At 65.8% G+C, this 57671-nt stretch carries 55 protein-coding genes and 1 riboswitch (1 of these 56 running past the window's edge); of the genes, 27 read left to right on the top strand and 28 right to left on the bottom strand.

Annotated features, from left to right (window positions below):
- The 3 genes from lipB to sucB all read right to left on the bottom strand — a co-directional run.
- Positions 1–703 carry the 5' portion of a lipoyl(octanoyl) transferase LipB gene (gene lipB / locus CH302_RS16090; RefSeq protein WP_037192909.1) on the bottom strand. Its footprint begins 77 nt before the window's first position, so the window shows 703 of its 780 coding nt (coding positions 1–703); its start codon is at positions 701–703; the stop codon falls past the left edge of the window.
- 21 nt (positions 704–724) lie between these two features.
- Positions 725–1615, bottom strand: a complete 891-nt coding sequence (locus CH302_RS16085) for a TIGR01777 family oxidoreductase (protein ID WP_037192907.1) — start codon at positions 1613–1615, stop codon at positions 725–727.
- Between the two features lie 149 nt (positions 1616–1764).
- Entirely contained in the window at positions 1765–3546 is a 1782-nt protein-coding gene (sucB, locus tag CH302_RS16080) for a 2-oxoglutarate dehydrogenase, E2 component, dihydrolipoamide succinyltransferase (RefSeq protein WP_037192905.1), read from the bottom strand.
- 381 nt (positions 3547–3927) lie between these two features.
- On the opposite strand from sucB, the gene CH302_RS16075 reads away from it, so the two are divergent.
- The gene (locus CH302_RS16075) at positions 3928–4269 is read left to right on the top strand and encodes a hypothetical protein (protein ID WP_037192902.1); all 342 of its coding nucleotides are present in this window, start codon (positions 3928–3930) and stop codon (positions 4267–4269) included.
- A gap of 48 nt (positions 4270–4317) precedes the next feature.
- Here CH302_RS16075 and CH302_RS16070 read toward each other — a convergent pair whose 3' ends face one another.
- Entirely contained in the window at positions 4318–5841 is a 1524-nt protein-coding gene (locus CH302_RS16070; protein WP_037192900.1) for a leucyl aminopeptidase, read from the bottom strand.
- A 117-nt stretch (positions 5842–5958) separates the two neighbouring features.
- Here CH302_RS16070 and gcvT point away from each other — a divergent pair, with 117 nt between their 5' ends.
- Positions 5959–7059 carry a glycine cleavage system aminomethyltransferase GcvT gene (gene gcvT / locus CH302_RS16065; protein ID WP_037193528.1) on the top strand — a complete coding sequence of 367 codons (1101 nt, stop codon included), beginning with the start codon at positions 5959–5961 and terminating at the stop codon, positions 7057–7059.
- A 41-nt stretch (positions 7060–7100) separates the two neighbouring features.
- Entirely contained in the window at positions 7101–8204 is a 1104-nt protein-coding gene (locus CH302_RS16060; protein WP_037192897.1) for a branched-chain amino acid aminotransferase, read from the top strand.
- Here the strand turns inward: CH302_RS16060 and CH302_RS16055 are convergent.
- The 4 genes from CH302_RS16055 to CH302_RS16040 are packed head-to-tail and all read right to left on the bottom strand — an operon-like array spanning position 8201 to position 11296.
- Entirely contained in the window at positions 8201–8962 is a 762-nt protein-coding gene (locus CH302_RS16055) for an adenosylcobinamide-GDP ribazoletransferase (RefSeq protein ID WP_037192893.1), read from the bottom strand. The two genes, CH302_RS16060 and CH302_RS16055, sit on opposite strands and share 4 nt — an antisense overlap.
- A 2-nt stretch (positions 8963–8964) precedes the next feature.
- On the bottom strand, positions 8965–10065 hold the full coding sequence (gene cobT / locus CH302_RS16050; RefSeq protein ID WP_037192891.1) for a nicotinate-nucleotide--dimethylbenzimidazole phosphoribosyltransferase: 1101 nt from the start codon (positions 10063–10065) through the stop codon (positions 8965–8967).
- The gene (cobU, locus tag CH302_RS16045) at positions 10062–10631 is read right to left on the bottom strand and encodes a bifunctional adenosylcobinamide kinase/adenosylcobinamide-phosphate guanylyltransferase (RefSeq protein ID WP_037192888.1); all 570 of its coding nucleotides are present in this window, start codon (positions 10629–10631) and stop codon (positions 10062–10064) included. Before cobU ends, cobT begins: the two co-directional genes overlap by 4 nt.
- Before the next feature lie 5 nt (positions 10632–10636).
- On the bottom strand, positions 10637–11296 hold the full coding sequence (locus tag CH302_RS16040; RefSeq protein ID WP_037192886.1) for a DUF3043 domain-containing protein: 660 nt from the start codon (positions 11294–11296) through the stop codon (positions 10637–10639).
- Between the two features lie 100 nt (positions 11297–11396).
- Between CH302_RS16040 and CH302_RS16035 the strand changes: the two genes are divergently transcribed.
- The 3 genes from CH302_RS16035 (at position 11397) to CH302_RS16025 (ending at position 13979) form a co-directional block, all read left to right on the top strand.
- Positions 11397–12470 (top strand): glycerate kinase family protein, encoded by a 1074-nt coding sequence (locus CH302_RS16035; RefSeq protein WP_037192884.1) that lies wholly within the window; start codon positions 11397–11399, stop codon positions 12468–12470.
- A gap of 64 nt (positions 12471–12534) precedes the next feature.
- Positions 12535–12900 (top strand): HesB/IscA family protein, encoded by a 366-nt coding sequence (locus CH302_RS16030; protein ID WP_037192882.1) that lies wholly within the window; start codon positions 12535–12537, stop codon positions 12898–12900.
- Positions 12901–13004: 104 nt separating this feature from the next.
- On the top strand, positions 13005–13979 hold the full coding sequence (locus tag CH302_RS16025; protein ID WP_037192880.1) for a carbohydrate kinase family protein: 975 nt from the start codon (positions 13005–13007) through the stop codon (positions 13977–13979).
- Between the two features lie 94 nt (positions 13980–14073).
- Here the strand turns inward: CH302_RS16025 and asnB are convergent, their stop codons facing one another.
- Positions 14074–16002, bottom strand: a complete 1929-nt coding sequence (gene asnB / locus CH302_RS16020; RefSeq protein ID WP_037192878.1) for an asparagine synthase (glutamine-hydrolyzing) — start codon at positions 16000–16002, stop codon at positions 14074–14076.
- Positions 16003–16226: 224 nt separating this feature from the next.
- Between asnB and ctaC the strand changes: the two genes are divergently transcribed.
- Positions 16227–17306, top strand: coding sequence for an aa3-type cytochrome oxidase subunit II (gene ctaC / locus CH302_RS16015; protein WP_037193526.1), 1080 nt, complete (start codon positions 16227–16229; stop codon positions 17304–17306).
- Positions 17307–17324: 18 nt separating this feature from the next.
- A complete protein-coding gene (locus CH302_RS16010; RefSeq protein WP_037192876.1) occupies positions 17325–17741 on the top strand; it encodes a cytochrome c oxidase subunit 4 in 417 nt (138 codons plus the stop codon).
- A gap of 160 nt (positions 17742–17901) precedes the next feature.
- Here CH302_RS16010 and CH302_RS16005 read toward each other — a convergent pair whose 3' ends face one another.
- From CH302_RS16005 to ctaE, 5 genes are all read right to left on the bottom strand, one after another.
- Positions 17902–18177: a helix-turn-helix domain-containing protein gene (locus tag CH302_RS16005; protein ID WP_037193523.1), complete on the bottom strand. Its 276-nt coding sequence runs from the start codon at positions 18175–18177 to the stop codon at positions 17902–17904.
- Positions 18178–18402: 225 nt separating this feature from the next.
- Positions 18403–20181, bottom strand: coding sequence for a cytochrome bc1 complex cytochrome b subunit (gene qcrB, locus CH302_RS16000; protein WP_037192874.1), 1779 nt, complete (start codon positions 20179–20181; stop codon positions 18403–18405).
- Positions 20178–21389, bottom strand: a complete 1212-nt coding sequence (gene qcrA, locus CH302_RS15995; protein ID WP_255138312.1) for a cytochrome bc1 complex Rieske iron-sulfur subunit — start codon at positions 21387–21389, stop codon at positions 20178–20180. Before qcrA ends, qcrB begins: the two co-directional genes overlap by 4 nt.
- On the bottom strand, positions 21386–22234 hold the full coding sequence (qcrC, locus tag CH302_RS15990; RefSeq protein ID WP_037192872.1) for a cytochrome bc1 complex diheme cytochrome c subunit: 849 nt from the start codon (positions 22232–22234) through the stop codon (positions 21386–21388). The genes qcrA and qcrC overlap by 4 nt, the downstream gene beginning before the upstream one ends.
- 83 nt (positions 22235–22317) lie before the next feature.
- Positions 22318–22929 (bottom strand): aa3-type cytochrome oxidase subunit III, encoded by a 612-nt coding sequence (ctaE, locus tag CH302_RS15985; RefSeq protein WP_037192869.1) that lies wholly within the window; start codon positions 22927–22929, stop codon positions 22318–22320.
- Positions 22930–23080: 151 nt separating this feature from the next.
- Between ctaE and CH302_RS15980 the strand changes: the two genes are divergently transcribed.
- Positions 23081–23557 (top strand): hypothetical protein, encoded by a 477-nt coding sequence (locus tag CH302_RS15980; protein ID WP_037192867.1) that lies wholly within the window; start codon positions 23081–23083, stop codon positions 23555–23557.
- A gap of 51 nt (positions 23558–23608) precedes the next feature.
- Positions 23609–24670 (top strand): anthranilate phosphoribosyltransferase, encoded by a 1062-nt coding sequence (trpD, locus tag CH302_RS15975; RefSeq protein ID WP_037192865.1) that lies wholly within the window; start codon positions 23609–23611, stop codon positions 24668–24670.
- 12 nt (positions 24671–24682) lie between these two features.
- On the opposite strand, the gene CH302_RS15970 is transcribed toward trpD, so the two are convergent.
- Positions 24683–24958, bottom strand: a complete 276-nt coding sequence (locus tag CH302_RS15970) for an Lrp/AsnC family transcriptional regulator (RefSeq protein ID WP_027497377.1) — start codon at positions 24956–24958, stop codon at positions 24683–24685.
- A gap of 54 nt (positions 24959–25012) precedes the next feature.
- On the bottom strand, positions 25013–26812 hold the full coding sequence (locus CH302_RS15965) for a DEDD exonuclease domain-containing protein (protein WP_082323736.1): 1800 nt from the start codon (positions 26810–26812) through the stop codon (positions 25013–25015).
- Between the two features lie 147 nt (positions 26813–26959).
- Between CH302_RS15965 and CH302_RS15960 the strand changes: the two genes are divergently transcribed.
- From CH302_RS15960 to CH302_RS15940, 5 genes are all read left to right on the top strand, one after another.
- On the top strand, positions 26960–27241 hold the full coding sequence (locus tag CH302_RS15960) for a hypothetical protein (protein WP_037192862.1): 282 nt from the start codon (positions 26960–26962) through the stop codon (positions 27239–27241).
- 115 nt (positions 27242–27356) lie between these two features.
- Positions 27357–27520: riboswitch (cyclic di-AMP (ydaO/yuaA leader) on the top strand.
- A 16-nt stretch (positions 27521–27536) separates the two neighbouring features.
- Complete coding sequence (locus CH302_RS15955) at positions 27537–28091, top strand: C40 family peptidase (protein ID WP_037192860.1); 555 nt, start codon at positions 27537–27539, stop codon at positions 28089–28091.
- 307 nt (positions 28092–28398) lie between these two features.
- Positions 28399–29460, top strand: a complete 1062-nt coding sequence (locus CH302_RS15950; RefSeq protein ID WP_037192859.1) for a C40 family peptidase — start codon at positions 28399–28401, stop codon at positions 29458–29460.
- Between the two features lie 103 nt (positions 29461–29563).
- On the top strand, positions 29564–30844 hold the full coding sequence (locus CH302_RS15945) for a hypothetical protein (protein ID WP_230596339.1): 1281 nt from the start codon (positions 29564–29566) through the stop codon (positions 30842–30844).
- A gap of 23 nt (positions 30845–30867) precedes the next feature.
- The gene (locus tag CH302_RS15940; protein ID WP_037192856.1) at positions 30868–31992 is read left to right on the top strand and encodes a glycosyltransferase family 4 protein; all 1125 of its coding nucleotides are present in this window, start codon (positions 30868–30870) and stop codon (positions 31990–31992) included.
- A gap of 10 nt (positions 31993–32002) precedes the next feature.
- Here the strand turns inward: CH302_RS15940 and CH302_RS15935 are convergent, their stop codons facing one another.
- Positions 32003–33808, bottom strand: a complete 1806-nt coding sequence (locus CH302_RS15935) for an AMP-dependent synthetase/ligase (RefSeq protein WP_037192854.1) — start codon at positions 33806–33808, stop codon at positions 32003–32005.
- A 169-nt stretch (positions 33809–33977) separates the two neighbouring features.
- On the opposite strand from CH302_RS15935, the gene CH302_RS15930 reads away from it, so the two are divergent.
- From CH302_RS15930 to CH302_RS15905, 6 genes are all read left to right on the top strand, one after another.
- Complete coding sequence (locus tag CH302_RS15930) at positions 33978–34370, top strand: hypothetical protein (RefSeq protein WP_037192852.1); 393 nt, start codon at positions 33978–33980, stop codon at positions 34368–34370.
- 133 nt (positions 34371–34503) lie between these two features.
- Entirely contained in the window at positions 34504–34938 is a 435-nt protein-coding gene (locus CH302_RS15925; protein WP_037192848.1) for an SRPBCC family protein, read from the top strand.
- A 29-nt stretch (positions 34939–34967) separates the two neighbouring features.
- Complete coding sequence (locus CH302_RS15920) at positions 34968–36194, top strand: ArsA family ATPase (protein WP_037192846.1); 1227 nt, start codon at positions 34968–34970, stop codon at positions 36192–36194.
- 31 nt (positions 36195–36225) lie between these two features.
- The gene (locus tag CH302_RS15915; protein WP_037192843.1) at positions 36226–36699 is read left to right on the top strand and encodes a hypothetical protein; all 474 of its coding nucleotides are present in this window, start codon (positions 36226–36228) and stop codon (positions 36697–36699) included.
- Between the two features lie 55 nt (positions 36700–36754).
- Positions 36755–37729 (top strand): ROK family protein, encoded by a 975-nt coding sequence (locus CH302_RS15910; RefSeq protein ID WP_037192841.1) that lies wholly within the window; start codon positions 36755–36757, stop codon positions 37727–37729.
- A gap of 179 nt (positions 37730–37908) precedes the next feature.
- Positions 37909–38637: a lysophospholipid acyltransferase family protein gene (locus CH302_RS15905; protein WP_037192839.1), complete on the top strand. Its 729-nt coding sequence runs from the start codon at positions 37909–37911 to the stop codon at positions 38635–38637.
- Positions 38638–38659: 22 nt separating this feature from the next.
- On the opposite strand, the gene CH302_RS15900 is transcribed toward CH302_RS15905, so the two are convergent.
- Entirely contained in the window at positions 38660–39952 is a 1293-nt protein-coding gene (locus tag CH302_RS15900) for a glycosyltransferase 87 family protein (protein ID WP_052047842.1), read from the bottom strand.
- Positions 39953–40032: 80 nt separating this feature from the next.
- Here CH302_RS15900 and CH302_RS15895 point away from each other — a divergent pair, with 80 nt between their 5' ends.
- Together CH302_RS15895 and CH302_RS15890 are read left to right on the top strand one after the other, a co-directional pair.
- Entirely contained in the window at positions 40033–40524 is a 492-nt protein-coding gene (locus CH302_RS15895) for a polyadenylate-specific 3'-exoribonuclease AS (RefSeq protein WP_027497365.1), read from the top strand.
- Positions 40525–40569: 45 nt separating this feature from the next.
- Positions 40570–41955, top strand: a complete 1386-nt coding sequence (locus CH302_RS15890) for a class II 3-deoxy-7-phosphoheptulonate synthase (protein WP_032394396.1) — start codon at positions 40570–40572, stop codon at positions 41953–41955.
- Here the strand turns inward: CH302_RS15890 and pknB are convergent, their stop codons facing one another.
- On the bottom strand, positions 41956–43938 hold the full coding sequence (gene pknB, locus CH302_RS15885; RefSeq protein WP_052047897.1) for a Stk1 family PASTA domain-containing Ser/Thr kinase: 1983 nt from the start codon (positions 43936–43938) through the stop codon (positions 41956–41958).
- Between the two features lie 186 nt (positions 43939–44124).
- Here pknB and CH302_RS15880 point away from each other — a divergent pair, with 186 nt between their 5' ends.
- Positions 44125–44496, top strand: coding sequence for an Rv2175c family DNA-binding protein (locus CH302_RS15880; protein ID WP_037192837.1), 372 nt, complete (start codon positions 44125–44127; stop codon positions 44494–44496).
- On the opposite strand, the gene CH302_RS15875 is transcribed toward CH302_RS15880, so the two are convergent.
- From CH302_RS15875 to CH302_RS15860, 4 genes are all read right to left on the bottom strand, one after another.
- Positions 44493–45458: a phytoene/squalene synthase family protein gene (locus tag CH302_RS15875; RefSeq protein ID WP_037193512.1), complete on the bottom strand. Its 966-nt coding sequence runs from the start codon at positions 45456–45458 to the stop codon at positions 44493–44495. The genes CH302_RS15880 and CH302_RS15875 overlap by 4 nt on opposite strands.
- Before the next feature lie 11 nt (positions 45459–45469).
- Entirely contained in the window at positions 45470–47113 is a 1644-nt protein-coding gene (locus CH302_RS15870; protein ID WP_037192835.1) for an alpha-(1->6)-mannopyranosyltransferase A, read from the bottom strand.
- A gap of 157 nt (positions 47114–47270) precedes the next feature.
- Positions 47271–48854: a phytoene desaturase family protein gene (crtI, locus tag CH302_RS15865; protein WP_230596338.1), complete on the bottom strand. Its 1584-nt coding sequence runs from the start codon at positions 48852–48854 to the stop codon at positions 47271–47273.
- An 11-nt stretch (positions 48855–48865) separates the two neighbouring features.
- Positions 48866–49924 carry a polyprenyl synthetase family protein gene (locus CH302_RS15860; RefSeq protein ID WP_037192833.1) on the bottom strand — a complete coding sequence of 353 codons (1059 nt, stop codon included), beginning with the start codon at positions 49922–49924 and terminating at the stop codon, positions 48866–48868.
- A 248-nt stretch (positions 49925–50172) separates the two neighbouring features.
- Here CH302_RS15860 and metF point away from each other — a divergent pair, with 248 nt between their 5' ends.
- Positions 50173–51099, top strand: a complete 927-nt coding sequence (gene metF, locus CH302_RS15855; protein WP_037192830.1) for a methylenetetrahydrofolate reductase [NAD(P)H] — start codon at positions 50173–50175, stop codon at positions 51097–51099.
- A 6-nt stretch (positions 51100–51105) separates the two neighbouring features.
- On the opposite strand, the gene CH302_RS15850 is transcribed toward metF, so the two are convergent.
- Genes CH302_RS15850 through CH302_RS15830 form a run of 5 tightly spaced genes read right to left on the bottom strand, consistent with a single transcriptional unit; the run spans position 51106 to position 56141 of the window.
- Positions 51106–52275 carry a glycosyltransferase gene (locus CH302_RS15850; RefSeq protein WP_052047841.1) on the bottom strand — a complete coding sequence of 390 codons (1170 nt, stop codon included), beginning with the start codon at positions 52273–52275 and terminating at the stop codon, positions 51106–51108.
- Entirely contained in the window at positions 52272–53027 is a 756-nt protein-coding gene (locus tag CH302_RS15845) for an LppM family (lipo)protein (protein WP_196250558.1), read from the bottom strand. The genes CH302_RS15850 and CH302_RS15845 overlap by 4 nt, the downstream gene beginning before the upstream one ends.
- A 27-nt stretch (positions 53028–53054) precedes the next feature.
- The gene (locus CH302_RS15840; RefSeq protein ID WP_037192825.1) at positions 53055–53915 is read right to left on the bottom strand and encodes a carotenoid biosynthesis protein; all 861 of its coding nucleotides are present in this window, start codon (positions 53913–53915) and stop codon (positions 53055–53057) included.
- Complete coding sequence (locus CH302_RS15835) at positions 53912–55519, bottom strand: phytoene desaturase family protein (RefSeq protein WP_082323733.1); 1608 nt, start codon at positions 55517–55519, stop codon at positions 53912–53914. The genes CH302_RS15840 and CH302_RS15835 overlap by 4 nt, the downstream gene beginning before the upstream one ends.
- Before the next feature lie 4 nt (positions 55520–55523).
- Positions 55524–56141: a GNAT family N-acetyltransferase gene (locus CH302_RS15830; protein ID WP_037192822.1), complete on the bottom strand. Its 618-nt coding sequence runs from the start codon at positions 56139–56141 to the stop codon at positions 55524–55526.
- Between the two features lie 196 nt (positions 56142–56337).
- On the opposite strand from CH302_RS15830, the gene CH302_RS15825 reads away from it, so the two are divergent.
- Both CH302_RS15825 and CH302_RS15820 read left to right on the top strand, forming a co-directional pair.
- The gene (locus CH302_RS15825; protein WP_037192820.1) at positions 56338–56793 is read left to right on the top strand and encodes an SAV_6107 family HEPN domain-containing protein; all 456 of its coding nucleotides are present in this window, start codon (positions 56338–56340) and stop codon (positions 56791–56793) included.
- 227 nt (positions 56794–57020) lie between these two features.
- A complete protein-coding gene (locus tag CH302_RS15820; protein WP_037192817.1) occupies positions 57021–57458 on the top strand; it encodes a DUF3040 domain-containing protein in 438 nt (145 codons plus the stop codon).
- Positions 57459–57671 lie beyond the last annotated feature (213 nt).

Below are 57671 nucleotides of genomic sequence, written 5' to 3'. Positions count from 1 at the left end.
CCTGCACGGGCATCGACCCGTCGAGCGCAGCCAGAACGGCCTCGGTCACAGCAGCGGTGACCTCGGCGACGGTGACGTCTCGGCCCAGCTCCAGCGACAGCGACGTCACACCCGCATCGGCGATGCCGCACGGCACGATCGCATCGAAACCGGTCATGGCCGCGTTGCAGTTCAGTGAGAAACCGTGCAGCGTCACTCCGCGCTGAACACGGACCCCGATCGCCGCGATCTTGCGTTCGGGCAGCCACACGCCGTCTCTCGGCTGCGCGGCGAGCCACACCCCGGACCTACCGTCGACGCGCCCGCAGCCGATGCCGTAGGCGGACACGACGGAGATCAGAGCTTCTTCGATACGGCGTACGTACCTGACGACGTCGATGGGCTGCGCGAGCTTGACGATGGGGTACCCGACCAACTGGCCGGGACCGTGCCAGGTGATCTTGCCGCCGCGATCGACCTCGACAACGGGGGTACCGTCCCGCGGCATGTCCTCCTCGGAGGTACGCCTGCCCGCCGTGTAGACGGACGGATGCTCGAGCAGCAGCATCGTGTCGGAGCCGGTACCGTCCGCCCGGGCACCGGCCAGCTCGCGCTGCAGTGCCCACGCCTCCGTGTACTCGACGGTGCCCAACTCCCGCACCACGACCGGCTCGGAGCTCGCGCGTGCCGACACGGCGACCGACGAAGAGTTCGCATCACTCATGAATCGGAACGGTACGCCGCGTCAGCCACCCACAGCCACCCGCAGTGCCTCTCCCACGGTGTTGTGCTCGAACGTGTAGCCCGCGTCCTCCAGGGCTTTCGGAATGGCGCGTGGGCCGGTGAGAATGGCTTCCTCGGCGAACTCGCCGATGACGGCCTTCAGCGCGAAGCCGGGGACGACCCAGGGTGCCGGACGGTGCACCGCGCGCGACATCGCGCTGTTGAACTGTGCGTTGGTCACCGGAGTTGGACCGACCATGTTGACCGGTCCACGCAGGGAGTCGTTCTCGATACCGTGGACGATGGCACCGATCTCGTCTTCCAAGGAAATCCACGGGAAGTACTGGCGTCCACTGCCGAGCCGCCCGCCGAGGGCGAACAGATACAGCGGGCGAAGCTTGCCCAACATTCCGCCGCGCTGCGACAGCACGACACCGCTGCGCAGCATGATCGTGCGGACACCGGCTTCCGACGCCGCTGTCGTGGCATTCTCCCAATCGCGACAGACCTCGGCCAGAAATCCGTCACCGACGGGAGCCGTCTCGTCGACCACTCGATCGCCCGTGTCGCCGTAGAAGTTGACGCCGCTGGCATTGATCAGGGTGGGTACACCCGCGTCGGCGGCAGCCCCGGCGAGAACCTCGGTGGGAGCGATGCGACTGTCTCGCACCAGCTGCTTGTACGCACCGGACCACCTCTTGTCGCCGATTCCGACACCACAGAGGTTGACGATCGCGTCGGCACCATCGAGCGCGGCCGCGTCGATGCTCCCGCGCGACGGATCCCACTGCGACTCGTCCGGCCCCGCCGGCGATCTCCGAACCAGGCGGGTGACGTCGTGGCTACGACCCCGCAGCGCTGCGACCAGGGCAGTGCCGATCAAACCCGATGAACCTGCAATGACTACGCGCATGTGAACGAAAGCCTCCTTGACGCAAACGGGGCATCATTCGCGAACGAATGATGCCCCGGATGCACGGTTCGTGCCCCTCTTGTCGAGACTCCGATGCGAATGTTTCGCGCTCTCACGAGAATACGTGAGAGGCGCGATTCGCCGGTTGCCTACAGGCCGAGATCGGCCTCGAACGACGCCACTTCGAGACGCTGCTTGATCGTCGTCAGGAAGCGTCCGGCGTCGGCTCCGTCCACCAGACGGTGGTCGTAGGTGAGCGGCAGGTAGCACATCGAGCGAACACCGATCGACTCGTTGCCCGAGTCGTCCTTGACGACGACCGGACGCTTGACGATCGCACCCGTGCCCAGCATGGCCGCCTGTGGCGGAACCAGGATCGGGGTGTCGAACAGCGCGCCCTGGCTGCCGATGTTGGTGATGGTGAACGTGCCACCGGACAGCTCGTCGGGCTTCAGTCCGCCCGAGCGTGCACGGGAGGCGATGTCGTTGATCGCCCGAGCCAGTCCGGCGAGCGACAGGTCGCCCGCATTGTGGATGACGGGGGAGAGCAGACCCTGCTCGGTGTCCACGGCGATACCGAGGTGGACATCGGCGTGGTACGTGATCTCCTTGGCGTCCTCGTTGATGCTCGCGTTGACGTTGGGGTGCGCCTTGAGAGCCTCCACGACCGCCTTCGCGAAGAACGGCAGGTACGTCAGGTTGACGCCCTCGTTCTCGGCGAACTTCGCCTTCGCCTTGGTCCGCAGACCGGCGATCTTCGTCACGTCGACCTCGAAGGTCTGCGTGAGCTGTGCAGACGTCTGCAGCGACTCACGCGTCTTCTTCGCGGTGATCTGCCGAATCCGGTTGATCTTCTGCGTGGTTCCGCGAAGATGCGCGAGCTCCGGACGAACACCTGCGGTGGCCGGGGCAGCGGGCTTCGATGCGGCGGCGGGCGCAGCAGCGGTGGCCGGAGCGGCCGGAGCCTTCTTGGCCTCGGCTGCGGCGAGCACATCCTGCTTGCGGATGCGTCCACCGACACCGGTGCCCTTCACGGTCGACAGGTCGACGTCGTTGTCCGACGCCAGCTTGCGCACCAGGGGAGTGACGTACGGGCTGGAATCACCCGAGGGTGCCGACTCCTTGGCGGGAGCTGCCTTGGGAGCCTCCTGCTTGGGCTCGGCCTTCGGAGCTTCCTGCTTGGGAGCCTCTTCCTTCTTGGGCTCTTCCTTCTTCGGCTCTTCCTTCTTCGGCTCTTCGGCCTTCGGAGCCTCGGGCTCCGGGGTGGCCTCGGGCTCGGGGGCCTTCTCGGCCGGCGATCCCGATCCGATGACGGCGAGCTGGCCACCGACGGCGACCGTGTCGTCTTCCTCGGCGGAGATCTCGAGCAGAGTTCCGGCGACCGGAGACGGGATCTCGGTGTCGACCTTGTCGGTGGACACCTCGAGCAGCGGCTCGTCGACAGCAACCTCGTCACCGACAGCCTTGAGCCACCGAGTCACGGTGCCCTCGGTGACGGACTCGCCCAACTCGGGCATCGTCACCGGCGTGCCGGATCCGGACGAGTCGGACGATGCACTCGCTGCGGGTGCCTCCTCCTCGGCCTGCGGCTCGGGCTCGGCTGCGGGAGTGGGCTCCTCGGCAGCTTCCTCGGGTGCCGATTCCTCGGCGGGCGCTGCGTCCTCGGCCGGTGCATCGGACGAGGGAGCCTCGCCTGCGTCACCGATCTGGGCGAGCTCGCCACCGATCTCGACGGTGTCGTCTTCCTGAGCGACGATCTTGGTCAGGACACCGGCTGCAGGCGACGGGATCTCGGTATCGACCTTGTCCGTGGAGACTTCGAGCAATGGCTCGTCGACTTCGACGGTGTCGCCTTCTTGTTTGAGCCACCTCGTGACAGTTCCCTCGGTGACGCTCTCACCAAGAGCTGGCATCTGGACGGAGAAGGCCATGTCTGTTGACTCCTCGACAGTTGTATGCGGGTGATGTGGTTCGACGACTTGTGGTCGCAGACCATTGTGCTGGCGGAACAGGGTTCATGGACGAGAGTTGCGTGATTCGGTTCGACGGAGGCCCCGGTGCACACGGCACCGATCGAGCGTGTTCGGCTCGACACAGCGCCCACGTGGACACTCCCTCTCGGCAATTCACTCACTCACTCACTTCACGAGCCTTGGTTCACTATCAAGAGAGCTGAACCCTCTAATGTCATCCTTCCATTGTTATCGCCTCGCCGTTCCCCTAGGGCGTGCAACACGCCTGGCAAACTGGCGGGTAACAACATTCCGGCACCAGAACCGGTGATCCATCGGCCGTACGAAAAGGATGTTCTCGTGGGATTGTTCGATCGACTCAAGCGCAGCGGCGGGGGCGCGAAACGGGCCCCGGAGGGGTCGGTTGCCCAGTACCTGGCCGATTGGACCGCGGCGCGAATCGGTGTCGAGGCCTACGTCGAGCCGAAGACGACGGTCACCCCGCTGACCGTCGTACTGGTCGCGAACGACGGCGAATGGACCCGTCGGCCGCTCGATGAAAAATATGCACGAAAGATCGGACCCGACCTGAAGATCCCGGTCTACGACGTCCGCAAGACCGGGTATCCCCAGCGCATGCGCGACCACGACGCTCGCCAGAAGATCATCAGGAAGCGCGAGCAGCAGCAGCGCGATCTCTGACCTCACCCGTGCGTGCGGGCGACGATCCGCACGCACGGTCGAGCGCGATCAGCCGTTCTCGACGATGTCCTCGAGGACCGCGAACATCGTCCGCACGGGAACACCGGTGCCGCCCTTGCCGGTGTATCCGAAGGGGCCACCGGTGTTGTACGCCGGACCCGCGACGTCGATGTGAGCCCACTCGACGCCGTCGGCGACGAATTCCTTCAAGAACAGGGCGGCGGCCAGCATTCCACCGGCCCGGCCGTTGGTGACGTTCGCCAGATCGGCCACCTTGGAATCGAGTTCGCGTCGGATCTCCTTCGGCAACGGCATCGCCCATGCGTTTTCGCCGATGGCCTGAGAGATCTCGGCGACGCGGTCGCGGAAGTCCTCGGTGCCCATGACCCCCGGAGTTCGATTGCCGAGTGCGACCACCTGAGCGCCGGTCAGTGTCGCGGTGTCGATGAGGTAATCCGGATCGTCCTCGCAGGCGCGCACGATCGCGTCGGCCAACACCAGGCGGCCTTCGGCGTCGGTGTTGATGACCTCGACGGTGATGCCGCCGTACTGGGTCAGGACATCGCCCGGACGCTGCGCGGTGCCCGACGGCATGTTCTCGGCCATCGGCACCGTCGCGATGACATCGAGTGGCAGACCGACCTTCGCGGCCAGGATCACCGTCGCGATGACCGCAGCCGCGCCGCCCATGTCCGAGGTCATGTTCTCCATGCCCGCAGCGGGTTTGATGGAGATGCCGCCGGTGTCGAACGTGATTCCCTTGCCCACCAGGGCGACCTTCTTCGCGCCCCGCTTACCGCCCGAATGCGTCAGCCGAACCAGTCGCGGCAGGCGTGAAGAACCCTTGCCGACGCCGTGAATGCCGCCGTAGCCGTCCTTCTCCAGTGTCTTGTCGTCGAGGATCTCGACCTTCAGGCCCGCTGCCGTACCCAGGGCCTTGGCCTGCGCCGCGAACTCCTCCGGGTAGAGGTGGCTCGGCGGGGTGTTGACGAAATCGCGCGCTACGGCGACGGATTCGGCAATGGCGAGCGATCGTGCCAGCTCGTTCTTGGCGTCCTTGGAGCGGGTGTCGGGAACGATCAACTCGACGCGGGCGAGGGGAAGCGCGTCGGACTTCGGTGCCGACAAGGCCGACTTGAACTCGGTGAACTGATATGCGCCGAGAAAGAAGCCTTCAGCGGCCGCACCGAGGTCGAGTGCCGACAGCGTCGTTGCGGCCGTATCGACGCCTTTCAGCGCACGAGCTGCGGTTCCGGCCGACTGGCGGATGCGCTCGCTGTCGATGTCGGCTGCACTGCCGAGGCCGACCGCCAGCACGCTGTCCACGGACAGGCCGGGCGGTGCCGGAATGCGCACCAGCTCGTCGGCCTTGCCGGTGGCGCCGACGGACTCGAAAGAGTCCAGCAACGCAGCGGCGACGGCGTCGTCGGAAATGTCGTCGGTGATGGCGAGTTCGAGTCCGTCGTCACTCGTACTCAGCGCGACGACGAGAACGTCGACTTTCTTACCGAGCTTGCCCGCGAGGACCAGGTCGGGTCCGAGAGTGCGGGAAGGCGTCGAGGGTGAAGGCACGTGGCTGCTCCTGTAGGGGTTGACGTGTACGTACCCCGATCCTAATGACGACTCGTCGCCGGACGCAGTCGGTCTGCCGGGCCCGCAACGGCCGCCATGTGAGCTAGCGTGACCGCCATGACCGACACCGAGCTGATCGAGGGACCACTTCACGCCGTGCACACCGAATTGGGCGCGACATTCGCACCTTTCGGCGGCTGGACCATGCCGGTGTCGTATGCCGGTGTCGTCGTCGAGCACACGGCAGTGCGAGAGGCCGTTGGCCTCTTCGACGTCGGGCATCTCGGCAAGGCGTCGGTGACCGGACCCGGAGCGGCTGCGTTCGTGAACTCCGTGCTCACCAACGATCTGAACCGAATCGAACCGGGCAAGGCGCAGTACACCCTGTGCTGCACCGAATCCGGCGGTGTCGTCGACGACCTGATCGCGTACTACGTCTCGGACGAGGACGTCTTCCTGGTGCCGAACGCAGCCAACACGGCGGCGGTCGTCGCGGCGATGGCAGAGCAGGCACCCGACGGGGTTTCGGTGGTGAACCAGCATCGTGAGTTCGGAGTGCTCGCCGTGCAAGGACCGAAATCGACCGAGGTCCTGCAGGAACTGGGGCTGCCGACGGACATGGACTACATGGCATTCGAGGACGCCACCTGGAATTCGGTGGCGGTCCGCGTCTGCCGGACCGGATACACCGGCGAACACGGCTACGAGCTCGTTCCTCCCGCAGGAGATGTGGAACCGCTCTTCCGGGCACTCATGGCTGCCGTGCGATCGCGCGGAGGCCAGGTGTGCGGGCTCGGTGCACGCGACACGTTGCGCACCGAGATGGGGTACCCGTTGCACGGACACGAACTGGCACTGGATATCTCGCCGCTCGAGGCGCGCTGCGGCTGGGCGATCGGGTGGAAGAAGGACACGTTCTGGGGCAAGGAAGCCCTGTCCACCGAGAAGGCGAGCGGACCGGCGCGAGTGCTGCGCGGACTGAAGGCCCTCGAACGCGGTGTGCTGCGCCCCGGCCTCGCCGTCAGGGCTTCGGGACAGCAGATCGGAACGACGACGTCCGGCACGTTCTCGCCGTCGCTCAAGATCGGAATCGCACTCGCCCTGCTCGACGCGGAAGCCGCTCCTGAGGTGGGCACGGAGGTCGAGGTCGACGTTCGTGGGCGAGCGTTGCGCTGCGAAGTGGTCGCGCCGCCGTTCGTCGCAGCGAAGACCAGGTGACCGCGCGAGAGCTCAGTGACGTTGACGATAGGATCTCCGGCATGACAGGTGTTTCCGAATTCACGCACGTGCAGCATTCCTCGCCCGCCACTGCCGCGGAGCGCGACGCGGTGCTCGCTGCACCCGGTTTCGGAAAACACTTCACCGACCACATGGTGTACATCGACTACACCCGTGAGAGCGGTTGGCACGATGCGACGATCGCGCCGTACGGTCCGATCGAACTCGACCCCGCCGCGATGGTCCTGCACTACGGCCAGGCCATCTTCGAAGGACTCAAGATCTACCGTCAGCCGAACGGCGACCTCTCGACTTTTCGGGTGGACTCCAACGCCGAGCGTTTCCGCTCCTCGGCTCGCCGTCTGGCGATGCCGGAGTTGCCGGACGAGCTGTTCATCGGATCGATCGAGAAGCTTCTCGAACTCGACCACGACTGGGTGCCCGCGGCCGGCGGCGAGGACGCGCTGTACGTCCGGCCGTACATGTTCTCCACCGAGGCCGGGCTCGGTGTGCGACCCGCCGACTCGTACCGCTACATGTTGATCGCCTCGCCCGCGGGCGCGTACTTCCCCCGCGGCGTCAAGCCGGTGAGCGTCTGGCTGTCCACCGAGTACGTCCGGGCGGCTCCGGGCGGAACCGGTGCGGCGAAGTTCGCGGGCAACTACGCCGCGTCACTGCTCGCGCAGGCGCAGGCGAGTGACGAGGGATGCGACCAGGTGGTGTGGCTCGACGCCACCGAGCGTCGCTACGTCGAGGAGATGGGCGGGATGAACCTGTTCTTCGTCTTCGGCTCGGGCTCCGACGCGCGTCTGGTGACGCCCTCGCTGTCCGGATCGCTCCTCCCCGGCATCACCCGTGACTCGCTGCTGGCCCTGGCGACGGATGCAGGTATTCCCGTCGAAGAGCGGCGGATCTCCACCGAAGAGTGGCGCAAGGGTGCCGATTCGGGTGAGATCACCGAGGTGTTCGCATGTGGCACGGCAGCGGTCATCACACCGGTGGGCAGCGTCAAGTCCACCGAGGGAACGTTCGAGATCGCAGGCGGCGAGCCGGGCGAGATCACGCTCGCACTGCGTGACACGCTCACCGGCATCCAGCGCGGAACGTTCGCCGACACGCACGGCTGGATGACGACGCTCCGCTAGCTCCCCACGAGCAGACCGATCGCGGCCAGCGCGGTGGTGGTCTCGATCCCGGCTCCGAGCACGTCGCCGGAGAGCCCGCCGAAGCGTCGGACGCAGTGCCGAGTGGCCAGTGTCCCGAGCACCAGAACGGCGACGACCACCAGCGGTCCCTGCCACGGGCGGTCGGGCTCTGCGAACACCGAGATCGCCACTGCGACAACCACCCACAGCGCTGGAGTCACGTTCGACTGCGTGCCTGCGACCAGCGCACCGAAACCGTTCGGAGACGACGCGGCCGTGCCCCGGCGGCAGGCGAGCACCACCGACACCCGGCCGATCACCGGCAGGACAGCGATCGCCCACCACAGCTGCTGCTCCGCGAGCTGGCCCAGGCCCGCGGCCTGAACCGCCAGAACGAGTGCGATGGTCGCAACTCCGAACGGCCCGGCACTGCCGGACTTCATGACTTCTCGCGCGCGCTCGGGAGGTCCGTAACAGCCCAGTCCGTCTGCGGTGTCGGCCAACCCGTCGAGATGCATCCCCCGAGTGAGCAGTGCCGTGGCCGCGACGGCGATCAGTCCGCCGAGCAGGGGAGACAGGCCTGCCGTCGTCGATGTCCACAGAAGGATCGCGCTGATGGCGCCCAGGGCGATGCCGACGATCGGAGCGAGCGCTATCGCGCGCCCGGCGGAGTCCCTGTCGACCTCGTCCGGGCCGCGTACAGGCAGCACCGTCAGCCAGGAGAACGCGAGCACCAGTGCATCGGCTCGCCCGCGCACCGTCAGTGCTCTTCGATAGTGCTGTGGGCTTCGATATCGCCGGTACTGACACCGGAGTCGGCGAAGGTGGCCATCGAATTCAGGGTGCCGACACCCGCACGAACCAGAGGCAACGCCGCCAGCGCACCCGAGCCTTCGCCGAGGCGCATCTCCAACTCCACGATCGGCTCGAGACGCAAGTGCCGCAACGCAAGTGAATGGGCGGGCTCGGCCGAACGATGCCCGGCAACCCACCAGCTGCGTGCCCCGGCTGCCGCGTCCTCGGCCACCAGAGCGGCCGCTGTCACCACGAGGCCGTCCAGAATCACGGGGGTTCGCCGATGCGCGGCCTGGGCGAGAAAGCCGGCGAGGGCCGCGATGTCGGCTCCGCCCGCGACCCGCAGCAGATCGGTTGGATTCTTCGCGACCGGTCGTGCTCGACGCATCGCGTCCCGGATCGCTGCGGTCTTCCTGATCCACCCCGCATCGTCGATTCCGGTGCCGCGACCGACAGCGGCAACCGGTTCGGTGTCGGTCAGGGTCGCGATCAATACCGTTGCAGGAGTGGTGTTTCCGATACCCATGTCGCCTGCGATGAGAAGATCTGCGCCGCCGTCCACTTCTTCGTCGGCGATGGCGGCTCCGGCGGCGATCGCGGCCAGAACCTCGTCCTCGGTCAGTGCGTCCTCGCGGTCGATCGATCCGCTGGACCGTCGAATCTTGAACGCGGACACAGAGGAATCCGTATCGGCGTCGACAGCGATGTCGACAACCCGAACCGCGGCACCGGCGATATCGGCGAGCACATTGACCGCGGCACCACCGGCGCGGATGTTCTCGACCATCTGCGCCGTCACCTCGGGAGGGTACGCAGAGACCCCGTGCGCAGCGACGCCGTGATCGCCTGCGAACACGACAACTCGCACTCGTTCGAGAGAGCGCGGCGGGCAGGTGTCCTGGCAGGAGGCGATCCACTCACCGAGCGCCTCGAGGCGACCGAGGCTGCCGGCAGGCTTGGTCAATTCCCGTTGCCGGTCCGCGGCGGCCGATCGAGCCGAGTCGGACGGAGCGGTCACCGGACGGAACGGCGATGACGCCGAATTCTCTTCCGAAAGAATTGTCACACTGTGCCTTTCGCGGTGATGAAGTCCGCCGGAGGTTCCTTGAGAGTCAGCGCGAGTCCCGCGACGACCAGCAGAACCCTGTCACACACTGCTGCGAGCCGAGAATTGAGCAAGCCCAACTCGTCTCGGAAGAGGCGACCGGAACGGGATTCGGGCACCACGGACAGTCCGACCTCGGGACTGACCAAGACGAGAGTGGAGGTGCAGTCCGCGACCGCCCCCACCAGGTTGTCGACAGCCGGTGCGATGGTGCCGCGGGGGAGCTCCCACGCCTGCGCGTCGTCGAGCATTCCCGTCAGCCACGTTCCGAGATCGTCGACGACGGTGGTGCCGTCCCACGGCTGCGACAGGACTCCCGACAGTGTTGCGACGGTTTCTACAGTGGACCAATGTGTCGGTCTCGACGCGCGATGACGGTCGATGCGGAGCTGCCAGTCCTCGTCCGTGGCGTCGCGCCTACCGGTGGCGAGATAACGAACCGGCTCGAGAAGGGCAAGCGACTCGGCGTGCCCGGACTTACCGGATCTGGCTCCACCGAGCACGAGGGTTCGTCTCGGTTCGCCCACCGACGTCAGACGGCCTCGCCGGCGCTGACTCGCGGCTTGGGAGCGCGCATCTTGCGGATCTGGGACGCACGAACGAAGGCGTACCACCCGATCTTGAAACCGCCGTCGGTGGTCTCGGGGAACCGCACCCGAATCTTGTTGTTGATCATCTTGCCGAGGTAGACGCCCTCGCCGACCATGAAGAGCATCATGACGAACATGCCGAGGGTGACGTACTGCTGCACCTGAGGCTGCAGGAACAACGCGAAGATCAGGATCAGCGCGAGTGGCATGAACAGACCAACGAGGTTGCGCCGCGCGTCGACGATGTCGCGCACGTAGGCACGGACCGGACCCTTGTCTCGCGGGAGCAGGTACTTGTCGTCGCCCGCAAGCATGCGTGCGCGTCGTTCGGCTGCGGCGGCGCGTCGCTCGTTGGACGCGGCCTTGCGATCTTCCTTGCTGCCCTTGTTCGCCTTGCGACGCTCGCGTGCCTCTTTGCTCGTCAGCGGAGCAGGAGCAACCGGTCCGCGACGCCGGGCCTCGGCGTCACGGCGCTTGGGGGTCGGTCGGCCCTTGCCGAGAGACACCGAAGTGGTCGCGTCGCTCCCGGCCGTCGTCGACTCGGATTCGTTCGAGTCGTTTCCGTCCGAATTGTCAGAGTTTCCACGGCGTAGCAGCTTCACGCACTCAGAGTATGGGATGACTCGTCGGTGTCGAACACCGGCCAGGTCAGCGGCGAAACAGCGGATGCCGTTCCGGCGCTGCAGCCCTAGACTTCCGACGATGCGAGTGATGATTGCGCCGGATTCGTTCGGAGACACCCTGACTGCCGCGGCCGCGGCGGAGGCCATCGCCAGGGGATGGGCCTCGGTTCGTGAGAACGATCGACTCGAACTCGCGCCCCAATCCGACGGCGGCCCCGGCTTCGTCGAGGTCCTGGCCTCGCGCATCGGCACCGTGCACTCCGCGGACGTCGACGGGCCACTCGGCAACCCGGTCCGAGCCCACTGGCTGCTCGACGGTACGGCGGCGTACATCGAATCGGCCCACGCCTGCGGTCTGCATCTGCTCGGCGGCCCACCCACCACACTGTCTGCCCTGAAGGCAAGCAGCTACGGCGTCGGCCAGCTTCTCGACGCCGCCCTCGATGCAGGCGCTCGTACGGTGTTCGTCGGGCTCGGCGGAAGCAGCTGCACCGACGGCGGGCGCGCGATGATTCGTGCACTGGGCGGACTGGGAGCGGCAGTCGCGCGGTTGTCGGACATCGACCTCGTCGCCGCGTCGGACGTGGAGAACCCGCTGCTGGGCGATACCGGTGCAGCCCGCGTGTTCGGCCCGCAGAAGGGTGCCGACGCGGACACCGTCGCTCGGCTGGAGGAGTTCAACACCGATTGGGCCGCAGTGCTCGCTGCCGCCGGTTACGACGTGGCAGATCGTGCCGGCGCCGGAGCCGCAGGCGGACTGGGAGCCGCTCTGTTCGCACTCGGCGGCAGGCAGCTTCCCGGTGCCGTCGTGGTGGCCGAACGGACCGGTCAGCAAGAACTTCTGGACTCCGTCGACCTGGTTTTGACCGGTGAGGGCAAATTCGACTCGCAATCGCTGCGAGGGAAGCTGGTGACCAGAATCGCTGCCGCGGGCGGCGCGACCGGGATCGACACGATCGTGCTGGCGGGACAGGTCACCTTGTCCGAGGACGAACTGGCCTCGGCGGGTATCTCGTCAGCGCATTCGATCAGTGAGTTCGCGGGATCGGTGGAGCTGGCGATGTCCGACGCGGCGAACCAGCTCGAACAGCTCGCCGCGCGCGTCGCGGCCGACGTTGCCGAAACCTCGGTCGAACCGAGGCGGCGAGCGTGAGGAATAGAGCCACCGGGAGTACGGTTGAGTAATTCACGGGTTGTACGACTGATAGGGAGAGCCCATGACCGTTTCGAATGAGACCACAACGACCGAAACCACGGCGCACAAGGTCACCATGACGGAGACCGCATCGACCAAGGCCAAGGCGTTGCTGGATCAAGAAGGCCGCGACGACCTCGCTCTGCGCATCGCCGTGCAGCCAGGTGGCTGCGCAGGACTGCGCTACCAGCTCTTCTTCGACGACCGAAGCCTCGACGGCGACCTCGCGGTCGACTTCAACGGCGTCACCCTCGCGGTGGACCGGATGAGCGCTCCCTACGTGGAGGGTGCATCCATCGACTTCGTGGACACGATCGAGAAGCAGGGCTTCACGATCGACAACCCGAACGCCACGGGATCGTGCGCGTGCGGCGACTCGTTCAACTGAGCTGACTCGTTCTCGACTGTGACCGGTACACGCACGCGTGTATCGGTCACAGTCGTGTCTGCCTGTCAACACCCCAGCATTTCCGAACCGAAAGGCCCTCCTTCGTGACTCTCGCGGTATCCGGCTCGATAGCGACCGACCATCTGATGCGATTCTCCGGACGGTTCGCCGAGCAGATCGTCGCCGACCAGCTCTCTAACATCTCGTTGAGCTTTCTGGTGGACGATCTGGTCATCCGCAAGGGCGGCGTCGGCGGCAACATCGCATACGCACTCGGAGTTCTCGGCGGTGCGCCACTGCTCGTCGGAGCTGTGGGACCGGACTTCGCCGAATATCGGAGCTGGCTCGAAGAGCACGGAGTCGACTGCAGTGGTGTGAGCGTGTCCGCTACCGCGCACACGGCCCGCTTCGTCTGCACCACGGACGAGGACATGGCGCAGATCGCGTCGTTCTACCCCGGAGCGATGAGCGAGGCCCGTGATATTTCCATCGAGGCACTGGCAGCGCAGCACTCGATGGACCTGGTTCTGATCGGTGCCAACGACCCCGACGCCATGACGGCGCACACGGCGCAGTGCCGCGCTGCCGGCATCCCGTTCGCGGCCGACCCGTCACAGCAGCTCGCCCGGCTCGACGCCGCGCAGGCAACCGACTTGATCGACGGTGCCGCGTACCTGTTCACCAACGAGTACGAATGGGCGCTTCTCAAGCAGAAGACCGGAATGTCCGACGCAGATATCGCCGCGAAGGTGGATCTGCGCGTCACCACCCTGGGTAAGCGGGGCGTCGACATCGTCGCCAAGGGCGGCGAACACACTCACATCGGTGTCGTACCCGAGACGAGCAAGGTCGACCCGACCGGTGTCGGCGACGGTTTCCGAGCAGGTTTCCTCACCGCGCACATGGCCGGAGCCAGCATCGAACGTGCAGCGCAGCTCGGTTCGCTCGTGGCCGTGCTGGTACTCGAGACCACCGGCACCCAGGAGTGGGATCTCAACCGCGACGACGCGATCAAGCGTCTGACGGCGGCCTACGGTGCCGACGCGGGCGAGGAGATCGGGGCATTGCTCCCCGCCTGATCGAGGTTGTTCGTTTGCCCGCCGGATCAATGTGGCTTTGTTGCACTCCGAGTGACCGAAAGTCGCATTGATCCGCCGGGGACGGTCGGCCAGGTCAGATGTTGACCGGATACTCCGGTTCGGCGATCTGCGGCACGATGCGCTTCTCGACGAAGATGCCGTGCCACACCATGAAGATCAGCAGCGTCCACAGTCGTCGGCTGTGATCGGACTTGCCTGCGCGGTGGTCGTCGAGCATTGCGACGACGGCGGCCTTGTTCAGCAGGTGATCGGTCTGCGAATCGGCGATCTGCTGGTGCGCCCAGTCGAAGAGTTCCGGGCCGCGCAGCCAATGGCGCAGTGGCACGGGGAATCCCAGCTTGGCGCGGTGCAGCACGTGACCGGGAACGATTCCCTCCAGCGCCTGGCGCAGTGCGTACTTGGTGGTGCTCTTGGTGATCTTCTGCTCGAGCGGAAGCTTCTCGGCGACCTTGTAGACCTCGGAGTCCAGGAACGGAACTCGCAGCTCGAGTGAGTTCGCCATGGTGATCTTGTCGGCCTTGACCAGAATGTCGCCGCGCAACCAGGTGAACAGATCCAGATGCTGCATCCGAGCAACCGGATCCCAGCCCTGCGACTGCGCATAGATCGGCGCGGTGACGTCCTGATGAGTCCACTCGGATCGGAACTCACGCAGCACCGATCGCAACTGCGCGTCGTTGAAGCTGCGAGCGTTGCCGTAGTACCGCTCTTCGAGAGTCATCGATCCCCGGTTGAGCAGGCTCTTGCCGCGCGTGCCCTCCGGGATTCGCTCGCTCAACGAGCCGGCCGCACGACGAAGGAAGGCGGGGAGCGACTCGAACGGCTTCAACGACAGCGGTTCGCGGTAGATGGTGTAGCCACCGAACAATTCGTCCGCGCCTTCACCTGAGAGCACGACCTTCACGTGCTTGCGTGCTTCCTTGGCGACGAAGTACAGCGGCACCAACGCGGGGTCGGCCACGGGATCGTCCAGATACCAGACGATCTCGGGGATGGACGCCGCGAACTCCTCCGGCCCGACGACCTTCACGATGTGTCGGGCACCGATTGCGGCCGCGGACTCCGCTGCCACGTCGACCTCCGAGTAGCCGTCGCGCTCGAATCCGGTGGTGAACGTGATCAGGTCGGGATTGTGACGAATCGCCAGAGCCGCGATGGCCGTCGAGTCGATGCCGCCCGAGAGGAACGAGCCGACGGTGACGTCGGCACGCATGTGTTTGGCAACCGAGTCCTCGAGTGCCTCGGCGATTTCCTGGTACCGCGCCTTCTCGCTGCCGGGTGCGAAGGGCTGCACCGGAAACTTCGGGGTGAAGTAGCGGGTGACCTTCGGCGCGGTACCGGGGGAGAGGGTGGCGTAGCAACCGGATTCGAGCCGGCGAACGCCTGCGTGCAGGGTTTCGGGCTCCGGGACGTACTGCAGCACCGTGTAGTGCTCGATCGCGCGAGGATCGAGATCGGCGTCGACGCCGAGCAGATCCATCAGCTCGAGCACACTCTTCTTCTCGCTACCGAACGCGGTGCCGCCCGGACCGGTGGCCAGGAACAGCGGCTTGATGCCGAAGGGATCGCGTGCGATGAACATCTCGCGAGTCTCGGTGTCCCATACGGCGAACGCGAACATGCCTCGCAGTCGCTGCACGGCGGCAGCGCCCCAGTAGTGGAACGCCGCGACGATCGACTCGCTGTCACCTTCGGTGGTGAACTCGGCACCGTGGTCGCGTGCAAGTTCTGCGCGCAGTTCCAGATAGTTGTAGATCTCGCCGTTGAAGACGAGCGCGTACCGGTTCGGTGATTCCGGCGGACCCCAACGCATCGGCTGATGGGAGTGTTCGATGTCGATGAAGGACAACCGATTGAAGCCGTAGACGACGTCGTCGTCGTGCCAGGTGCCACCGGGTTCGTCCGGGCCACGGTGTCGCATGCAGTGTGTCGCCGAAGCGACGAGTTCGACTCCGGCGGCGGTCGTTCCGTGAGACGTGAGTACTCCGAGCAGTCCACACACGGCGTCTGCTACCTCTTCTCGCAGTTGGGGACAGTGCAGGGGTCCTGGTCTCCGCGAGTGTCGTCAGCGGGACTGTAGATCAGGATCCGAGTATGCCGCAGACACGCTCGGACGTAGGTAACGACCCAAGGGTGGTTCTCCTCGGGCTTTGGTCTACGCTGCGTAGTACTCGGGCATCTCCATGTGGAAGCCCTTATTCTTCAGTGGTGGGCAATCAGGAAGGCGTGAACGTGGCGCAGAGTCGGATCCTTCGGCGAGCGGGGCTGACAGCATTTCTCGGTGTAGCCGCGTTGATGCTGTCGGGCTGTTCCATCAGCAGCGACAACGTACTCAATTTCGGTTTCGCCTCGGGCGTCACCCCTCAGGGGCGACGCATCGGCGACCTGTGGACGTGGTCGGTCATTGCCGCCCTGGTCATGGGCATCATCGTGTGGGTTCTGATCTTCTGGGTGGTGCTGTTCCACCGTAAGAAGAAGAGTTCACCGGAGTTCCCCCGCCAGACGGCGTACAACGTTCCGCTCGAGCTGTTCTACACAGCGGTTCCGTTCGTGATCATCGCCGTCCTGTTCTACTTCACCGTGGTGGTGCAGAACTACGTCGACGAGAAGCAGGCCGATCCCGACGTCCAGGTGGATGTCACGGCGTACCAGTGGAACTGGAAGTTCGGATACCGGACCATCGACCTCAAGGACGGTGCCGCCAAGTACGAGGGCACCGACGAGGAAGAGCAGGCTGCCGCCGAGGCCGCCGCCACCCCGGGCGAAGGTGCCGAGGGCAGCGAGGACGGCGAGTTCGTTCCGGGCCCGATCAACGGAGCATCCACGCAGGACCTGTCGTACCTGCACTACAACAAGATCGAAACGGTCGGCTCCAGCGAAGAGATCCCCGTCCTGGTTCTGCCCACCGGCAAGCGCATCGAATTCGTGCTCGCGTCCTCGGACGTCATCCACGGATTCTGGGTTCCGGAATTCCTGTTCAAGCGTGACGTTCTCCCGAACCCCGAGGAGAACCACTCCGACAACGTGTTCCAGATCAGCGAAATCGAACGCGAAGGCTCCTTCGTCGGACGGTGCACCGAGATGTGTGGCACCTTCCACTCGATGATGAACTTCGAGGTGCGTGCCGTGTCTCCGGAGCGGTTCGAGCAGTACATCGAACTTCGCAAGCCCCTGTCCGAAGGCGGAGAAGCGCTGACCAACGCGCAGGCGCTCGAAGCCATCGGCGAGAGCCCCGTCGCAACGAGCACCGCGCCGTTCTCGACCGACCGCACCGTCCGAACAGCCGCTGTCGCTGAAGGCAACTGACCAAGGAAGCATGCTGATATGAAAATCGAAGCCAAGATCTTCGAAATCCTCACTGTCTTCTTTCTCCTGGTCGGCATCGTGTACACGTTGTTCACGGGCCTGAGCCGCACAGGAGTCGAGTGGGCCGGAGTCACCGCGATCTTCCTGTCGGTGGGTCTGACCTTGATCATCGGTACCTACTTCAGGTTCGTCGCCCGACGCCTGGACACGCGCCCCGAGGACTTCGACGACGCCGAGGTGAGCGACGGCGCAGGCGACCTCGGCTTCTTCAGCCCCGGCAGCTTCTGGCCGATCGTGCTGGCAGCAGCGGCATCCGTCACCGCCATCGGATTCGCGTTCTTCCAGCCGTGGCTCATCGCCCTGGGCGTCGTCTGCGTCATCGCTGCGGCCGCAGGTTTGGTCTTCGAGTACCACGTGGGTGCCGAGCGCCACTGACTCCACCAGCTACACCCGGAAAGGGCCCCGGTCGTTCTCACGAGCGACCGGGGCCCTTTTCTGCTGTCCGGGGCACAGGCAAGGACGGGATGATCGGCTCACGGCGCTGTGGGGTGTGAACCGGCGGAGATGAACGGGAGAGCTGAACGAGGTGGGGCCGTCAGGAGACGTCGGCCTCCGAGTGGGACCGGACGGAGCTGGACGTCGAATCGGCGAGCGAATCGAGGGAGATGTTCAGCGCACCGCACAGTGCGGCGACGGTGAAGAACGCCGGCGTCGGAATTCTGCCGGTCTCGATCTTCCTCAGAGTCTCGACCGAGATACCGGCCGCATCCGCGACGTCGGTCATGGTTCGACCACCACGGGCATGACGGAGAGCGGAGCCGAGCCTGGCACCTCGGGCGAGTTCGCCGGGGGTGAGGGGAATGCGAACCATGACACCGATAGTAATACCGGTGTTCGCGGGCCCCTGAGCCGAGAACGGTCGGTACACCGGGTCGACGGGTCATCCGCCCGGTGGGGGAGGGGAGGGGCCGTCAGGACCTTCGCCGGTGTGGAGCCGTCCTGTAGCGAAGGCTTCGAGCCCGGATAGTCTTCGCAGACAACAAAAGAGGGCGACACCGTTGCCGGTGTCGCCCTCTTTTTCGGACTCTGTCAGATGTCAGCGTTCTCTGTCGTTGTCGCTTCGACCCGAAGCGATGGCAGTGTCCTCGTCCGAGTGCAGCCCATTGCCGTTCCCGTTCGAGTGGCCGTTCCCGTTCGAGTGGCCGTTGCCATTGGCATGACCGTTCCCGTTCGAGTGGCCATTGCCGTTCGAGTGACCGTTGCCGTGGATGCCCGCCTGGTAGTTGCGGAGCATCGTGAGCTGCTCGTGCTCACCCTTGTGGTGGGCGTCTTCGAGAGCCTTGCTCTGTGCCACCGGATCCGGCGTGAACAGCGATCCCGAGCCGGGCTTTCCGGCCGAGCCGAGCTTGTTCATCTTCTTCGGTACGGGTGCGCCCTGGTAATCGAGGGGAATCGGGTGTCCGTGATCGTCGACCGGTCCGAGCGGCTGGTGGATTTCCACGTACTGGCCGTGCGGGAGTCGCTTGATGATTCCGGTTTCGATGCCGTGCTCGAGAACAGCCCGGTCACTGCGCTGCAGTCCGATGCAGAATCGGTATGCAATGAAGTACGCGAGCGGGGGCATGGTCAGAATTCCGATACGACCGATCCACGTCATCGCGTTCAGCGAGATGTCGAACTTGTATGCGATGAGGTCGTTGATGCACGAGAGCGTGAGGATCACGTAGAACGTGAGGGCCATCGCGCCGATCGCGGTACGCACCGGAACGTCGCGGGGACGCTGCAGCAGGTTGTGATGCGCAGTGTCTCCGGTGAGACGCTTCTCGATCCAGGGGTAGGCGATCATCACGGTGAAGACGAGACCCATGATCACTGCCACCCAGAACACTGCCGGGATGGTGTAGCGGCCGGCGATGTATATCTCCCAGGCAGGCCACAGTCGTGCCATGCCGTCGGTCCACATCAGATAGAAGTCGGGCTGTACGCCTGCCGACACTTGCGACGGGTTGTACGGTCCGAGATTCCAGATCGGGTTGATCTGGAGCAGTCCGCCCATTGCTGCCAGTACACCGAAGGTGACGGCGAAGAAGGCACCGGACTTGACTGCGAAGACCGGGAGAATACGAACGCCGACGACGTTCTGCTCCGTGCGGCCCGGTCCGGGGAACTGCGTGTGCTTCTGGTACCAGACCAGGGCCAGGTGGGCTGCGATCAGCGCCAGGATGATGGCCGGTAGAAGAAGCACGTGAGCGACGTACAGGCGCGGGATGATGATCGTGCCGGGGAAGTCGCCGTCGAAGATGAGCCAGTGCATCCACGTGCCGATGATCGGGATGCTCATCGTGATGCCACCGAGAGCGGCGCGGAGGCCGGTGCCGGAGAGCAGATCGTCGGGGAGCGAGTAGCCGAAGAAGCCCTCGAACATCGCGAGGATGAGCAGCAGGCAACCGATGACCCAGTTGGCCTCACGCGGGCGACGGAACGCACCGGTGAAGAAGATGCGCATCATGTGCACGATGATCGACGCCGCGAACATCAGAGCGGCCCAGTGGTGAATCTGCCGCATGAACAGACCGCCACGAACCTCGAACGTGATGTCGAGAGCGGTGGCGTATGCCCTGGACATCGTCACGCCGTTGAGGGGGGTGTACGCACCGTCGTACACGACTTCGCTGAGCGACGGATCGAAGAACAGGGTGAGGAACACACCCGAGATCAGCAGGATGACGAAGCTGTACAGCGCGATCTCACCGAGCAGGAACGACCAGTGCGTGGGGAAGACCTTGTTGATCTGGCGACGCAATCCCGGCGCCAAGTGGTAACGACTGTCTACGCCGTCGGCCTGCTTGGCGGCGAGGGTTTGCAATGTACTCATGAGTCACGCTCCGGACGACGTTCCCAGAAGGCGGGTCCAAGAGCTTCGGTGAAGTCTCCCGAAGCGACGAGGAATCCCTCTTCGTTGACAGTGATGGGAAGTTGGGGCAGCGCACGCGCAGCCGGTCCGAAGATCGGCTTGCCGTACTCGAGCGCGTTGAACTGCGACTGGTGGCAAGGGCACAGAATTCGGTTGGTCTGCTGCTCGTACAACGATGTCGGGCAACCCAGGTGCGTGCAGATCTTCGAGTAGGCGAAGTAGTCGCCGTAGTTGAAGCTTTCTTGGCCCTTGCGCTTGACGACGGTGCTGGCGGCGTCCGGGCGAAGGCGGATGAGCATGACCGAGTTACGAACACCGCGCAGAGAGACGAGCAGGTCGTGCTCGCTCTCGCGGTCCGCTTCGCGGAACGGGAAGACGGTCTCCATGGCACCAGCGTCCAAGTCCTCGGGCCGAACGAGAACGACATCTTCCGGTCGCCCGGTGTCTCGTCGGAGGTAGATGGTCTCTCCATCGTAGCGAGGAGTCCAGCCGGATACCCACAACGGAGAATCTTCGCCCTTCGCCCACGGGTTCTTGATCAGGCCACCGAGGGGAAGCAGCGCCATGACGCCGAGTGCGCCACCACCGAAGACCAGCGATCGCTTGATCACCTTGCGACGACCGATGGTCGACGTGTCGAGGGAGTCGCCCAGCTCGGCGACGAGCGTCTTGCGGTCCGTCTCCGACGAACCACCGTCGTGGCGATCCTGGATCGAGACCTCTTCCGGGATGAACTTCTTGGTGAACTGCACCGCGCCGACACCGACCGCGAGGATCGCCAGGCCCATCGTGCCGCCGATCAGCGGGGTGTACAGCGAGTAGGCCAGGTAGTTCTCTTCGCCGATGCCGGCGTACTGCCACGGCCAGAACAGGTAGATACCGATGAACGCAACTGCGGCGAGACCGGCGATCGTGAACCAGATCGCGACGCTGCGCTCGGCGCGCTTCTCGGCGCGGGTACCTTCCACAGCCCAACGGTTGCGGCGGAAAGCGACGTCGACGCCGTCGAGGTTGGTACCGAGCTCGACCAGTTCGTCGCGGCTCATCGCGGCGAGCTCTTCGTCGGTGTACTTCTTGTCCGCGTTCACGCCTTCGGAACCGGTCGCATCCTTGCGTCCGGATTCGTCGTCGTTGTTCGCGTCCTTACGGCCGGAATCGCCGTCGGTCATGATCTAGCTCCGATCCACAAAGTTGCTCCGACGACGGCGATGATGCCGACCGTCCAGATAGCGATCATCTCGGTACCGGGACCGAAGCTTCCGATGCTCCAACCGCCTGCGGGAAGCGTTTCCTGGGCCGACTTGACGTACGCGATGATGTCGGACTTCTCCTCGATCGTCAGCTGACGATCGGAGAACTTCGGCATGTTCTGCGGACCGGTGACCATCGCGGTGTAGATCTCCTGCTCGTTGGCAGGGCCGAGGGACGGTGCGAACTTGCCCGAGGACAGAGCGCCGCCTTCGCCGGTGAAGTTGTGGCAGGAAGCGCAGTTGAGACGGAACAGTTCACTGCCGCGTCCGATGTCGCCGCCGCGCAGCGACTCCTGGGCGATCTCACCGTTCTCGTCGCGGATGACCGTGGGTCCGCCGCCGTTGGCGTTGATGAACGCACCGAGGGCGTCGATCTGCTTGTCGTTGAACTTCGGCGGCTTGCGCATCGCCTGTGCCTCGTTGCGAACGGCGGGCATGCGGCCGCTCGACACCTGGAAGTACACGGCTGCTTCGCCGACGCCGATGAGGCTCGGTCCGCGATCCTGAACACCCTGCAGGTTGGCACCGTGGCACGTGACGCAGGACGTGTCGTAGAGCTGCTTGCCCTCGCGGATCAGCGCTGCCGAATCGGTATCGGCGGTCGCGACCTGCGGGGTCGGCGTCAGAGCCGAAGCGAGGAACCCTGCGCTCAGAAGGCCCATCATCAGTACGAGCGCACCGGTGATGCGTCGGCGCGTCTTACGCTGCCGTCTCGTCTTGGAGGCGGCGTTGTCGTCGGATGCTGCTGGGGGAGATGAACTCATCTTCTATCCCTTGTCGTGTCGGGACGGACCGAACGTCGGGGGCTGAATCCGTTCGCTCGTTATCTTTGGCGTGCTGACTGTCACTAGCGGATGAAGTAGATCGTTGCGAAGAGGGCAATCCAGACGATGTCGACGAAGTGCCAGTAGTACGAAACGACGATGGCGGCGGTGGCCTGCGCGGGCGTGAACTTACTGACCAGCGTCCTGGTGATCAGGAACACGAAGGCGATGAGTCCGCCGATCACGTGCAGTCCGTGGAAGCCGGTCGTGATGTAGAAGACCGAGCCGTACACGCTGCTCGAGAGCGTCGTGCCCTCGTGGACCATGTGGTAGTACTCGTACGCTTGGCCGGCCACGAAGAACGCGCCCATGACCAACGTGATGATGTACCAGCGGCGCAGTCCGAAGACGTCACCTCGCTCGGCGGCGAACACACCCAGCTGGCAGGTGAACGACGATGCGATCAGCACCGCGGTCACCGGCACAGCGAGAGCGAGGTTCAGTTCCGTCGGCTCCGGCGGCCAGATTCCATTCGCCTGGGCGCGTGCGACGAAGTACATCGCAAACAGCCCGGCGAAGAACATGAGTTCACTAGACAGCCACACGATCGTGCCGACGCTGACCATATTGGGGCGGTTCAGCGAGTGCACGCGTTGGGTGATTGCCGATCCTTGAGTCCCTACAGCGCTCGTCACAAAGAGAAGTATGACCCGTCGTAGTACGGAAGGCATATCCGGGTCCGCTCTTGGCGCGTCGTGTCGGAACGAATCCGAGTGCCTCCTTGTTCCCGTGCTGGTGGAAGGCCCTGTACGGGCCGGTAGGGTCCAGTCGTGCAAGGCTGGCCTCATGGCAAAGCGCACCGAAGGTGGATGGTTTCGGAGACTGTTCTCGCGATCGACGGCCGAACGTCTGGACCCCACCCGTGACGACCTGGTGACAGTGGCGAGTTGCTTCGACGACGCACAGGCATGCTCGGCCGTGCTCGACGAAGCGGCGAGGACCCAGCCGGTGTGGACGGAGGCGTCGGACGTGCTGCTTCGGCACCATCTGCTGTTGCCCGCTCACGAAGTCGAGGACGCCGCGTCCGTCGCGGCGCAGGACGGTTACGAAGTCGGACCGAACGTCGAACTCGAGGACAGCGAGGGCTATCGCCCGAAGGTCGACGACGGTGTCCCTCTGGTGCTGCAACGTGTGCAGGTGCTCGACGCCTTGCACTGCTCGCAGGAGCGTTCTCGCATGGCGGGCCTCGCTCAGCGTCGAGGGGGAGCCGTCCTCGGCTGGGACGCGCTGCAGCCCGCGCAGCCCGACGCAGCGTCTGGCTAAGCTTCCACGGCACCGAGTGCATCGACGGCAGAAGGGCACGGCAGAACCACCATGACCGCAGCGATCAGCGACGAACAGCCGCGAACCTGGCGTCGAATCCTCGGCGCGTTGACGAACCACACCGATCTGTCCAGCGCCGACACCGGCTGGGTCATGGACGAGATCATGGCCGACAACGCGACAGCCGCGCAGATCGCAGCCTTCGGCGTAGCGCTCAAGATGAAGGGCCCGACGCCGGCGGAGGTGAACGGGCTGGCCGAATCGATGCTGGCGCACGCAGTGCTGGTGCACACCGACACCGACGCCGTCGACGTCGTGGGGACCGGAGGGGACGGAGCAGACACCGTCAACATCTCCACGATGGCCGCCGTCGTCGTCGCTGCCAGCGGCATCCGAGTCGTCAAGCACGGCAACCGCGCAGCCTCGTCGAAGAGCGGCACGACCGACGTGCTCGAGGCGTTGGGCGTCCGCGTGACACTCGGGGCCGCCGCAGTCGCGGCGAGCGTCGAGCAGGTCGGCATCGGCTTCTGCTTCGCGCCGATCCACCACCCCGCACTGCGCTTCGCCGCCGCACCGCGCAAGGAAATCGGAATCCCCACGGTCTTCAACGTGCTGGGGCCACTGACGAACCCGGGCCGCCCGCGCGCAGGCCTGATCGGCTGCGCGTTCGAGAACCTGGTCCCCGTGGTCGCCGACGTGTTCGCCGCCAGGGGCAGCTCGGTGCTCGTCGTCCGCGGCGACGACGGACTGGACGAGATCACCCTGTCGACCACCACGACCGTGCACGTGGTGTCCGGTGGTTCGGTGAAAGTCGAGACGATCGACCCGCTCGACTACGGCATCGCCCGAGCGCCCATCGAAGCTCTGAAAGGCGGAGACGCCCAATTCAACGCAGCCGTAGCGCATCGCGTGTTCGCCGGTGAACACGGCCCCGTCCGCGACGCAGTACTGCTCAATGCGGCCGCAGCGATGGCAGCGCACCGTGGCGTGTCCGGCGACCTCCACACCCGGATCGAAGCCGGATTGGCCACTGCCGCAACGACAGTCGATTCGGGCGCGGCCGCACGTCTGCTCGCCGATTGGGGTCGATGCACCAACGAACTCGTCGACTGACGTAGAGGACGCCTACTCGCCTATCGAGAAGCCGGCATCGACATCGGCGCTCGAATAGGACTGGAACGCAATGTGAGTGGTGGTGCTGCGCACTCCCCGCACACGATTGATGTGCTTGGTGATGACCTCTGCGATCGAAGCATGATCGCGAACCTTGACGATGGCGATCAAATCGACATCCCCAGCACACGAGTAGACCTCCGACACCCCGTCGACATCGGCAACGGCCTGAGCCGCCTCCGGAATCAAGTCGGCCTCGGCGTCGATCAAGACGATGGCATTGATCATCTGTGCTCCTCAAGCATCTCGAGCTCGGTGTCCGACGCGAGCTACCCCCAGACCCTAGTTGCTGCCGTGCTGCAAGAGTCGTTCCGCAGGCTCCACTCCTGCCCTGAACGGTCGTTCCGCAGGCTCCACTCCTGCCCTGAACGGTCGTTCCGCAGGCTCCACTCCTGCCCGTGCTGCTTCTCGCGCCGTCCGACACCACGACTCCCACGAACCCGCCGACCGTGCCGGGCTGCAGTACCCACTGCTCGTACGCACGATCCGGACGCCGTCCGTACGCAGCCAGGCCGCAATCAGTCCGACTTCCTCCGGCGGCGCGCCGCGAAGCGGGGTGGTATCGGGCAGCACCGTCTCGGCCGACGCGGTGATGGCATCGACAACAGGCATCGGATGCACTCCGCGCGGCGCGACGGCAGCGCCGGCCAGACGCCCGAAACGCACCACGATCAACTCCCACCCGCCGTCGGACGTCCGCTTCGCCGCAACCAGTTCGGCAATGGTGGCCACTGCTGCCGATCGGTGCATCCTGCGCAGTGCATCGACGGTGATCGCGATCCGGTCGCGTAGACGAGCTGCCGTCTCGTACAGCTCCTTGTCCGCCAACTCGGCGACGCGGTGGCGCATGGAATAGAGAACGGCATCGTCCTGACCGCACACGAGGGCGAGAAACTGTGTCGGGGCGTCCGAGTACTCGTCGGCCGTCAACGGGCCGGACAGTGCCGCTGGGCAGCCTCCGACGTCGGTTGCCGGGCAGTGGTCACCGTGTCGGACCGAGCGAGCCAGACGTCGAGTGCACGTTCGTAGGCGGCAGAACTCCGCGACGAGCGCAGCGGCCTCGGCGGCGTCGCCGCGAACCGAGAACGGTCCGAGGCTGTTCGGTGTCGGTGTGCGAACGATCGACAGGCGGGGAAACGCCTCGTCGGTCAGGGTGATCCACCACCCCTTCCTGGGAAACTTCGAGCGGCGGTTGTAAGGCGGGATGTGCGCCGAGAGCAGCCGTAGCTCGCGGACTCCGGCCTCGAGCGCGTGCGCACACTCGACGTGGTCGACGCGAGTGGCCAATGCGACCATCTCCTTCATCCGGCCTCTCGTCTCCGAGCCGGTGAAGTAGTTGCGCACGCGTCGCTTGAGGTTGTTGGACGTACCGACGTACAGCACCTCGTCGGACGGGCCGCGGAACAGATAGACGCCGGGGGTGCCGGGTAGATGAGCAGCCAGGCCGCGTTTGGCGCGCTGGCCGGCCGAGACCGCGGGTAGGTAGTCGACCAACTCGGCGTAGCTGTGGACTCCCTGATTGCCCACACGTTCGATGAGGCCGTGCAGAACGTCGACGGTCGCCCGGGCGTCGTCGAGTGCGCGGTGGGTGGGCCTGGTGCCGGACCGGAACAATGTCGACAGCGCGGACAGCTTCACCGACGGAGCCTCGTCGCGCGTCAGAACTCGACGAGCCAGCTTGACGGTGCACAGCACCTGAAACCGTGGCCACGCGATGTCGAGACGACTGGCGGCCGCTTTGAGGAATCCCGTGTCGAAGCCGGCGTTGTGCGCCACCAGTACCGAACCGCGGGCGAATTCGAGGAAACCGGGCAGGACCCGTTCGATGCGCGGCGCGCCGATGAGCATCGCCGATGTGATGCCGGTCAGCTCCACGATGTACGGCGGGATGGATCTGCCCGGGTCGATCAGGGTGGCGAACTCGCCGAGAATTTCTCCGCCTCGAACCTTGACTGCCCCGATCTCGGTGATGGCCTCGGTGTCCGCGCTACCACCGGTGGTCTCGAGGTCGACGACGACGAACGTCGTCTCGTGCAGAGGGGTGTCGAGTTCGTCGAACGTCAGCTGGATGGGCAGGCTCACCGGGACGACGTTAGGGCCGACCTCCGACAAGAACGCTCAGCGCGCCGCCGAACGTCGTCGTGTCACGAAACCTGTCGGTGCCCGACGCTATCTTTCGCTTCGTCGGCCGATTCGGCCGCCGGAAACCGCAAAGAGACAAGGATCACAATGATCATCGACTGCAGTGACTGCCTGGTCCGTGACATCGCCTGCGCGGACTGCGTCGTGACGGTGCTTCTCGGGGCTCCGGGGATGCCGTCGAGATCGGACGGGCGGTGGGTCGGTCCGCCGTCTCGTATCACTCTCGAGCAGGAAGAACTCGGTGCCATGGGTGTGCTCGCCGATGTCGGTCTCGTGCCCACTCTCAAGCTCGTCGTGAACGACGAGGACACCGCCGAGGTTCCGTTGTTATCGACTCGTGACACACCGGGGGATCAGCGCGCCGGCTAGCGAGAATCGGGGCGAATTCACTCGCCTCGGCGAGTTGGGGTCGACACAGGGGTATGCCATTTCGTAACCTTCCTGAGACCTTGCGGAGTCTCGCCAGTCCAAACCGGAGTGGCGTCGCAAGTCACCGCCTAATCGATCACTCGCGAGAGTGTTCGTACCGGGAACCCGATATCTACTGGGGTGAATCCCGCTGAGCCACCACACGGTGGCCGGTGGGTAGGGCTGCTCTTCCCAGCCCGAACCCGTCAGCTAACTCGGTCGGCGGACGATAGGAAGAAACGGAGCACCATCTTTCGTGGCGTCACAACTTTCCAACCGATCATTGCGGCGAGTCCTCGTAGCCGGAGCGCTCACGGCAGGCGTGGTCATTCTTCCCGCTGCACCCGCAATGGCGGCCCCCCTCACCATTCCCGGCGTCGGAACCTTCGAGATTCCTGACATCCCGGGCCTCCCTCCCCTCAACATTCCCGGTGTGCCTGCGCCTGGTGCGCCGTTGGCACCCCAGGTCACCCCGGCAGCGAAGGCCGTTCAGGCCGCAGAATCCAAGATCGGTGCACCGTACGTGTACGGCGCTTCGGGTCCGGATTCGTTCGACTGCTCCGGCCTCGTTCAGTGGGCGTACAAGCAGGCCGGCATCAGCTTGCCCCGTACGAGCTACGACCAGGCGGCCGCGGGCACTCCGGTCTCGCGCGACAGCCTCGCCCCCGGCGACGTCGTCTCGTTCTACGATGGCTCACACTCGGGCATCTACGTCGGCAACGGCAATGTCGTGCATGCATCCACGTCCGGCGTGCCGGTCAAGGTTGCTCCGCTTGCCTCGATGCCGTTCGACGGTGCTCGCCGTTACTGATTCGAGCGACCGACGTCTGCTGTGATCGACCGACAGGGTCGAGCCGTTCATCGGCTCGGCCCTGTCGGCGTATCCGGACACGGACCGCGCGACACGCCGGTCCGGTGGACAGGGAAGCATCCAGTTCGTAATCTGATCGAGACCTGGTCGATGTTTATTTTGTGACCTGTCACCTCGAACCCCCGTCGATTTCGGACCGTGTTCACGTCCGCGCCCGTAAGAGCATGGGTATGGTTCGTTTTCGGTCTACTTTTCCAACCGTTGCCTCGGTCGAGGTGACATCTGTGAGGACGGAGAGTCGCTTTCCGTGGCGATATCGAGATCTACCCGAGCGTTGCGTACTGCCCGTAACTCGCTGGTTGCTGTTGCACTGACCGCATGCATCGCCGTGGTGCCGACGACGACGGCGACCGCGCAGCCGGGATTCGGTTCGGCGTCCGACGCGCAGACCGAGCTCGCCGAGCTTTCTCGCCAGTCCGAGCAGACCACCGAATCTCTGCACAATGCTCAGATCGATCTCGACGCCAAGAACCAGCAGCAACTCGACGCGCAGGTCGTCGTAGACCAGAGCCGTGCCGCGGTGGACGCAGCGCAGGCTCAGTTGGAGCAGCTCAAACCGGCCATGGACAAGGTCGCCAACGTCAACTATCAGGGCGCGCGGACCAACCGACTGTTCGCCGTCATGGTCAGCGACTCGCCACAGCAGTTGCTCGACCAGATGTCGGCGCTGGACGTGATCTCTGCGGAGACCGCCGACCAGGTTGCTCGTTTCAAGCAGGCGAGCTCGGATGCCGAGACTGCCGAGCAGGCCGCAACGACGGCCGCCGAGCAGGCTCGCGTCGCCGCGGAACAAGCCAAGGCCGTCAGCGACGACCTCCAGGCCAAGCAGAGTGAGCTGCAGGGGCAGATAGCCGAGGTCATGGCCGCCTACAGTGCGCTCTCGTCCTCGGAGCAACTGGCTCTGGCCGGTTCGGCGCTGCCCGACGGATTCGACCCCGCCACGATTCTGCAGAACCTGACGCCGGGATCGGGTGCCAGTGCGCTGCAGGCCGGCCTGACGCAGATCGGCAAGCCGTACGTGTGGGGCGCAACCGGCCCGGACGGCTTCGACTGCTCAGGGTTGGTCGTGTGGGCGTACAAGCAGGTGGGCAAGACGTTGCCGCGGTCGAGTCAGGCGCAGGCGGCAGGCGGAACTCCGGTGGATCAGAAGGATCTGCAGCCGGGTGACGTCGTCCTGTTCTATCCGGACATCTCACACGTCGGCATCTATGCCGGAAACGGCAACGTGCTGCATGCCTCCACCTTCGGTGTTCCCGTGAAGGTGCAGTCGATGGCTTCGTTCCCGTACTACGGGGCGCGTCGATACTGAGGGTGTGTCTCGACGATCGACTGACGGCGGCATGAACGCCTCGAACCGGCCATCCGGGTTGCAGGTTCTCCTCCGATCGTCATGGCTTCGTTGGACGGCGGTCGTGGTCGTCGCAATCGTGGCCGTCTCGGTCGTCCTGATTCACCGATTCGACGGCAAGCCCAGTGCCGGGACCGCAGACGTGACAGTCGCTCAGGCCCCGCCGACCTACGATCAGCAGCGCCGCGCCGATGTGACCGTCCTCCTCGACCAGTGGGCGCGGGCGGTTCGCTCCGGAGATCTCGATGCACTGCGCGAGTTGATGGATCCGCAGGCCGACCCCGACTTCGTGGAAGCACAGATGCGTCGGGCGGCAGTGGTACCGGGCGTCCCCTTCGCCGAGTTCGGCTACGACCTGGGTGACGACCCCGAGACCCCGGTGCCGCCGCCGATCGCCGCGGCGCTCGATTCAACCGATGTGTGGGCACCCTCGGTGTATCTGCGTTACGCGGTCACCGGTCCGGACGCATCGCCGACGCGGCGGCCGGTCTCACTGGTCGTGGCCGAGCGGGACGGTCGGTGGCGGCTGGTCGACGACGCGGACCTGACCGAGTACCGACGCCACACCTGGCGTGGGCCGTGGGATTTCGGCCCTCTGACCGTGCGCTCGGTGCCCACCGCAGCCGGGACATCGGTGGTCATGGGCCATCCGGACCGCGAGCAGTTCGTCGAGAGCCTCGCGGCCGAACTTCCGTCGGCAACCGCGGCCGTCACCGACTTCTGGGGCGACGACTGGGCGCGCGACGGGCTGGTCTTCGTCGCATCCTCCGCGGAGGAGTTCGCCGAGCTGACGGGATCCGATCCGTCCACCGATGTGGCCGCGGTGACGGTGTCCGACGCGGTTGCGGGGGACGGCTCCCGGCCGACGGGTCAGCGGGTGGTGTTCGGTCCGGACGCGGCGACGCGGTTGACTGCGTTCACCGTTCGCTCGGTTCTGCGACACGAGTTGACTCATGTGGCGGCGCGGGCGCGGACGTCCGACGGTACGGAGTTGTGGGTGTCGGAGGGGTTCGCCGACTATTCCGGGTACCGAGATTCGGGTGCCGACTTCGGGCAACTTGCGCCCACGCTCGCGGCGATCGTGGCGGCGGGTGGGCCGCCGACGGTGCTGCCGAAGAACGAGGACTTCGGGGCCGGTGGTGCCCGGTCGAGTGTGGCCTACGAATCGGCGTGGTCGGTGTTCGCATTCGTGGCCGATCGGTTCGGGGAGTCGACCCTGCGCTCGCTGTACGAAGCTCTTGCGTCCGAGAGCTCCACCGATTCTGCCTTCGCGTCGGTGCTGGGGTCGGACCGCGCACAGTTCGTGGCCTCGTGGGGCGACTGGGTGGCTCGCCAGGCCCGCTGAGACGGGGCGCTACGGTTGACGCCATGCGTCGTACTCTGCTCGTGACGAACGACTTTCCGCCTCGCCCGGGTGGAATCCAGTCCTATCTGCACAGCTTTGCCTCGCAGCTGCCGGCCGACGAGCTGGTGGTCTACGCACCTCGATGGCGCGGCGACTCGCACGAGAAATTCGACGCCAGGCAGCCGTTCGAGGTGATCCGGCATCCGACGACTCTGATGTTGCCCACTCCGCTCGTCGCGCGTCGGGCAGCTCGAATCCTGAAGTCCCGAGACTGCGATTCGGTGTGGTTCGGTGCGTCGGCTCCGCTGGCCGTGATGTCGTCGCACCTGCGCAAGGCCGGGGCCGAGCGCATCGTGGCGAGTACGCACGGTCACGAGGTCGGTTGGTCGATGGTGCCGGGCGGGCGGGCGACTCTGCGCACGATCGGCGAGAACACCGACGTGGTGACCTACGTCAGCAAGTACACCCGGGGGCGCTTCAGCTCGGCGTTCGGTCGGACCGCAGCGCTCGAGCACCTGCCGCCCGGTGTCGATACCGATCGCTTCGTGCCCGACGACGCTGCACGAGCGGAACTGCGCGCGCGCTACGGCCTCGGTGATCGCCCGACCGTTCTGTGCCTGTCCCGGCTCGTTCCGCGCAAGGGTCAGGATTTCCTGGTCCGGGCGCTCCCGGGGATCCGCCGGGCCGTCGACGGTGCGGTTCTGGTGATCGTCGGCGGCGGGCCGTACGAGAAGACTTTGCGCGAGCTCGTTCGATCCACCGGCATGGAGCAGCACGTGGTGTTCACCGGCACCGTGCCGTCGGCGGAGCTCGCCGCCCACCACACCATCGCCGACGTGTTCGCGATGCCGAGCCGAACCCGAGGCGCCGGTCTCGATGTCGAAGGTCTCGGCATCGTCTACCTCGAGGCGTCTTCCTGCGGAGTACCCGTTGTCGCAGGCATGTCCGGGGGAGCGCCGGAAGCGGTGCAGCACAACAAGACCGGCCTCGTCGTCGACGGGACGTCGGTCTCGGACATCACCGACGCGATCGTGAAGATCCTGTCCGATCGCACGCTGGCCACGCAGATGGGCAACGCCGGCCGCGCATGGGTCGACGCGGAATGGCGCTGGGACGTACTGACGGAAAAGCTGCGTTCGTTGATCTAGGCAGTACGGCTCAACGGGCGTAGATCGCCTCGATCTCGTCGGCGTAGGCCGCGGTGATGACGTTGCGCTTGAGCTTCATCGTGGGAGTCAGCTCGCCGCTCTCCTCCGAGAAGTCGTGGGGGAGTAGTCGATACTTCTTGATGGACTCTGCATGCGAGACGGACCTGTTCGCGTCGGCGACGGCGGCGTCGATCTCCGCGACCAGTTCGGGATCGGTCTGCAGATCCGCTGCGGTGGCGTCGGCGGCCTTGCCGTGGGAGGACTTCCAGCGATCGAACGCGTCCGGATCGAGGGTGATGAGCGCGCCGATGAAGGGCTTCTGATCGCCCACGACGACTGCCTGGCTGATCAACGCGCCCGCCCGCAGCTGGTCTTCCAGTCCGGCCGGTGAAACGTTCTTGCCGCCTGCGGTGACGATCAATTCCTTCTTGCGCCCCGAGATCGTGATGTAGCCGTCCTCGTCCACGGAACCGAGATCGCCGGTGCGGAACCAGCCGTCGTCCAGCGACTCGGCGGTCGCGTCCTCGTTGCGCCAGTAGCCGTCGAACACGACCGGTCCGCGGAGTTGGATCTCGCCGTCCTCGGCGATGCGCACCGTGTTGCCGGGCAGTGGACGCCCGACGCTGCCCACGCGTTGGAATCCGATGGTGTTGACCGCGAACGCCGCGGTGGTTTCGGTCAGCCCGTAGCCCTCGTAGATCGTCACGCCGATGCCCCGGTAGAAGTGGCCGAGACGGGAACCGAGAGGCGCGCCGCCGGAGATGGCGAGTTCGCACTTGCCGCCGAGCGCTGCCCGCAGTTTGCCGTAGACCAACTTGTCGAACACGGTGTGCTTGGCGCGCAACACCATTCCCGGTCCGCCGGTGTCCTGTGCCTCGCTCCACGCCACTGCGCATTCGGTGGCGAGGTCGAAGATCTTTCCCTTGCCGTCGGCGTGCGCCTTCTGCTTGGCGGTGTTGAAGACCTTCTCGAACACTCGCGGTACCGAGAGGATGAAGTCCGGCTGGAACGTGCCGAACGTCGCAACGAGGTTGGGGATGTCGCTGGTGTGCCCGAGGGTGACCCCGGCGTCGAACGAGGCGATGGACACCGCGCGTGCCAGTACGTGCGCCAACGGAAGGAACATCAGCGTGCTGCGGCCCTGCCTCATCAGTGATTTCAGCGACGTCTCACGAATGCCGAGTGATTCGGCGAGCAGGTTGGCGTGGGTCAGCTGGACGCCCTTGGGGCGACCCGTGGTTCCCGAGGTGTAGATGAGGGTTGCCGGGTCCGACGAGGCGAGTGTCGAAACCCGTTGGTGCACCTCGTCTTCGGTGATCCCGGTCCCGCCGTCGATCAGTGCCTGCACTGCGTCGGTGCCTGCCGAGTTCGCGATGACGAACGTCTGCCGGACCGACGGGGCAGCTGCCACAACGGACTTCGTCTCCTGCACGTGCGCGTCGTTCTCGAGGATCAGCAGGACCGGCTCGGCGTCTTCGAGAATCCACTCCACCTGCCCGGCCGAGGACGTCTCGTAGATCGGTACCGTCACGCCGCCCGCGGCCCAGATCGCGTAGTCGAGAACCGACCACTCGAAACGCGTCGACGACATCAGTGCGACCCGATCGCCCTGCGCGATGCCCGCGGCGATCAGACCCCGCGCCACCCCGACCACCAGGCGCTCGAACTCGGCAGCGGTGACGTCGATCCACTGCCCGTCCGACAAGCGGCGGAACACGACCGCGTCCGGCGAGGTGCGGGCGCGAGCGAAGACGGTATCGACAGCCGAGTCGGTGTCCGCGATGGCGTATTTTGCGGCGACGGTGAACTCGCGCACGGGATTACCTCCGGATAGAACGGGGAGAACGAAAGTCGATAGCTCGGCTTCACAGATACTCTAGACCCGGGCTCACGGCGTCGAAATGCGCCTCGAAAGAAGGCTGCAGGAACGAGCCTGAAGAGAGGGGACGCGCATTGCCCCGGACCCGATATGTGAAGCTCTGTCGATGAGCAGTATTCAAGTTGCGGATCAGACATTCGTGGCCGCCCCCGGTGAGCGGGTGGCGCAGGCGTTCGCGTCGCCCGAGCGGTGGCGTCGATGGTGGCCGGATCTGAACCTGACCATCACCGAGGACCGGGGTGAGAAGGGGATCCGCTGGGCAGTGCGCGGCGGGGTCGTCGGAACGATGGAACTGTGGCTCGAGCCTGCGCTCGACGGTGTGATCGTGCATTACTTCCTGCATGCCGAACCTGCCGCGGACGTCGACGTGGCGGCGCACCAGCACACTCGGCGGGTGGCCGGACGAGCGATGACGTTCGAGCTCAAACGAGAGCTCGAGGCCGGTCGGTCTGCAGGTGAGGCACCCCACCACGTAGCGTCGACTCCGGCTCGAGAATGAACCGCGCGGTACGGTCGGCCGGTTCGCGTTGTGCGTCGGCGGATCGATCGTGTGAGATAGGCCTGCGCGAGTTCGGCGGTGCAGAAGCGAGCCGAGCTGATCGAAGTACCCGAGAGGAAGCGGACGAGTAGTCATGGCGGAGAAAACCCAGAGGTCGATCGTCGTCGAAGCCCCACCGAGCCGGGTCATGGACGTCATCGCCGATTTCGACGCGTACCCCACGTGGGTGTCGGCCGCGAAGTCCGTCGAGGTCCTCGAAGTCGGCAAGGACGGTCGTGGCAAGCGCGTCAAGTTCGTGCTCGACGCAGGGATGGTGAAAGACACCTACGAGCTCGAGTACGACTGGGCAGCCGACGGCAATTCGGTCTCCTGGAACCTCGTCTCGGGCGAGATGCAGAAATCCCAGAACGGCTCGTACACGTTGCGCGAGTCGGGTAGCGGCACCGACGTGACGTACGAGCTCACCGTGGACCTGAACATTCCGATGATCGGTCTGTTCAAGCGCAAGGCAGAAAAGGTCATCACCGACACTGCGCTCAAGGAATTGAAGAAGCGGGTCGAAGGCTGAGCGAAGCTCGCACCGAAGCCCGCACCACGGTGTTGCTGTTTCTCGGCAAAGGTGGCGCGGGTAAGACGACGCTGGCGGCTGCGTCGGGGCTGCGACTCGCCCAGGCCGGTGAGCGGGTGCTGATCGCCTCCGTCGACCAGGCGCACTCGCTGGCCGACGCGTTCGCGGGGGACGCCGAGGCCGAGGACCCGTCCGGTGTTCGTTCGATCGCGCCCGGCCTGGACATCGTCGAGATCGACACGTTGGCGTTGCTCGAAGCGCGGTACCGGGGGCTCGGCTCGCTGATGGCCGTGGCGTCCGCCGGACACGAACACGGGGTGAGCTTCGGGGCGATCGAACCGGAGGAGCTGCTCGGTCTCCCCGGAGTCGAAGAGTTGCTCGGAATGCACGAGATCGGCCGTCTTGCCGACGAGAATCGCTGGGACACAGTAATAGTCGACCTGCCCGCATCGGCGGATGCCCTACGCATGCTGCAGTTGCCCGACACCATCGCCGCGTACGTCGAGCGGATCTGGCCTCTGCACGCACGGATGGTCGCCGGCACCGGTTCCGATGTACGTCTGACCCTCGTGGTGGCGATGATCGAGCGAATCCTCGCGCAGGTCGACTCCGTACGGTCCCTGATCACCGACTCCGCCCGAACGGGCGCGACCGTGGTCGTCACCGCCGAACAACTTTCGGTCGTCGACGCGGAACGAACACTGTCGGCAGCTGCTCTGCTCGGAATCAGAATCGATCGTGTTCTGGTCAACCGAATCCTGCCGAAGCTCAACGCGTCGTCGATCGGTCTGGTGGGCGCTCATCCGGCCGTGTTCTGGTTCGAGAGGTGGCGGGCGGCGCAGCAAGACGCAGTCGCCGAGCTGCGCCGACGCATCGGCACGGTGCCGATCGTGGAGGTGGAGCACGCTCCCGGCGAACCGGTAGGGTTGGGACCCTTGCAAGATGTGGCCGATCGCCTCGAACCGGACTCCCTCGAACGGCGCGCGCCGGGCTGGGGTGAGCAGCCTTCGGTTGTGCTCGAGTCGGGTCGCGGACTCGAATCCGTGTACGCGATGAGAATGCTTCTGCCGGTGGTGGATTCGACGACCTTGGGCCTGGGGCGAGTGGAGGACGACTTGATAGTGAGTGCCGACGGGAGGCGACGGCGCATCAGACTGGCGTCGGTGCTGCGTCGGTGCGTCGCGGACTCCGCCGAACTCGACGGACCGTGCCTGGTGGTGCGTTTCCGTCCGAACCCCGACGTGTGGCCACTGTGACTCCTACAACCCCGACGGCCGGGGTGTGTCGATGAACTCGGACCATTCCGAGCTGGGGGCGGACCTGCTGGCCCTGGCCGAGACCGTGTTGACGCGACTGGAGCCCATCCTGCGTCGCGTCGCCGAGACACAGCAGGATCGTGACCAACAGGGATGCAGTTGGTGCCCGGTCTGCGCACTCGCGGCGCTGGTGCGCGGGGAGCGCCACGATCTCGTCGAACTCGTGGCCTCCGAGAGCGCCGTGGTGATCGCGCTGTTGCGTCAGTTGCTCGCCGATCACACGACCTCCGGGGCCACGCACTCCGCAACGCAGGCTCCGCCCGCCCCGTCGTCGCCCGGAACCGCGGCCGAACCCGGGCCCGGCAGTGCCGGTGCCCCCTCGGACCCGGCAGAGGTCGCGGACGTGTCGATGGACACGAAATCACAGGACGACCGCCCCGCGTCGTTCGTTCCGATTACCGTTCGAGTGAAGAATTCGCGTTCGGACGAGCAGGAGCGTCCGTGATCGACGCGACTCGGGTGCAGGCCGCGTGGGGGGCGGCCGAGGAAGGCATGAACGAATGAAGCGGCACCACCAGCGACTGACGGTCGGCATCGACGTGGGCGGGACCAGCCTGCGCGCGTCCGTCGTCGACGAGGACGGTCAGGTGCTCGACTCGACGGCCGCTCCCACCCCGCACACTGCTCGCGCGCTCGAACGCGGTCTGGATCGGGCCGTGCAGGAGCTGGCCGGGCGACACGACATCGCGGCAGTCGGGCTCGCCGTCGCCGGGTTCATCGACTCCGACCGCACGACGGTTCTCTTCGCCCCGCATCTGCCGTGGGTGAACACTCCGGTGGCGACGGAAATGAGCATGCGCATCGGTCTGCCGGTGTTGCTCGAGCACGACGCCAATTCGGCGGCATGGGCCGAGTATCGCTTCGGTGCCGCGTCCGGTGGCCGCAACGTGGTGATGGTTGCTATCGGTACCGGCATCGGTGCGGCGCTGCTGATCGACGGCAGGATCTATCGGGGTAGCCACGGCGTGGCACCGGAACTCGGTCACATCCAGGTCGTGCCGGACGGCCGGGCCTGTCCCTGCGGCAAGCGCGGTTGTTGGGAGCGGTACTGCAGCGGTACTGCTCTGGTGGACACCGCGGTCGAGTTGCTGGCGGCGGACCCGGCGTCCTCGACGACCCTGGCACGTGAGGTGTTCCTCGACCCGGGTTCGTTGACCGGCCGCCGGATCGCCAGTGCTGCGCACGAGGGTGACTCGATCGCCCGCCGCACCATGGAAGACTTCGCCCAGTGGCTCGGCGTCGGGCTCTCGATGGTCAGCGACGTGTACGACCCGGATCTGATCGTGTTGGCCGGTGGAGTGGCGACGTCGTCGAGTCAGTTCCTGGCGCGCGCGACCGACAAGTACGCGGAGCTGGTGACCGGTGCGGGGCACCGACCGCTGGCCCGAATTCGCAGTACTCAACTCGGTGAGGCAGCAGGCATGATCGGGGCCGCGGAGTTGGCCCGGGCGCAGTTCGTCACCGGGGTCCGCTGACTGTTCTTCGCTCACTTCCTGTGACCTCTGTCCCCGTGTCGGCGATGATGTGGCTGGTGTCATAAACCGTGGGTACAGTTCACTACGCGGCACGGTTCGAGGACGCACGGCCGCAGTCGATTCGCTTCAGGGCGAGGCGGCACCAAACGAATTCCGGACCATCATCAGGGAGCATGTCAATGTGGTACTGGCTGGTTAAGTACATTTTCGTCGGCCCCCTTCTCATCGCCCTGGGTCGGCCCACGATCGAGGGTGCGGAGAACATCCCGACGGAGGGTCCGGTCATTCTGGCCAGCAACCACAAGGCCGTTCTCGATTCGTTCTACCTCCCGCTCAAGACGCCTCGCCGCATCACCTTCCTCGCCAAGAGCGAGTACTTCACCGGACCGGGGCTCAAGGGCGCGTTCCAGAAATGGTTCTTCACCGCGGTCGGGCAGGTGCCGATCGATCGCACCGGAGCCGACGCGGCACAGGACGCGCTCAACGCAGGCGTACGCGTGATCGAAGCAGGCAAGGTTCTCGGCATCTACCCCGAGGGCACGCGGTCACCCGACGCGCGGCTGTACAAGGGCAAGACCGGGATGGCGCGTCTGGCATTGCAGACCGGAGTTCAGGTGATCCCGGTCGCGATGATCGGTACCGAGAAGATGAACCCGATCGGTTCGCGCGTGTGGCGTCCGGCGAAGGTCACCATCCGGATCGGAAAGCCCATCGACTTCTCTCGCTTCGAGGGCATGGCAGGCAATCGTTTCGTCGAGCGTGCCGTCACCGACGAGGTGATGTACGACCTGATGTTGCTCTCCGGTCAGGAGTACGTGGACGTGTACGCCGCATCTCTGAAAAAGGCTGCACCCGAGGCGGAGTCGGCTCCGACCGCGCAGCGTATCCCGGATTCCAAGGCCAGCTGATCCTGTTCGGCCCGCGTCGCGATCACTGCGCGGCGCGTGTACCGACTGTCGCGTTCGTTCGCTCGGACCACGTGATCGCGGCCGTGGCGACGATCGAGGCGAGCGCCCACCACACGTAGCCCGAGGCAGCGAACTGATCGACGAGCGGCCAGCCCAGCCCGCTCCATCGACCCTCGCCGAGCTTCCAGTGCGGCGGGTAGAGCATCAACGCCAGCCCGACGGCCACCAGAGTCGCCAGCAGCGCACTGCGGCGGCGGTAGCCCAGTACGGCGAGCACGACGACGAACGGGATGGCCCACACCCAGTGGTGTGACCAGGAGACCGGCGACACCAGCAGTCCGAACATGGCGTTGATCGTCAGCGCGAGCGCAGTCTCGCCTGCGGCGAACGCCTTTCGCATCGCCACCGCCGCGATGGCGAGCACCACCACCGACAACGCGAGCCACAGGATCGACCGGGGTAGTTCGTCCAACCCGAGCCGCGCGAGCACTCCGGTGATCGACTGATTGGGCGGGTAGGCCGGGCCGCCGATTCGGTCGGAATCGACGATCGTCTCGGTCCAGTACTTCACCGAGTCCGACCACGTCAGCGCGAAGCCGATCGCGGTGAACACCGCAAAACTCAGTACCGACACCACTGCTGCGCGAAAGTCCTTGCGCAACAAGAAGAACAGTACGAACACTGCGGGGGTGAGCTTGACGGCGGCCACGAGACCGATCAGCACACCTCGGGGCCACGGCGTCTTCTTCGGCAAGCAGTCCAGTGCAACGAACGCCATCAACACGATGTTGATCTGTCCGTAGTTCAGCGTCGAGGTGACCGGCTCGAGGAGCAGCACGGCCACGGCGAACACAGCTCCGGCAGACCACCACACGAGCGTGCGGGGACGCAGTCCGAGCGAGGTGAGGGTCACCACGACGGTCACCAGCAGCAAGAGCATGGACAGCACGGTGACCGCGATCGAGGCGGCGTACAGCGACACCGACGACAGCGGGCTGAAGATCGCCGCGGCGATCGGGGGATAGGTGAACGGCAGCGTCGTACCGGTCGCGATCGGTGGCAGCTGACCGTAGAGATCCCCGCCCTCGGCGAACACCTGCCCGCCCAGTCGATACACGTCCAGATCGAGACGGTAATGCTCACCGATCGTCCGCAGCCCCGGAAAGCCGTTGAGATGGAACAGCACACCGACGACGGCACCGATCAGAACGAGGACCCTGCTCGACGTCACCGCCCAACTCGGCCACCGGCGTCGCGTCGGCGCGGCCGGCTCCGATGCTTCGGCGACCGGACGGTTGGAGTCGGGCGAAGTCACTGGCGTTCCCTTTCAGGGCTCTTCGGATCGGGGCTACCGGTACGTGGGGGACGTGTCGGGGACGCGCTAGGGTGAGCCGCGTGCGCTACTTCTACGACACAGAGTTCATCGAGGATGGTCGCACAATCGAGTTGGTCTCGATCGGTGTGGTGTCGGAGGACGGTCGCGAGTTCTATGCGGTGTCCTCCGAGTTCGACCCCGAGCGCGCCGGCCGCTGGGTTCGACGCAACGTGCTTCCCAAGCTGCCACCGTACTCGTCGCCGCTGTGGATGAGCCGGTCCCGAATCCGAGACGAACTGCTGGAATTTCTCGTTCCGCATTACGGTGCCGAGGTCGAATTGTGGGCGTGGGTGGCGGCGTACGACCACGTGGCCCTCTGTCAGCTGTGGGGCTCGATGACCGAGTTGCCGCGTTCGTTGCCGCGGTTCACTCGTGAGCTGCGTCAACATTGGGAGGATCGCGGCAGTCCCGAGCTGCCGTCGGTTCCCGACGATGCTCACGACGCCCTGGCCGACGCGCGGCACAATCTGGCGAAGTTCCAGGCGATCGAGGAGTACTCGTACCGCGGGTGAACACCCGTTGTCCTGCGGCTTCGGCGGTGCGAATATCCTGTAGCGGTGAACTGGACTGTCGACGTACCCATCGATCGCTTGCCCGACCTGCCGCCGTTGTCACCGACGCTGCGCTCTCGATTGGACGATGCGTTGGCCAAGCCGGCTGCGCAGCAACCGCAGTGGGATCCCGAGCATGCTGCCGACATGCGCAAGGTGCTCGAGAGCGTTCCCCCGATCACCGTCGCCGGTGAGGTGGAGGCGTTGTCGGACAAGCTCGCCGCCGTCGCTCGCGGTGAGGCCTTCCTGCTGCAGGGTGGCGATTGCGCCGAGACCTTCGTCGACAACACCGAGCCGCACATCAAGGGCAACATCCGCACGCTGCTGCAGATGGCGGTGGTGCTCACCTACGGCGCGAGCATGCCGGTGGTCAAGGTCGCCCGCATCGCGGGGCAGTACGCCAAGCCGCGTTCGTCGAACATCGACGCGCTCGGACTGCAGTCCTACCGCGGCGACATGATCAACTCGCTCGTCGCCGACGAGAGCGTCCGCGGCCACGATCCGTCGCGACTGGTGCGCGCCTACGCCAACGCGAGTGCAGCGATGAATCTGGTCCGCGCACTCACCGGTGCAGGCATGGCGGATCTGCACAAGGTGCACGACTGGAACCGCGAGTTCGTCGCACAGTCGCCCGCCGGTGCCCGCTACGAGGCGCTCGCGGGGGAGATCGATCGCGGACTGCGCTTCATGGATGCCTGCGGCGTCTCGGACCCCAACCTGCACACCGCGCAGATCTTCGCCAGCCACGAAGCACTCGTTCTCGACTACGAGCGCGCGATGCTGCGCCTGGACAACACCGACGATCACCCCAAGCTGTACGACCTGTCCGCACACTTCCTGTGGATCGGCGACCGCACCCGCCAACTCGACGGGGCGCACATCGCGCTGGCCGAGCTGATCTCCAACCCGATCGGTCTCAAGATCGGGCCCACGACCACGCCCGAGATGGCCGTCGAGTACGTCGAGCGGCTCGACCCGACCAACAAGCCGGGACGTCTGACGCTGATCTCGCGCATGGGCAACGGCAAGGTGCGCGACATCCTGCCCGCCATCATCGAGAAGGTGCAGGCCACCGGCCACCAGGTCATCTGGCAGTGCGATCCGATGCACGGCAACACGCACGAGGCCTCGACCGGCTACAAGACGCGTCACTTCGACCGCATCGTCGACGAGGTGCAGGGATTCTTCGAGGTGCACAACGGCCTCGGAACGCATCCGGGCGGAATTCACGTCGAACTGACCGGCGACAACGTCACCGAGTGCCTCGGCGGTGCCCAGGACATCTCGGACCTCGACCTCGCAGGCCGCTACGAGACCGCCTGCGACCCGCGTCTGAACACGCAGCAGAGCATCGAGCTGGCGTTCCTCGTCGCCGAGATGCTCCGCGACTGATCAGGGCAGCGACACGACCATGACCTCGGAGCCCGGTTCCACCCGAGAACCGGCTCCGGGGCTCTGGGTGATGACCAGAGACCCGTCGGTGTCCACCACCTGACGGACGTCGATCGTCAGACCCAACGTCGCGAGCGTGCTCCGGGCCGAGCCGACCGACCGACCCAGCAACGACGGCACGGTGACGGCGTTGGACACCTCGAGCACCGCGGTGGACCCGGACCTCACCGTCTGACCGGCTTCCGGTGTGGTTGCGATCGCCTTGCCGCCATCGGTGTCCTCGTCGAAGGTCTCGCGAACCTCGCCGACGGTGATGCCCACCGATTCCAGCGTCGTTCGGGCCTGGTCGACGCTCTGCCCGCGTACGTCGGGTACCTCGACCGGCGGTGCCCCCTTGCTGCGCAGCACCGTGACCGAGCTTCCCGTCGTCAGCACCGTGCCGGGCGGTGGGTCCAGTGCTGCGACCCCGCCGATCGGAGCGGACGTGCTGAAGGCCTCGCCGCCGTCGACGGGCGTGAACGTCCGGTCTCGCAGCTGTTGTTCCATGTCGTCGACGGATGCGTCCGTGTCGATAGAGGGAACGGTGGGGCGGCCCAGCGACACCAACAGAAACACCGTGTCGCCCTTGGCGATTCGCGATCCGCCGGTGGGATCGGTGCCGATGAGAAGGTCGGTGTCCACCGAGTCGGAGTACGTTCCGCGCACAGCCGACTCGAGACCTGCGGCTTCCACGGCGCTCGTGGCACCGGTGGTGTCGAGCCCGTCCACCATCGGGACTGCGGTGTAACGACCCGAGCCCATCCACCATCCGCCGAAGCCGACCAGTACGGCGAGCAGGGCGACAACGAGCAGCCAGACGACGATCGCTCGGCGCGAGCGTTGGCGATCGGCGTCGAAATCGGGGAACTCGTAGTGCCTTCTGCCGGTCGGGGGTGGCCCGGCGGGCGGCGGATCGGTGATGTCGGAGCCGTGGTCGATGCCTCGGGACGTGGGCGAGGTGACCACTCGGGTGTGCTGCACCCCGTCTCGAGGGGGCTGGGGCGGCGAATTGTCCACGACCTGGGTGCGAGCGGCCGGCGGACGGCCGCCTGCGACCGTCGTCGGTGCGCCGGCTGCGGCCGAGCTCAGATGTTCGGCCGAGCGCTTGGGCGCGGGCACTCGGTACTCGGGCAGCGCGAGCGCCGACGCGGCAGCGCGCAGAGCGCGGGCCATGTCGTCGGCATTGCGGTACCGGTGTTCCGGGGCGCGAACGGTGGCGCGTTGGACCACCTCGTCGAATTGCGGGGGTACGCCCGCGATGAGAGTGGAAGGGAGCGGTACGTCGTTGTCGATGCGCTGGTAGGCGATGGACAGTGAAGTATCGCCGGTGAACGGTGTGCGTCCGGTCAGTAGCTCGAACAACACGACACCGACGCCGTAGACGTCGCTGCTCGCGGACGCGGAGCCGGTGGTGACCTGCTCGGGAGACAGGTACGCGGCGGTGCCCAGAATCACACTGCTCGACGTCACGGTGGAGGCTGCGATGGCTCGGACGAGACCGAAGTCGGCGATCTTCACGTCGCCGTCGTCGCTGATCAGAATGTTCTCGGGCTTGATGTCGCGGTGCACCAGACCGGCTCGGTGGGCCACTGCGAGCGCATCGAGAACCGGTCGGATGACGGCCGCTGCAGCGTGCGGGGGCATCGGTCCACGCTCGCGCAGTAGTTCACGCAGAGTTCCGCCCTCGACGAGTTCCATGACGAGGAAGGCGTGTTCGCCGTCGCGCCCGTGGTCGTAGACGGCGACGAGGCCGGGGTGACTGAGCCTGGCCACGGCCCGAGCCTCGAACTCGAAGCGCTGGACGAACTGCGGGTCCTCGGCGAACTTCGGGTCCATGATCTTCACCGCGACGGGGCGGTCGAGCCTGGTGTCGAGTCCGCGGTAGACCGTCGACATACCGCCGCGCGCGATCGGTGCGTCTATTCGGTACCGACGATCGAGCATCGAACCCGGTATCACCGAACCTCCCCTCGTCGTCCATTGATTTCCGGCCTTCGGTGCCGGATGCTGAAGTCGATCGTATCGGTGCCGGAGATGCCGACCGACGATCATGGATCGTGTCCTCGGTCCCGACCGACCCGGATTCTGCGCTTTTGAAGTCTGGACGCCGGACCCGTTAACGTTACCTGCGTGAGTGCCATTCCCTATGCCGACGACGTGCTCGATCCGTCGGTGTCTTTGCTGCAGTTCGCCGATGTCGCGAAGATCCTCGACATCCCCAAGACCCGCGTCGAACAGCTCGTCCGAGATCGCCAGTTGCTCGCCCTGAAGCGTTCGCGCGTGCCCGGTGTGCCGGAGCAGTTCCTCGACGCGAGCAAGGGCACCATCGTCAAGGGGCTTCCCGGTCTGCTGGCCGTGCTGCACGACGGCGGTTACGAGGACGAGGAAATCCTGCGGTGGCTGTTCACCGAGGACGAGAGCCTGCCCGGTGCACCTGTCGCCGCTCTGCACGGCGACCTGATGCGCGAAGTGATCAGACGCGCACAGGCGATGGCCTTCTAGCGAACCGTTGCGCGCTTCCAGCCGGTGACGGCGAACTGCGGAAGCGCGATGCGCGCTCGGGTCAACTGCGGCACCGTCGCGCGTTGGGAGAGCACGCGGTAGCCCTGTGACTCGACCTCTGCGAGGATGCGGCCGTACAGGATCGACGCCGTGCGCATCGACGGTCGCACTCGCGGATCCAGCATCTCGATGCCCGCATCGGACGTGCGGTAGATCGAGCGGGTGACGGCGATCAGGTGCGCGAGAGCGCGGGTGACCCTGGCATCGACATTTCCCGTGGTGCGGCACCATCGAAGAAGTTCTTCGTCGACGCCGAACGCCGCGAGTTCGTCGGTGGGCAGGTAGATGCGGTCGCGATCGAGGTCCTCACCCATGTCTCGGATGAAGTTGGTGAGCTGGAACGCCTCGCCGAGGGCTGCGGCGGGCGGCTCGGCCTCCGACCGCTCGACGACGGTTCCCAGGATCGGCAACATCTGCAGTCCGATGACCGCAGCGGAGCCGTACATGTACTCGCGCAACTGCTCCATCGTGCGGTAGCGGGAGACGAACATCGGGCTTCCCGGAATGTCCATGCGCATCGAGTGCATGAACGCGAAGAAATAGTCGTGCGGAATGTCGTAGCGCGCCACGGTGTCGCACAACGCGCTCAACACTCGATCGGACACGCTGTCGGACAACGGTTTTCCCGCCAACGCGTCGCGCACCCGGGATTCGATCACGTCGAGTTCGACGATGCGACGGGCGTTGAGCTCGTCCGACCCCACGGCGATGTCGGTGCCCTCGAGGTCGACGATGTCGTCGACCATCCGGGCGAACCCGTACAGCGCATGCACGCCTGCGCGCTTGTCGGTGGGGAGCAGGCGTGTGGCGAGGAAGTACGTCTTGCCGTGCTGGGCGTTGAGTTCGCGACAGATGCGGTATGCCTCGTGCAGCTCCGGATCGATACCGTCCAGTTCTTTCATCACGTGGGCCTTCATGATGTGGATTCGTCTCCGGTCGGTTCCGTTGCTGGGGTCCTGGGCGCGTTCGGCACGGCACGGTGTTCCCTGGACCGGTCCGATCGTAAACGCAGCGGATCGACGCGCGTCAGGGCCAGAGCCGCGACGACCGCGGCGAAGATCGCCAGTGCGACGTGCCCGAAGGTGTACAGGCCGATCGATCCATCGGGTTGGAAGACGAGCATGAGCCACGTCGACAGACCCGTCAGGATCATCAGGGTCGTGCGCGAGAGTGCGAAGCCTGCGGCGATCGCCAACGGCCACGAGTAGTACCAGGGCAGGGCTGCGGGGGAGAGGACGACGGTGGCCACCAGGGCGATCAGGATGCCCTTGACCGCATCGCGTTCTGATCTGCGACCCAACCACCAGGCCACCGCGAGAACGACCACCAGTGCGATCGCGCACAGCAGACGGGTGACGTCGAGAACGGGTCCGAGGCGCAGATCGAGGAACCATGATGTGCTGACGGTCACCAGGTGCGCCAGGATCGTGGGGAGCGAGAGCCAGTTGATGATCTTGGCCGATCCGGAAAGAGCGGTCAGCCAACCGATTCCGACTCCGGCGATCACCGATGCCACGGCGAACACGGCGACGAAGACGGCGGCTCCGATTCCTGCGGTCTTGACGAATGCCAGGCCGGGCGCCATCGGCGTTCGACCCTCCGCCCGCGCCTTCTCACGCAGATGGATCATCCAGATCCACACCAGAAAAGGCAGCGCCAGGCCTGCTGTGGCCTTGATCGCCACCGCGATCGCGACCAGTGCGATGCCGCCCACGTGCCTGTGCTCGAGCGTCAGCACGATCCCCGCGGTCATCAGGCCGACCATGAGCAACTCGTTGTGCACTCCGCCGATCAGGTGGATCAGCACCAGAGGGTTGAGGACGGCGAGCCACACCGCGGTGGTCGCTCGGCCGCCGAGGTGCTTCGCCAGCCGCGGAACCGCCCACATCATCAGTGCCAGACCGGGCAGCATCGTCAGGCGCAGCAGCATGGTTCCGGCGATGACGTTGTCACCGGTCAGGCTGGTGATTCCGCGACCGAGCAGCAGGAACAACGGGCCGTAGGGCGCAGTGGTGGTGGTCCAGACATTGCTGACGTTGTCGAGTAGAACTCCCGGATTGGCAACGGGTCCAACGGCATACGGGTCGAATCCGTCGCGGAGCAGTGCGCCCTGCGCCAGGTAGGAGTACGCATCGCGGCTGAACATCGGCACCGACAGCAGCAGCGGTGCGGTCCATGCCGGGACGACCCAGCGCAGTTCGCCCACGGTGGTGCGGCCGTGCAGGGTCGCGCGGCCGAGCCGAACCCATGCGGTGATCATCAGCAGTACGCCGACCCACACGATGATGGTCGAGAGTACGAATCCGTGACCGAATCGCAGCCACGACAGGTGCATCTCCTCGAGCAACGGATCGCGTCGGCGCACACTGCCCGCGCCGAATCCACCGAACACGATGCAGACAGCACCGACCACACCGAGCAGTGCGGCTTTGCCCTCGGGACTGCGCAGGAAATTGCCCGTTGCGGTCAGTCTGGACGGTCGTCGCGAAGCCGAGGGCGGGGGGCCGCCGTCCGACGATCGATCCTCGGAGGTGGAGTGCGACGAGATCGAAGACATTGCCGCCTGCTCCTCCTCTGCAACGAGTTGTGGGTCGAGATCTGTACGCCGGACGATGGTTCACGCCGATCACCGAACGATCATGGTCGCAGCAATGAGCGCGACCGGCAAACGATCGCGCTCAGCTTAGTTGGTCGACGCAGTGAATCGAACGAACCTACCGTCCGGTGGGCCCCGTCACCCGCTCTGCGGCGAGCTTTCCGGACACCAGAACAGTGGGAACGCCCACTCCCGGCGTGGTGCCCGAGCCTGCGAGAACCACGTTGTCGAGCCCGGCGACCATGTTCTTGCGTCGGAACGGCCCGGTCTGCCTGAACACGTGGGCGGACGAGAACGGAGAGCCCTCGATCATGCCCTTCTGCGCCCAGGTCTCGGGTGTGTCGATGTGATCGAGCGTGAAGCCGTCGAGCAGACCTTTGTATCCCCGAGCTTCCAGCGTCGTCAGGATCTCGGTGAGGTACGGCTGCGCCAGCTCGCCCCACGGCAGTGGAGCACTGTCGAGGTTGGGGCACGGTGCGAGGATCGACACCGGCTCGCTGCGCACTCCGCCACGCACCACTTCGAGATCGGGATCGCTCACCGACGGTCGGGTGATGAGCAGGGACGGATCGGCCATCAGGGATCCCTTGCCCGATCGTGCGGTGATGCGGCGGAAGGTCTCGGCCCATTCGTCGCCGAAGTCGATGGTGTGGTGCGCGCGGGCCGGCCACGTCGCCGTCAGCTCGACGGGAACGGTTCCGTGCGCGACGACCGCCGACGGTGACACCACGCCGTACCCGTTCCGTCGGCCCTTCTTGGACACCGACGCTCGGTCGAGCAGTCGATCGACCACGGGCAGGTCGGCAGTGAGAACGAGTGCGTCGCAGGCGATTCGACTGCCGGCTGCGGTGACGACGGAGTCGGCACGACCTCGGTCGACGGTGATGTCGACGATCTCGGTGCCGAGTTCGAGCGTGCCGCCTGCGGTGACGAACGCGTCGGCCATGGCCTTGGCGATGGCCGCCATGCCGCCTTCGGGGAAGAACACCCCGAGGGAGGTGTCCATGTGTGCGATCGCTCCGTAGACCGCAAGGGCCTTCTGGGGTGCCATGCCAGCGTAGAGCGCCTGGAACGTGAACACGCGGCGTAGGCGGGTGTCCTTCAGGAACTTGTCGACGCGGGGCCCGAGACGGCCGAAGCCGCCCAGCTTCGTGAGCGTCGCGGTGTCGGAGATCGCAGCTTTCGATCCCACGAGATCGAGCGGTGAATCGAAGTTCGAGTCGATGAAGCGGTCGAACTCGGCGTCGAAGATGTCGGCGAGCCAGCGCCGCAGTTCGCGATATCCCTGCGCCTCGGCGGGGCCGCAGGTGCGTTCCACCTCGGCCGCCATGGCTTCTGGATCGGAGTAGACGTCGATGGACGTGCCGTCGGCGTAGCGCGTGTGATAGGACGGCGACAGTGTGGTCAGTCGAATCGGCGGCGTGGTCGACTCGAAGTCCGCACCCACGGCGGCGAGCGCCTCGAGCACCAGGTTCGGCATCGTCAGCACGCTCGCACCGTTGTCGATGTCGTACAGGTGCGATCCGTCGGCGTCCGATACCGGGTACACCCCGACTCGGCCGCCCACGGTCTCGTCACGCTCGACGATGGTGACTTTCTTGCCTGCTCCCAGCAGATGCAGACCGGCGGCCAGGCCGGCCAATCCCGCTCCCACGACGACGACGGTGTCGGTGGTGCCGGAGACCGTGCGGATCGAAGACATGACGCTCTCTTTCAGTACTGCCGTTGGATGGCGGCGGTTGCCATGGCGCGCAGGTGCGCCGCAGCGACCGGTTCGATCGAACTGTTGTCGAGGGCTGCGACGGCCCGGGTCCCGAGCTCGTCGATCTGCTTCTCGACCGCGTCCACTGCGCCGAGTTCGACGAGAATGGAACGGATGTCGGCCACTTCGTTCGCGTCGAGTTCGGTTCCGAGGCTGGCCCTGATCGTGGCTGCACGATCCGGCCGGGTCTCGTCCGCCTTCTGCAGTGCCAACGCGATCAGCACGGTGCGTTTGCCCTCGGTGATGTCGTCGCCCGACGGTTTGCCGGTCACCTCGGGATCACCGAACACTCCGAGGAGGTCGTCGCGCAGCTGGAACGCGATTCCGATGTCTGCACCGAAGTTGCGGTAGGCCGAGATCAGGTTCTCGTCGGCATCGGCGAGAGCTGCGCCCAGATGCAGCGGCCGCTCGACGGTGTACGCAGCTGTCTTGTAGCGGTTGACGCGCATCGCAGCCTCGACACTCTCGTCGGTGCCTGCCTCGGCTTCGATGTCGAGCAACTGGCCGCCGAGAACCTCGGTGCGCATCGCCGACCACACCGGCTGGACTCGCCGCGCGGCATCGGCGTCGATACCGGACTCGCGCAGTAGATCATCGGCCCAGCACAGGGCGAGATCGCCGACGAGGATGGCTGCCGATTCACCGAAATGGTCCGCGTCACCGGACCAGCACGCGTCCCGGTGGCGCTGGGCGAAGCCGACATGCACCGTAGGGAAACCACGTCGCGTGCTGGAGGAGTCGATGATGTCGTCGTGGATCAGGGCGCAGGCCTGGATCAGTTCGAGAGCCGAACACGCCCGCAGCACTGCTTCCGCACGGGCACCGGTGGATTCACCGCCTGCACCGAGCCACGCGGTCCAGGCGAACGCGGGGCGCATGCGCTTGCCGCCACGAAGCACGAACGCCTCGAGATCGGCCACCGCAGCGGGATAGCCGCCGCCCACGGTGTCGACTACACCTCGGCGTGAGGCGAAGAACTCGGCGAGGGTCGCATCGACGGCCGTGCGCATCGCCTTGGGGTCGTTCGCGGCGGCGGGTGTGTCGACTACGGGCGAAGAAAAGTCTCCGGACAGGACAATCCTCCAAGGTTGCTGTGGATTACATGAATTCTGAATCCCACAGTAATGGCCGTGCAAGCCCTGGACCGACGTGCAGCGAACATCTTTCGTCAGGGAGGCCCGACGGGCTTCGTTGGGGCGCGACCTATGATCTCCGGGTGAGCGAAGATTCCGTCAGGGGGCGGTCGAGTCGAGGATTCGTGACGAGGACACCGTCCATCGTCGACCGACTACGGACAGAACCCGAGGCCAGGATCCCGTTCTCGGTAGAGTTCTCGCCTCCACGAGACGAGGCCGCCGAGGCCAGGCTGTGGCGGGCGGTTCGTGAGTTCGAACAACTTCAGCCGGCATTCGTGTCGATGACCTACGGCGCAGGCGGTTCGACCCGCGATCGCACGGTGCGCGTCACCGGGCAGATCGCCGAGGAGACCACTCTCCTTCCTGTGGCGCATCTCACTGCTGTCTCGCACAGCGTGGACGAGTTGCGATCGATGGTCGGGTCCTACGCGGACCGCGGCATCACCAACATTCTCGTACTGCGCGGAGATCCCCCAGGAGATCCACTCGGCGACTGGGAGAAGCATCCGGACGGAGTCGAGTACGCGGAGGAGCTCGTCCGGCTGGTACGCGATCTCGGCGACTTCCACGTCGGCGTTGCGTCGTTCCCCGAAGGGCACCACCGCGCTGCCGACCTCGAGCAGGACACTCGCTGCCTGGTCGGCAAGTTGCGGGCGGGTGCGGAGTACTCGATCACCCAGATGTTCTTCGATGTGGACGACTACCTGCGCCTACGGGATCGCGTGTGCGCGTTCGACGCCGAGCAGGGTGCCAAACCGATCATTCCCGAGATCATGCCCATCACCTCGCTTCGGTCGGTTCGTCGGATGCTCGAGCTCTCGGGCACGACGCTCCCGTCGCACCTGGACGAGAAGTTCACTCGCGCCGCCGGATCCGGTCCTGAGGAGGACCGCGCCGCCGTCCGCGAGGTGGGCATCGAACTCGCCACGAACATCGGTGAGCGCCTGATCTCCGAGGGCGCGCCCGGATTGCACTTCATCACCCTGAACTTCGCGCGCGCGACGCGTGAGGTGCTGAGCAACCTGGGGCTTGCGGCCGCGCGAGTGTGAGACGGGTCAGGGCTGCGGCGCGGGCATCGGGCGCGACTTCCACGACAGCGCGCCACGACGCCTGCGCACGTGGGATTCCGCGACGAGTCCGACGAACGCGAGAATCGACACCGGGTGCAGTGCCGCGTCGAGTGCGTCGCCCACCCCGAACCGCGACCCCACCTCGCGCCGCCGGGTCGACAACCGAGACACCGTACCGGCGAGGTACCCGGCGAATCCGAGGCGACGCGCGCGACCCGAGGACGTGAGCGCCGTGATCGGGGGCAACACGTACACAGCGGTCAGTGCCAGGGCAGCCGCAGCCGAACCTGCCGGTCCACCGAACTCGTTCCACAGCCACCTGCTGTAGCCGGATCGAAGTTCTGCCGCCGATCGATACATCCGGCAGCGGACGAACCCCGCACCCGACGCCACCGCCGTCGAGAATCCACGCCGACGCAGAGCACGTGCCAGATCGAGGTCCTCGGTCGCGCTCGCGGCGACGCAACCGTGGCCCCCGATGGCGCGATAGGCGGCGGCATCGAAAGCCATGAACTGCCCGCAGGCGACCGCCATCGACGGTGCGAGCGTCGCGTTGCCCAGGAGGACGGGGAGCGTGGACATCCACGACCATGCGAGCAATGGCTGGACGAGTCGCTCGACGGTGCTCTCGGCCAGTTGCTCCGGCCACGGGCACAGCAGGGAAGCGCCACGCCTTCGCAGCATCCGGGCGGCTGCCGCCACGGCCTCCGGTTCGAGTCGCACATCGGCATCGACGAACACGATCAGCGACGTCACCGGGTCGTCCTCGTCGACCAGCCTCGCGAGTTCGGCGCACGCAGCTGCCTTGCCGGTCCAGCCGGCCGGGGGAGCGACACCGGAGGTCACGATGCGAATCCTCGGATCGCCGTCCGCAGCCGCACGGGCAGCGGCCGCCGTTCCGTCGGTCGAGTCGTCGTCGAGAACGATCACTCGCAGATCCGTGCACGATCGTTGCCGCGCGAGATCGCCGATCAGCGCAGGCAGCGTCGCGACCTCGTTACGGGCGGGAATGCAGACCACGACGCGCTCGGTGACGGCCTGCTTCGGGGAGCGCAGGCTCGGCATGAACCGCGAGTTGAACACGGACACCGCGGCTGACGCCGTTGCGAGAACGCTTGCGGTCGCCGTCGTGCGCGCGAGCAAGCCGTCCTTCACGCAGACGTTCTGTCGGTGGAGCTTCCGGACTCGGTACCGCGCGACCCGCGGACCCGCAGCGGTGGATTGCGCGAGACCCACGCCATGGCCCCGACGATGGCCGCGACGCCGACGGTCACGCCGCCCACGATGCCGGCCCAGCCGGCGAAGCTTCGGGTGTTGGGATCGGGATAGTTGACCTCGGCGCGCATCGAGGTGACCTCTCCTGCCGGCAACTTCCACGAAATCGAGTTGTCGCTCTCGCGGGTGCCGTTGGTGGTGCCGATGCGGGCCGGGAACGCGATGGTGAACTGTACGTCCGAACCCTGAGCCGGAACGGAGGACAGATCGGCGTTGCCTGCCAGAGTGACGGTGTCACCGGAGCGCTGCAGCGTCAGCTGGAACGAACCGGCCGCGTTCTGGAAGATCGAGCCGAGGGTCTGCACGTCGCCGAACGAGAGATCGTCGAAGATGGCCTGCGACCCGACGTATCCGTCCTGGCTGTACGGCTCGACGCGAACCTTGTCCTCGATCGAGGAGGGAACCACCAGTTCGGGACCGGTGTCGGAGTCCGATGTCGGCACTGTGGCAGCCACGATCTGACCCGCGACGCGGTCGTTCGCCGACACGCCCATCGTGACCTGCACGCGCAGGCAACCGGCCAGCATCGGCGCGACCAGCAGCGCCAGTGCGACCACCGAGAGAACACGGCGGCGGTGGGTTCGATGAGATGTTCGCGATGTCGACTGCACAGCGACATCGTGCCAGGGCATCGAGGTGATGTCAGTCGGCAGGGGTTGTCAGCGAGGCGTGTCGGTACCGGAGCGATCGACCGTCGCACGCGGCTCGGACCCGAGTGGTCGACCGCGACGGGCATTCCATGACAGACGGACATTCCACAACAGCGGGATACCGACGACGCCCATGACGACGAACCCGTACACCGCCGAGTACCGAAGTTCCGGACCGTCGAGGAACACCGCGTGCGCGAGCGCCGATCCGAGCCACGTCCACAGGAACAACCCGATGGGCACCGTGTCGTCGGATGGCTGTGGGCGACCGACGGCGCGGTCGAGCGATTCCATCACCGCAGCCATCAGCGTGGCCACCACCAGCCAGCCGAGGTAGTTGGTCAGCGGAATCGACGGCACTCCGGGCAGCCCGACGGAACCGGCGGTCCAGGTCCACTGTCCGTCGGTGACCATCTGAGGATCGAGGTAGAGGTCCCAGCCGACCATCCCCACCGCCACTGCCACGATTCGGAGTGCGGTGGCGCGCGCCTGCGTCGTGTCGAGACGGCGAACGACGAAGGTCACGGCGCACCAGATCGGGTAGAACCCGGCCGTCCACGCCAAGGGAACCACGACCGGCACCTCGAACAGGCTCGGGCCCAATCGATTCTGCGCGTAGAAGTACTCGCCGAACGGGATGCCGGTTGCCGTGCCGACGAGCTCGGACGCGAACCCGGTACCTGCGGTCACGACGACGAGAATGGTGGCCCACACGACGCCGCGGTTCAGCGCCGCGTGCAGGATCGACGCGAGCGCGAGCAGGGCCACCACCGCCACCGTCACCACGTCCCTTGTCGATCCCGATACCAGTGGATAGACGATCTGGCAGCCGACAGCGGCGGCAGCCACGACGATCGGCACAACCTTCATTCCCGTTTCCTTCCGAAGAACGTGCGACGGCGGGCTGCGCGGGCGTCGGCGATCGCGATTCGCGCCGCCGACCGACCACTGGCCGCAGTGACCCCTCCGCCGGGGTGGGTCGATGCGCCGGTGAGATAGAGCCCGTCGGCACCGGGGACCCGATGTCCGGCCAGTTGAGGGTGTGGTCGCCACATCATCATCTGGTCCAACGACATGTCCAGGTGCATGATGTTGCCTCCGATCAGACCGAGCTCACGCTCGATGTCCGGCGGCGATTGAACGAACCGATCCAACACCGATCCCGCGAAACCGGGTGCGTACCGGTCCAGTTCGGCCACGATCCGGTCCGCCTCGAACTCGGCCAACGAGCGCTCGCCCGGAACGTTCGATCGCCATTGTCTGCCGTCGGCGAGGGTGTGGGGATGCCACTGCGACCACAGTGAGATCTGGTGCTGTCCCGGCGGCGCGATGGTGGGGTCGAGTGCGCTGAACGACATTCCCAGGACAGCCGGGGTGGGCGGCAGGTCGCCGGCGAGCGCGTGCCCGTGCGCCAACCGCAACTGGCTGCGGTCGCGTACCAGCAGCGCCAGACCGTGGGTGCCGTCCTCGATCCGGTCCGCACTCGGGTACGCCGGTAGGGCGTCGGTGGCCAGCCTGACCGCGGTACCGATCCCGGGCCCCACCCGAATCGTGCTGCGCCACCGGGCGATCTGCGCCGAGTCGTGTCCGCCTGCTTCGAGGAGGTCGAGGGTGGTCACGATGTGGCAGCCGGCCACGACTACACGGCTGTCGATCTCCCGTCCCGACGCGGTCCTGGTGGTCCAGCCGTGTGGCCGGCGTACGAGCGAGGTCACGGCGTCGCCGAGTGTCAGTTCGGCACCGTCGCGCTGCAGCCGAGCGATCATCGCCTCAGTCAGTGCGCCGCTGCCGCCGACCGCGCGGCCCGGCGGAAGGGTGTGCATGAGGGCAGCGAATCCGACCATCGGTGCGGTGCCCGGCTCGGACATCGGCGGACCCGACTGCGCGCCGAACCACGCGAGGGCGGCTTTGAGTCGTTCGCTCGAGAACATCTCGTCCAGCAGGGAATCGCCGGTGGCGAGAAATTCACGCGAGAGCATGCTGCCGCCGTCGGGCGCGCCGAGGCCCCAGAAGGATCGGAGCAGTTTCGGGCCGGTCGGTGGCCCACCGAAGGCGCGCATGGTGCGTTCGCTGCGAGGGCCCCAGACGGAGACGAAGGTGCGGTAGGCGCGCGCGTCGGCTGCGCCGCAGGCGGCGGCGATGGAGTCGCAGGTTCGGTCGAGGTCGCGATGGAAGACGATGCCGCGTTCGTCGGTGTCGACAGCTCCCGGCGCGAAGGCCCAGGGATCGCAGTCGATGTAGCGCAGTCCGAACTCGGCGAGTCCGAGCTCCTCGATGATGCCGGTGTGACGAATCATGATGTGCGCCGACGAACCGCGGTCGACACGGTGGCCGGGAAAGCGTTCCACCGTCGAGACCGCGCCGCCCGCGACGGTGTCGCGCTCGAGAACCTCCACCGACATACCGGCATCGGTCAGATAACAGGCAGAGGTCAGGGCATTGTGGCCGGAGCCCACCACCACAGCATCGATCACGCCTTCAGGCTACTGGCCCGTCGAGAGGCAACCGGCGGCCCAGGACTGCGAAGGGGCGTCGGTCGCCGGCGAAGGTGAAGTCGCGCAGCACGTCCTCGAACCCGAGCCGCCGGTACAGCCGCCAGGCTCGGTTGTCCTCTCCCGCGACCTCCGGTGTGGACAACATCACGTTGTCCGCGGAGACGCCGCCCAGCAGTCGGCTGCACAGTCGTCCGCCGAGCCCGTGGCCCTGAGCGCTCGGGAGGACGTGCAACTCGGTGAGTTCGAAGTAATCGTCGAGCGTGGCCTCGACACTGTGCGGGGAATGCCCCGTGCGCCGCAAGCCGTCGCGCACCTGCTGATGCCACCACTGGTGCGCGGCACCGTGGTAGCCGTATGCGACGGCCACCAGCGAATCCGGCTGGTTCGGGTCGGTGTTCGGGAGCAGTGCACCGACTGCTCGCCAGCCCGGCCGGTGCAGATGTTCGCTCCACATCGGTGCCCTGCTCTGTTCGGTTCCACGCGGATAGCCCATGGCCTCGACGTAGATGGACAGTGCCTCGAACAGCCGCTGGCGGAATTCCGGGGGCGTCAGATCGACCAGGTACGGCGTTGTCTGCGCATCGGTGACGACTGTTCTCAACCTTTCTTCGGCAACTTGTCGGTGGGCACAGCTATATTGAATGTGTCGAACGGGTGTTCGACAATCGGGGCCGAGTGCGCCGGTGGCTTCGGCTCGGATCGTCGAGACGGATTCTCCGGAGTTCGACTGTAAGGCTTCGCCACGGTTCCGGCCGCGTCAGGTACGCGCCGGAGATTCGAACTGGAGGTGTTCGAGTATGACGATCACGAAGGCATTCGATGCCGGAGTGCGGTCGCCGGTGTCGCGTCAGGCTCAGGTTCTGCTGGGTCGAGCCGATGCCCTGCTGTCCGAGTCCATCGGGGAGAGCGACGCCGGAGATCGATTTCTCGGGAGCTACGCCGCCGCGTTGAAAGGTGCGGCAGCTGTGCTGGCGTCGATGCCGAATTCGATCGGAGCACGTCCCCGTTCACGCAGTGCATGGGTGCTGATGGCCAAGGCGGCACCGGATCTCGCTGTCTGGGCCGACTATTTCGCGTCCTTCTCGGCCACGCGGGCCGCGGTCGAGGCCGGCGCGTCGAGCACGATCGCCGATCTCGATGCCGACGATTTTCATCGGCACGTCGGTCGTTTTCTGAACTCGGTCGAGGATCGACTCGGCGGGCAGGCTCGATTCGCGTCCGTCGATCCGATGACTGCACCCTTGTCGGCGTAGCTCACCGAGCTGGACGCCGGGTGACAATCGCCACGTCATACGGTGTTCGCTCGGAGTTTTCGGGACGTCCGTCTCCAAAACTTCGGTGTTTCTCAGGAACACATCGACCGAGTAGGTGGTAAGCGGCCGATTCAGCTCGTATCATCGACAGCAGGTAGCCGCCAAGGTCAGCTTCCCGTCGTTTCGCAACCGAAATGACCTTCAATATCTGTGCAGGGGGAGGTACCGTGCCACTCTCCGAGCACGAGCAGCGCATGCTCGATCAGATCGAGAGCGCTCTCTACGCCGAGGATCCCAAATTCGCGTCTCATGTGAGGGGCGGTCGCGTACGCGCGGCGTCGAGCAGGAGGCGCTTTCAGGCTGCCGCGCTGTTCGTAGTGGGACTCGTGTTGCTCGTCGCCGGTGTTGCGTTGTCGACGAACAGTCTGGCTTTTCTCGTCGTCAGTCTCATCGGTTTTTTGTTCATGTTCGGTGCCGGGGCACTGTTCCTGTTCGGCGGTTCCAACAAGGGAGCCGCAGCGTCGCAGGACGAAGGCAGCACAGCCAACGATGCTGCCGAACCGTCCGGGCGTAGTACCGGGCAGAAATCGAAGGGTGGTCGCAAGGGCGGCAGCTTCAGCTCTCGCATGGAAGATCGTTTCCGTAAGAGGTTCGAGCAGGAGTAGTCGACCGGGTTCGACGGACCGCTACCGGCTCGTCTCCACAACTTCACGCGTCAACGTAGAACAGCATCTCACCTTCGGGTGAGGTGCTGTTGTCGTTTCTGCCCTCGGACGGACGCCGCCGAATCGCCCGTAGCCCTCCGCTTCGCGTCGAGAGCCGGCTCGGTCGTCCCCGCGCACGGGAGTTCTGGGATGCCTCCCCGACATCCCCCCACT

Source organism: Rhodococcus sp. 15-2388-1-1a (assembly GCF_002259145.1).
In the GTDB taxonomy this organism is placed as follows: Bacteria; Actinomycetota; Actinomycetes; order Mycobacteriales; family Mycobacteriaceae; genus Rhodococcoides.
The sequence above is the reverse complement of the archived record's forward strand: the minus strand, read 5'-3'. Positions and strand labels throughout refer to the sequence as shown.

Excerpts from the sequence above, each read along its gene's own strand:
- CH302_RS16085 (WP_037192907.1), bottom strand. The coding sequence starts at position 1,615 with ATGCGCGTAGTCATTGCAGGTTCATCGGGTTTGATCGGCACTGCCCTG.
- sucB (WP_037192905.1), bottom strand. The coding sequence starts at position 3,546 with ATGGCCTTCTCCGTCCAGATGCCAGCTCTTGGTGAGAGCGTCACCGAG.
- gcvT (WP_037193528.1), top strand. The coding sequence starts at position 5,959 with ATGACCGACACCGAGCTGATCGAGGGACCACTTCACGCCGTGCACACC.
- CH302_RS16060 (WP_037192897.1), top strand. The coding sequence starts at position 7,101 with ATGACAGGTGTTTCCGAATTCACGCACGTGCAGCATTCCTCGCCCGCC.
- CH302_RS16035 (WP_037192884.1), top strand. The coding sequence starts at position 11,397 with ATGCGAGTGATGATTGCGCCGGATTCGTTCGGAGACACCCTGACTGCC.
- CH302_RS16030 (WP_037192882.1), top strand. The coding sequence starts at position 12,535 with ATGACCGTTTCGAATGAGACCACAACGACCGAAACCACGGCGCACAAG.
- CH302_RS16010 (WP_037192876.1), top strand. The coding sequence starts at position 17,325 with ATGAAAATCGAAGCCAAGATCTTCGAAATCCTCACTGTCTTCTTTCTC.
- CH302_RS16005 (WP_037193523.1), bottom strand. The coding sequence starts at position 18,177 with ATGGTTCGCATTCCCCTCACCCCCGGCGAACTCGCCCGAGGTGCCAGG.
- qcrB (WP_037192874.1), bottom strand. The coding sequence starts at position 20,181 with ATGAGTACATTGCAAACCCTCGCCGCCAAGCAGGCCGACGGCGTAGAC.
- qcrA (WP_255138312.1), bottom strand. The coding sequence starts at position 21,389 with ATGACCGACGGCGATTCCGGCCGTAAGGACGCGAACAACGACGACGAA.
- qcrC (WP_037192872.1), bottom strand. The coding sequence starts at position 22,234 with ATGAGTTCATCTCCCCCAGCAGCATCCGACGACAACGCCGCCTCCAAG.
- CH302_RS15980 (WP_037192867.1), top strand. The coding sequence starts at position 23,081 with ATGGCAAAGCGCACCGAAGGTGGATGGTTTCGGAGACTGTTCTCGCGA.
- trpD (WP_037192865.1), top strand. The coding sequence starts at position 23,609 with ATGACCGCAGCGATCAGCGACGAACAGCCGCGAACCTGGCGTCGAATC.
- CH302_RS15970 (WP_027497377.1), bottom strand. The coding sequence starts at position 24,958 with ATGATCAATGCCATCGTCTTGATCGACGCCGAGGCCGACTTGATTCCG.
- CH302_RS15960 (WP_037192862.1), top strand. The coding sequence starts at position 26,960 with ATGATCATCGACTGCAGTGACTGCCTGGTCCGTGACATCGCCTGCGCG.
- CH302_RS15940 (WP_037192856.1), top strand. The coding sequence starts at position 30,868 with ATGCGTCGTACTCTGCTCGTGACGAACGACTTTCCGCCTCGCCCGGGT.
- CH302_RS15930 (WP_037192852.1), top strand. The coding sequence starts at position 33,978 with ATGAGCAGTATTCAAGTTGCGGATCAGACATTCGTGGCCGCCCCCGGT.
- CH302_RS15925 (WP_037192848.1), top strand. The coding sequence starts at position 34,504 with ATGGCGGAGAAAACCCAGAGGTCGATCGTCGTCGAAGCCCCACCGAGC.
- CH302_RS15915 (WP_037192843.1), top strand. The coding sequence starts at position 36,226 with ATGAACTCGGACCATTCCGAGCTGGGGGCGGACCTGCTGGCCCTGGCC.
- CH302_RS15910 (WP_037192841.1), top strand. The coding sequence starts at position 36,755 with ATGAAGCGGCACCACCAGCGACTGACGGTCGGCATCGACGTGGGCGGG.
- CH302_RS15905 (WP_037192839.1), top strand. The coding sequence starts at position 37,909 with ATGTGGTACTGGCTGGTTAAGTACATTTTCGTCGGCCCCCTTCTCATC.
- pknB (WP_052047897.1), bottom strand. The coding sequence starts at position 43,938 with ATGCTCGATCGTCGGTACCGAATAGACGCACCGATCGCGCGCGGCGGT.
- CH302_RS15875 (WP_037193512.1), bottom strand. The coding sequence starts at position 45,458 with ATGAAAGAACTGGACGGTATCGATCCGGAGCTGCACGAGGCATACCGC.
- CH302_RS15870 (WP_037192835.1), bottom strand. The coding sequence starts at position 47,113 with ATGTCTTCGATCTCGTCGCACTCCACCTCCGAGGATCGATCGTCGGAC.
- crtI (WP_230596338.1), bottom strand. The coding sequence starts at position 48,854 with ATGTCTTCGATCCGCACGGTCTCCGGCACCACCGACACCGTCGTCGTC.
- CH302_RS15860 (WP_037192833.1), bottom strand. The coding sequence starts at position 49,924 with ATGCGCACGGCCGTCGATGCGACCCTCGCCGAGTTCTTCGCCTCACGC.
- CH302_RS15845 (WP_196250558.1), bottom strand. The coding sequence starts at position 53,027 with ATGCCCTGGCACGATGTCGCTGTGCAGTCGACATCGCGAACATCTCAT.
- CH302_RS15840 (WP_037192825.1), bottom strand. The coding sequence starts at position 53,915 with ATGAAGGTTGTGCCGATCGTCGTGGCTGCCGCCGCTGTCGGCTGCCAG.
- CH302_RS15825 (WP_037192820.1), top strand. The coding sequence starts at position 56,338 with ATGACGATCACGAAGGCATTCGATGCCGGAGTGCGGTCGCCGGTGTCG.